This window comes from Paraburkholderia sp. 2C, from assembly GCF_054589215.1.
The window spans coordinates 203,065-260,735 of the sequence record NZ_BAAILL010000041.1 but is presented as its reverse complement, the minus strand read 5'-3'; the positions used below and the strand labels follow the sequence as shown (position 1 = coordinate 260,735).

At 61.9% G+C, this 57,671-nt stretch carries 47 protein-coding genes and 2 pseudogenes; 24 read left to right on the top strand and 25 right to left on the bottom strand.

Features of this window, described 5'->3' with window-relative positions; all coding sequences use genetic code 11:
- The first annotated feature begins 15 nt into the window (after window positions 1-15).
- Window positions 16-1,455, top strand: coding sequence for a flagellin N-terminal helical domain-containing protein (locus ACYPXD_RS19750; protein WP_459714809.1), 1,440 nt, complete (start codon window positions 16-18; stop codon window positions 1,453-1,455).
- 145 nt (window positions 1,456-1,600) lie between these two features.
- Complete coding sequence (gene fliD, locus ACYPXD_RS19745; RefSeq protein ID WP_459714807.1) at window positions 1,601-3,163, top strand: flagellar filament capping protein FliD; 1,563 nt, start codon at window positions 1,601-1,603, stop codon at window positions 3,161-3,163.
- A 58-nt stretch (window positions 3,164-3,221) separates the two neighbouring features.
- On the opposite strand, the gene ACYPXD_RS19740 is transcribed toward fliD, so the two are convergent.
- The gene (locus ACYPXD_RS19740) at window positions 3,222-4,136 is read right to left on the bottom strand and encodes an AraC family transcriptional regulator (protein WP_459714805.1); all 915 of its coding nucleotides are present in this window, start codon (window positions 4,134-4,136) and stop codon (window positions 3,222-3,224) included.
- Window positions 4,137-4,516: 380 nt separating this feature from the next.
- Here ACYPXD_RS19740 and ACYPXD_RS19735 point away from each other — a divergent pair, with 380 nt between their 5' ends.
- Together ACYPXD_RS19735 and ACYPXD_RS19730 are read left to right on the top strand one after the other, a co-directional pair.
- Window positions 4,517-5,494: a helix-turn-helix domain-containing protein gene (locus ACYPXD_RS19735; protein WP_459714803.1), complete on the top strand. Its 978-nt coding sequence runs from the start codon at window positions 4,517-4,519 to the stop codon at window positions 5,492-5,494.
- A 234-nt stretch (window positions 5,495-5,728) separates the two neighbouring features.
- The gene (locus tag ACYPXD_RS19730) at window positions 5,729-6,604 is read left to right on the top strand and encodes a hypothetical protein (protein WP_459714801.1); all 876 of its coding nucleotides are present in this window, start codon (window positions 5,729-5,731) and stop codon (window positions 6,602-6,604) included.
- A gap of 6 nt (window positions 6,605-6,610) precedes the next feature.
- Here the strand turns inward: ACYPXD_RS19730 and ACYPXD_RS19725 are convergent, their stop codons facing one another.
- A complete protein-coding gene (locus ACYPXD_RS19725; RefSeq protein WP_459714799.1) occupies window positions 6,611-7,555 on the bottom strand; it encodes a helix-turn-helix domain-containing protein in 945 nt (314 codons plus the stop codon).
- Between the two features lie 98 nt (window positions 7,556-7,653).
- On the opposite strand from ACYPXD_RS19725, the gene ACYPXD_RS19720 reads away from it, so the two are divergent.
- Window positions 7,654-8,898: a DUF1479 domain-containing protein gene (locus ACYPXD_RS19720; protein ID WP_459714797.1), complete on the top strand. Its 1,245-nt coding sequence runs from the start codon at window positions 7,654-7,656 to the stop codon at window positions 8,896-8,898.
- A gap of 112 nt (window positions 8,899-9,010) precedes the next feature.
- On the opposite strand, the pseudogene ACYPXD_RS19715 reads toward ACYPXD_RS19720, so the two are convergent.
- From ACYPXD_RS19715 to ACYPXD_RS19685, 7 genes and pseudogenes are all read right to left on the bottom strand, one after another.
- A pseudogene (locus ACYPXD_RS19715) lies at window positions 9,011-10,924 on the bottom strand (FUSC family protein); the annotation flags it as partial.
- 308 nt (window positions 10,925-11,232) lie between these two features.
- A complete protein-coding gene (locus ACYPXD_RS19710) occupies window positions 11,233-12,363 on the bottom strand; it encodes a DSD1 family PLP-dependent enzyme (protein ID WP_459714795.1) in 1,131 nt (376 codons plus the stop codon).
- 101 nt (window positions 12,364-12,464) lie between these two features.
- Window positions 12,465-13,490, bottom strand: coding sequence for an SGNH/GDSL hydrolase family protein (locus ACYPXD_RS19705; RefSeq protein WP_459714793.1), 1,026 nt, complete (start codon window positions 13,488-13,490; stop codon window positions 12,465-12,467).
- Between the two features lie 122 nt (window positions 13,491-13,612).
- Complete coding sequence (gene argE / locus ACYPXD_RS19700; protein ID WP_459714791.1) at window positions 13,613-14,776, bottom strand: acetylornithine deacetylase; 1,164 nt, start codon at window positions 14,774-14,776, stop codon at window positions 13,613-13,615.
- Window positions 14,769-15,446 (bottom strand): DUF1028 domain-containing protein, encoded by a 678-nt coding sequence (locus ACYPXD_RS19695; RefSeq protein WP_459714789.1) that lies wholly within the window; start codon window positions 15,444-15,446, stop codon window positions 14,769-14,771. Before ACYPXD_RS19695 ends, argE begins: the two co-directional genes overlap by 8 nt.
- A gap of 10 nt (window positions 15,447-15,456) precedes the next feature.
- Window positions 15,457-15,894 (bottom strand): RidA family protein, encoded by a 438-nt coding sequence (locus tag ACYPXD_RS19690; protein ID WP_459714786.1) that lies wholly within the window; start codon window positions 15,892-15,894, stop codon window positions 15,457-15,459.
- 69 nt (window positions 15,895-15,963) lie between these two features.
- Window positions 15,964-17,307, bottom strand: a complete 1,344-nt coding sequence (locus tag ACYPXD_RS19685) for a flavin-containing monooxygenase (RefSeq protein WP_459714783.1) — start codon at window positions 17,305-17,307, stop codon at window positions 15,964-15,966.
- 151 nt (window positions 17,308-17,458) lie between these two features.
- Between ACYPXD_RS19685 and ACYPXD_RS19680 the strand changes: the two genes are divergently transcribed.
- The 6 genes from ACYPXD_RS19680 to ACYPXD_RS19655 all read left to right on the top strand — a co-directional run bounded on the left by ACYPXD_RS19680 (window position 17,459) and on the right by ACYPXD_RS19655 (window position 24,153).
- Entirely contained in the window at window positions 17,459-18,391 is a 933-nt protein-coding gene (locus ACYPXD_RS19680) for a LysR family transcriptional regulator (RefSeq protein ID WP_459714955.1), read from the top strand.
- A gap of 141 nt (window positions 18,392-18,532) precedes the next feature.
- Window positions 18,533-19,684 carry an aromatic ring-hydroxylating oxygenase subunit alpha gene (locus tag ACYPXD_RS19675; RefSeq protein ID WP_459714781.1) on the top strand — a complete coding sequence of 384 codons (1,152 nt, stop codon included), beginning with the start codon at window positions 18,533-18,535 and terminating at the stop codon, window positions 19,682-19,684.
- Window positions 19,685-19,708: 24 nt separating this feature from the next.
- Window positions 19,709-20,917, top strand: coding sequence for an ABC transporter ATP-binding protein (locus ACYPXD_RS19670; RefSeq protein WP_459714779.1), 1,209 nt, complete (start codon window positions 19,709-19,711; stop codon window positions 20,915-20,917).
- A gap of 1 nt (window position 20,918) precedes the next feature.
- Window positions 20,919-21,980 carry an ABC transporter substrate-binding protein gene (locus ACYPXD_RS19665; protein WP_459714776.1) on the top strand — a complete coding sequence of 354 codons (1,062 nt, stop codon included), beginning with the start codon at window positions 20,919-20,921 and terminating at the stop codon, window positions 21,978-21,980.
- Between the two features lie 52 nt (window positions 21,981-22,032).
- On the top strand, window positions 22,033-23,316 hold the full coding sequence (locus ACYPXD_RS19660; protein ID WP_459714774.1) for an ABC transporter permease: 1,284 nt from the start codon (window positions 22,033-22,035) through the stop codon (window positions 23,314-23,316).
- Between the two features lie 12 nt (window positions 23,317-23,328).
- Window positions 23,329-24,153, top strand: a complete 825-nt coding sequence (locus tag ACYPXD_RS19655) for an ABC transporter permease (RefSeq protein WP_459714771.1) — start codon at window positions 23,329-23,331, stop codon at window positions 24,151-24,153.
- On the opposite strand, the gene ACYPXD_RS19650 is transcribed toward ACYPXD_RS19655, so the two are convergent.
- Window positions 24,154-24,456 (bottom strand): ArsR/SmtB family transcription factor, encoded by a 303-nt coding sequence (locus tag ACYPXD_RS19650; RefSeq protein ID WP_459714767.1) that lies wholly within the window; start codon window positions 24,454-24,456, stop codon window positions 24,154-24,156.
- Between the two features lie 14 nt (window positions 24,457-24,470).
- Window positions 24,471-26,345, bottom strand: a complete 1,875-nt coding sequence (gene ilvB / locus ACYPXD_RS19645) for a biosynthetic-type acetolactate synthase large subunit (protein WP_459714765.1) — start codon at window positions 26,343-26,345, stop codon at window positions 24,471-24,473.
- Window positions 26,346-26,852: 507 nt separating this feature from the next.
- Here ilvB and ACYPXD_RS19640 point away from each other — a divergent pair.
- Both ACYPXD_RS19640 and mug read left to right on the top strand, forming a co-directional pair.
- On the top strand, window positions 26,853-27,887 hold the full coding sequence (locus ACYPXD_RS19640; RefSeq protein ID WP_459714762.1) for a GlxA family transcriptional regulator: 1,035 nt from the start codon (window positions 26,853-26,855) through the stop codon (window positions 27,885-27,887).
- Between the two features lie 21 nt (window positions 27,888-27,908).
- Window positions 27,909-28,454, top strand: a complete 546-nt coding sequence (gene mug, locus ACYPXD_RS19635; RefSeq protein ID WP_459714760.1) for a G/U mismatch-specific DNA glycosylase — start codon at window positions 27,909-27,911, stop codon at window positions 28,452-28,454.
- On the opposite strand, the gene ACYPXD_RS19630 is transcribed toward mug, so the two are convergent.
- Window positions 28,444-29,466, bottom strand: coding sequence for a LysR family transcriptional regulator (locus ACYPXD_RS19630; RefSeq protein ID WP_459714952.1), 1,023 nt, complete (start codon window positions 29,464-29,466; stop codon window positions 28,444-28,446). The two genes, mug and ACYPXD_RS19630, sit on opposite strands and share 11 nt — an antisense overlap.
- A 301-nt stretch (window positions 29,467-29,767) precedes the next feature.
- On the opposite strand from ACYPXD_RS19630, the gene ACYPXD_RS19625 reads away from it, so the two are divergent.
- The 4 genes from ACYPXD_RS19625 (at window position 29,768) to ACYPXD_RS19610 (ending at window position 34,887) form a co-directional block, all read left to right on the top strand.
- A complete protein-coding gene (locus tag ACYPXD_RS19625; RefSeq protein WP_459714758.1) occupies window positions 29,768-30,442 on the top strand; it encodes an antibiotic biosynthesis monooxygenase family protein in 675 nt (224 codons plus the stop codon).
- A 176-nt stretch (window positions 30,443-30,618) separates the two neighbouring features.
- Window positions 30,619-32,247, top strand: coding sequence for an MFS transporter (locus ACYPXD_RS19620; protein ID WP_459714754.1), 1,629 nt, complete (start codon window positions 30,619-30,621; stop codon window positions 32,245-32,247).
- Between the two features lie 22 nt (window positions 32,248-32,269).
- Entirely contained in the window at window positions 32,270-33,334 is a 1,065-nt protein-coding gene (locus tag ACYPXD_RS19615; RefSeq protein WP_459714752.1) for an HlyD family secretion protein, read from the top strand.
- On the top strand, window positions 33,331-34,887 hold the full coding sequence (locus tag ACYPXD_RS19610; protein ID WP_459714749.1) for an efflux transporter outer membrane subunit: 1,557 nt from the start codon (window positions 33,331-33,333) through the stop codon (window positions 34,885-34,887). Before ACYPXD_RS19615 ends, ACYPXD_RS19610 begins: the two co-directional genes overlap by 4 nt.
- Window positions 34,888-35,087: 200 nt before the next feature.
- Here the strand turns inward: ACYPXD_RS19610 and ACYPXD_RS19605 are convergent, their stop codons facing one another.
- Window positions 35,088-35,561, bottom strand: coding sequence for a RidA family protein (locus ACYPXD_RS19605; RefSeq protein ID WP_459714747.1), 474 nt, complete (start codon window positions 35,559-35,561; stop codon window positions 35,088-35,090).
- A 169-nt stretch (window positions 35,562-35,730) separates the two neighbouring features.
- Between ACYPXD_RS19605 and ACYPXD_RS19600 the strand changes: the two genes are divergently transcribed.
- Window positions 35,731-36,108, top strand: coding sequence for a VOC family protein (locus ACYPXD_RS19600; RefSeq protein ID WP_459714745.1), 378 nt, complete (start codon window positions 35,731-35,733; stop codon window positions 36,106-36,108).
- A 35-nt stretch (window positions 36,109-36,143) separates the two neighbouring features.
- On the opposite strand, the gene ACYPXD_RS19595 is transcribed toward ACYPXD_RS19600, so the two are convergent.
- The 4 genes from ACYPXD_RS19595 to ACYPXD_RS19580 all read right to left on the bottom strand — a co-directional run bounded on the left by ACYPXD_RS19595 (window position 36,144) and on the right by ACYPXD_RS19580 (window position 41,760).
- Window positions 36,144-38,546 carry a glycoside hydrolase family 3 N-terminal domain-containing protein gene (locus tag ACYPXD_RS19595; RefSeq protein ID WP_459714743.1) on the bottom strand — a complete coding sequence of 801 codons (2,403 nt, stop codon included), beginning with the start codon at window positions 38,544-38,546 and terminating at the stop codon, window positions 36,144-36,146.
- 65 nt (window positions 38,547-38,611) lie between these two features.
- On the bottom strand, window positions 38,612-39,439 hold the full coding sequence (locus ACYPXD_RS19590; protein WP_459714741.1) for a carbohydrate ABC transporter permease: 828 nt from the start codon (window positions 39,437-39,439) through the stop codon (window positions 38,612-38,614).
- Between the two features lie 3 nt (window positions 39,440-39,442).
- Window positions 39,443-40,366 (bottom strand): carbohydrate ABC transporter permease, encoded by a 924-nt coding sequence (locus ACYPXD_RS19585; protein WP_459714739.1) that lies wholly within the window; start codon window positions 40,364-40,366, stop codon window positions 39,443-39,445.
- A gap of 107 nt (window positions 40,367-40,473) precedes the next feature.
- Entirely contained in the window at window positions 40,474-41,760 is a 1,287-nt protein-coding gene (locus tag ACYPXD_RS19580; protein ID WP_459714736.1) for an extracellular solute-binding protein, read from the bottom strand.
- A 310-nt stretch (window positions 41,761-42,070) separates the two neighbouring features.
- Here ACYPXD_RS19580 and ACYPXD_RS19575 point away from each other — a divergent pair, with 310 nt between their 5' ends.
- Complete coding sequence (locus ACYPXD_RS19575) at window positions 42,071-43,132, top strand: LacI family DNA-binding transcriptional regulator (RefSeq protein ID WP_459714733.1); 1,062 nt, start codon at window positions 42,071-42,073, stop codon at window positions 43,130-43,132.
- Here ACYPXD_RS19575 and ACYPXD_RS19570 read toward each other — a convergent pair.
- Window positions 43,103-43,420, bottom strand: a complete 318-nt coding sequence (locus tag ACYPXD_RS19570; RefSeq protein ID WP_459714948.1) for an alcohol dehydrogenase catalytic domain-containing protein — start codon at window positions 43,418-43,420, stop codon at window positions 43,103-43,105. The two genes, ACYPXD_RS19575 and ACYPXD_RS19570, sit on opposite strands and share 30 nt — an antisense overlap.
- A gap of 139 nt (window positions 43,421-43,559) precedes the next feature.
- Window positions 43,560-44,708, bottom strand: a pseudogene (locus tag ACYPXD_RS19565) (MFS transporter); the annotation flags it as partial.
- Between the two features lie 104 nt (window positions 44,709-44,812).
- Between ACYPXD_RS19565 and ACYPXD_RS19560 the strand changes: the two are divergent.
- From ACYPXD_RS19560 to ACYPXD_RS19550, 3 genes are all read left to right on the top strand, one after another.
- Window positions 44,813-45,808, top strand: coding sequence for a GlxA family transcriptional regulator (locus ACYPXD_RS19560; RefSeq protein ID WP_459714730.1), 996 nt, complete (start codon window positions 44,813-44,815; stop codon window positions 45,806-45,808).
- Between the two features lie 367 nt (window positions 45,809-46,175).
- Window positions 46,176-46,448, top strand: coding sequence for a DUF4148 domain-containing protein (locus ACYPXD_RS19555; protein WP_459714727.1), 273 nt, complete (start codon window positions 46,176-46,178; stop codon window positions 46,446-46,448).
- A 239-nt stretch (window positions 46,449-46,687) separates the two neighbouring features.
- Window positions 46,688-46,891 (top strand): DUF2970 domain-containing protein, encoded by a 204-nt coding sequence (locus tag ACYPXD_RS19550; RefSeq protein ID WP_459714723.1) that lies wholly within the window; start codon window positions 46,688-46,690, stop codon window positions 46,889-46,891.
- Here the strand turns inward: ACYPXD_RS19550 and ACYPXD_RS19545 are convergent.
- Genes ACYPXD_RS19545 through ACYPXD_RS19525 form a run of 5 tightly spaced genes read right to left on the bottom strand, consistent with a single transcriptional unit; the run spans window position 46,888 to window position 55,071 of the window.
- Window positions 46,888-48,315, bottom strand: a complete 1,428-nt coding sequence (locus ACYPXD_RS19545) for a heavy metal sensor histidine kinase (RefSeq protein ID WP_459714720.1) — start codon at window positions 48,313-48,315, stop codon at window positions 46,888-46,890. The genes ACYPXD_RS19550 and ACYPXD_RS19545 overlap by 4 nt on opposite strands.
- Window positions 48,312-49,016 carry a heavy metal response regulator transcription factor IrlR gene (irlR, locus tag ACYPXD_RS19540; RefSeq protein WP_459714717.1) on the bottom strand — a complete coding sequence of 235 codons (705 nt, stop codon included), beginning with the start codon at window positions 49,014-49,016 and terminating at the stop codon, window positions 48,312-48,314. The genes ACYPXD_RS19545 and irlR overlap by 4 nt, the downstream gene beginning before the upstream one ends.
- Complete coding sequence (locus ACYPXD_RS19535; RefSeq protein ID WP_459714715.1) at window positions 49,004-52,240, bottom strand: efflux RND transporter permease subunit; 3,237 nt, start codon at window positions 52,238-52,240, stop codon at window positions 49,004-49,006. Before ACYPXD_RS19535 ends, irlR begins: the two co-directional genes overlap by 13 nt.
- A gap of 57 nt (window positions 52,241-52,297) precedes the next feature.
- The gene (locus ACYPXD_RS19530) at window positions 52,298-53,764 is read right to left on the bottom strand and encodes an efflux RND transporter periplasmic adaptor subunit (protein WP_459714712.1); all 1,467 of its coding nucleotides are present in this window, start codon (window positions 53,762-53,764) and stop codon (window positions 52,298-52,300) included.
- A gap of 44 nt (window positions 53,765-53,808) precedes the next feature.
- Window positions 53,809-55,071: a TolC family protein gene (locus tag ACYPXD_RS19525; protein WP_459714710.1), complete on the bottom strand. Its 1,263-nt coding sequence runs from the start codon at window positions 55,069-55,071 to the stop codon at window positions 53,809-53,811.
- Between the two features lie 167 nt (window positions 55,072-55,238).
- Between ACYPXD_RS19525 and ACYPXD_RS19520 the strand changes: the two genes are divergently transcribed.
- Window positions 55,239-55,685: a hypothetical protein gene (locus ACYPXD_RS19520; protein WP_459714708.1), complete on the top strand. Its 447-nt coding sequence runs from the start codon at window positions 55,239-55,241 to the stop codon at window positions 55,683-55,685.
- 13 nt (window positions 55,686-55,698) lie between these two features.
- Window positions 55,699-56,193 carry an MgtC/SapB family protein gene (locus ACYPXD_RS19515; RefSeq protein WP_459714706.1) on the top strand — a complete coding sequence of 165 codons (495 nt, stop codon included), beginning with the start codon at window positions 55,699-55,701 and terminating at the stop codon, window positions 56,191-56,193.
- A gap of 220 nt (window positions 56,194-56,413) precedes the next feature.
- Here the strand turns inward: ACYPXD_RS19515 and ACYPXD_RS19510 are convergent, their stop codons facing one another.
- A complete protein-coding gene (locus ACYPXD_RS19510) occupies window positions 56,414-57,457 on the bottom strand; it encodes a transporter (RefSeq protein WP_459714704.1) in 1,044 nt (347 codons plus the stop codon).
- Window positions 57,458-57,671 lie beyond the last annotated feature (214 nt).

The window sequence follows — 57,671 nt, the reverse complement described above, 5'->3', positions numbered from 1 at the left end:
TAGGGGAGCAACCTTATGCTTAGCATTAACAGCAATATTCCCTCGCTCGTCGCTCAGGAAAACCTCAATGCCTCGGGCAGCGCCCTGTCGCAGGCGATCACACGCCTCTCGTCAGGTCAGCGCATCAACGAAGCGGCCGACGATGCGGCGGGTCTCGCGATCGCCACTTCGCTGCAGACGCAGATCAATGGTTTAGATCAGGGTGTATCGAATGCAAACGATGGTGTGTCGCTCGTGCAAACGGCCGGTACCGGGCTCACGCAGATCACAGCGAGTCTGGAGCGCATTCGCTCGCTTGCCGGCGAAGCGGCAGGCGGAACCTTGACCGCGTCCAACCAGCAAGCGTTGCAACAGGAAGTGGCCGCGCAGATCTCTGAAGTAAACCGCATCGCTTCGCAAACGCAGTTCAACGGCCTTGGCCTGCTCAACGGTCAAGCCGGCGTCATCAATGTGCAGGTGGGCGCAAACGTCGGCCAGACGGTTGCGCTCGACCTGAGCCAGGGTGTTTCCGCGGCATCGCTTGGCGGCGGTTTTGTGCAGGCAGGCAATACGCTCGGCACGATCACCGGACTGAATCTGAACGCGGACGGCACGGAAGCAAGCGGTGCCGGCGCGATTACGTCGATCAACGTTATCTCGGACGGCAGCGGCGGTTTCACGTTTACGGACCAGAACGGCAATGCCATTTCGACGGCCGCATCGGCCGCATTGTTCACCACGACGACAACCAACGGCGTTTCGTCGCTGTCGGTGGGATCCAGCAGTGCGTTGACGCCGGCAAACGAACTCGCCGCGATCTCATCTGCCGCTAGTGCGGGTTCCGGCGCGGCAGACGGCACGGTTTTCGGCGTTATTTCGGGCATCAACATCGATTCCACGACGGGCAAGGACGCACCCGTGGGCGACACGAACACCATCACGTCGGTCACGGTCGAGTCGGACGGCAAGGGCGGTCTGAAGTTTATCGATCAGCACGGCAATCAATTAGGTTCGGGCGCACAGGCGGGCCTTTTCAACGCCAGCTCGGGCGGCGCGCTCTCGTTCGCCAATGTGCCGACCAGCACGATTGGTTCGACTGCGGCGGGCGCCCAGCCGTCGGGCAGTGCGCTCGCGAACATCGACACACTGAACGTCCCGACCTCGGTCGCGAAGATCGACATCAGCACGACGCAAGGTGCGAACAATGCACTGCTGTCTATCGATAACGCGCTCGCTTCGATCGCGAATATCCAGGCATCGCTCGGTGCTGCGCAGAACCGCTTGACCGGGATCTCGCAATCTCAGGAGAACGAGTCGACCGATCTGGCAAGCGCGCACTCGCAGATCACGGACGCCGACTTCGCGCAGGAGACGGCAAACCTGAGCAAGGCGCAAGTGCTGCAGCAAGCGGGTATTTCGGTACTGGCGCAAGCAAATTCGATACCGCAGCAGGTGCTCTCACTTCTGCAGCACTAAGTCTCGTGTAACAGGCACACGGATGAGTCGCGCGAGTACGCAGCGAGGCTCATCCGCGAGCACGAACTCTCGGACATCGTCCCGGATTCGCGCCATGTCCGGATAGCCGTACTAACCGGCCGCGCAGGCCAGATGGAGTATTCGAATGTCGACTTCACCCGTTGCCGCCCAGGCGGCCGCTGCGGCTCAGGCAGCAGCACAAGCTGTTCAACAGGCCGCCCAGTCGCTGATTTCCACCTCGACCGGCACTCCGCTCGACGTCAATTCGCTTGTGACGACGCTGGTCAAAGCAAGGATAGCCGGCCCCGCGGCCGCGTTGTCTGCACAGTCGACGAACGACGGTACGGAGATCCGTGGGCTTGGGTTGTTAGAGGGGAACATGCTCGGGCTGGAGACGGCGCTCGGTCCGTTTCTGAACGGCAGTGCGCTTGCGTCGTTCAGCGCGACGTTGAGCGGCGACGGCATAACCGCAAAGACGGGAGCCGGCGCATCGGCAGGCACGTATCAAATCGACACAAAGCAGATTGCTCAGGCTCAGACCATAACGTCCGGCAGCTTTTCTCAATCCGATGCGAATGCGCTGGGCTCGGGCACACTGGACATTTCGCTTGGTACCGGAGATGGCGCGAAGTCGTTTCAGATCAACGTCGATTCATCGAACGACAGCCTCGCGGATGTTGCGGCTGCAATCAACTCTGCATCTGGCAATCCCGGCATCACGGCGACCGTCATCAGCGGCGCAAATGGGCCAGCGCTTAGCCTGCAGTCCACGTCAACGGGGGCAGCTAACACGATCAGCATCGGCGTGACAGGTGCGGCAAGCGACAGTGCACTTGCGAAGTTGGCGGTGACGTCGTCTACCACCACGGACCCGAGTGCGCCGGTGGGCTCGTCCACCATCACATCGACCGACAGCTTCTGGACGCAGTCGCAGGCCGCGCAAGACGCGCAGCTTACGGTGAACAATGTGCCCGTCACCGAATCGACGAATACGATCTCCGACGCAATTCCCGGCGTGACGCTCACGCTGACCGCAAAGGGCATAGGCGCACAGACGCTGACGGTCGCGCCGGACGACGGCACGGTCGAAAACGATCTTTCCGCCTTCGTGACGGCCTATAACGCCGTGATCGACCAGCTGAATTCGCTTGCCGCGCCGGCCACGTCGAATGTGCCTGGCAGCGGCGGCACGCTGCTCGGCGACGAAATGATCAACCAGCTTGGCGCGTCGCTTGGCGGTATCGTGGGCGGCCTCGTGTCGAACGGTGGCTTGCAGGGCACGCTCGCGTCACTCGGCATTACGTTTCAGAAAAATACGGGCGGCCAACCGTTTGCGGAGTTGCAGATCGACGCGGACCCGAACAGCCCTACGCTCGAAGACGCGGTCGCCAACAACCCGGGGCTGATCGGAGCACTCTTCAACGACACGAACGGCATCGCGCAGCAACTCGACTCGGTGCTGACCTCGTATACATCCGAACAAGGCATCATCACAAATCGCACGAACGACCTGACCGCCGACATCGCGAATCTTGCGAAGCAGCAGGACGATCTCGATGACTTTGCTGCGCAGCTGACTTCGCAATTCAACGACCAGTTCACCTCACTCAATACAATCCTGGCACAGGCGCAGTCGAATTCGAACTTTCTGACCTCGTTGTTCGGCGGCTCCAACAGCAATGGTGCATTAGCGCAAAACAGCAAGTAGGAGCGGCGCCGCTTGACGGCGCCTTCATGCCGGACTTGCCGCTCACCGCTCAATGGGGCTACCGGCTTGAGCGGCGCAAGAATTCGCGAGGAGTCATGCTATAGCGGCTCCTGAACGCACGGCTAAAGTGTGCTTCGCTTGAGAAGCCGCAGCGATACGCCACCTCCTTGATCGACACTCTGCCGTGTGCGGGCGAGGAGAGCAGGCGCGATGCGCGTTCGAGTCGCATCTGCCAGACGAAGCGCATCGGCGATAGACCATCGGCCTTCATCAGGCGATTCAGCTGGTTGAGCGATACGCCGATTTCCTCGGCGATGCGCTCGACGCTAAGCCGTTGCTCGCCAAGCAACCGGATGATGGTCTGCTTCGCATGAAATGCGGTTGCGACCCGAGGCCTGTCAGCGCCATTTCCCGGACGCGTGAGAAGCGTATCCATCATATCGAGGCATTGACGGCTTAGCTGATCCGACAGGTAAGGACTGACCACGCCCGCCTGTCTTTCGAAGTATTGCACAAACTCGCCGACTGCCCGTACGTCAGGGCATTGAATATCCGGTGCCAGATATTGCTGGACCGCATCGTGGCCGCCACGTTCGCGCAACGCTTTCTTAGGCAAGCGAAGCAGCAGAAGTTCGGTGGGTTCCCGGTAAATTTCGGTAAAGTAGCTATCCGGATTGACGAACAGCACGCTGCCCGGCCCGAAAGATTGCTCGTTTTTACCGCTTACCAGATCGAACGACCCGCTTTGGACGATCTTGCAGTAAAGGTAATCGTCTTCACCTCCCACTTCCTTGAACCGGTTCACGAGCGGCGAGATATTTTGCCAGGCTACGCGGACAGTTGTCATCTGAATCTCGCCGGCCTGTCGTGCCTTGATGAAGCAACCGGGCAAAGAAGAACGTGTAAGCGTGGAGTGCACGTCGTAGCCTTCCGCCATGACCGTGGTCCACGACTCCGCGTTGGTGAATTGCACATCCCATTGCTGAAGCTTGCTAGACATGGATCAGTCTCAACCTTTGCCAGTATGACAATTGATTTGGGTACTTTCAGCATGAAAGCGTTCGCTCGAAAGCTGCTGATTCCGTCCAGTCATGAACATATGAGGTAGCGGTTTATTCCGGTTTGGCGTGTCGGTTAGCTAAACAGAAAACGGACGAATTTTCAGGCAAGCGATTCATTCGTCAGTCAACCCTGTGTGTGGGCAAATGGATTATTCTGCGTACCGCTTTGCAGTGAGAGTGCGCTTGGACGATTCGCTTTGACGAGTCCAATCGTTAGGGATGCTATGACTGATACGCGCATAAGCCTTTGCTGGGAATCGCGTTCGGTCGTGGGCCACAGATGGTACTGGGGATGAATCGCTTCGTCACACAATCGCTTGAAGACCAGGTCGCCAGAACGGAACACGAGTGGCGCGACCTGGTGAGGACGAACTGGAGCATGGAGTGCGAATTCGATGCGGGAATTCAGCGCGATCTTCGGACCGCATCGTGGATCATGGAAGATCTTCGATTCGAAACCGCGGATCTGTCCGGTCAGCGATGGACATGGATTCCAGGACGCGGACACAACAACTGGAGAAGCGATGCGCTCGTCATACTGCTTGTCGAAAGCGGTGCGATCGACATGGAACAGGACGGGATCCGGTTGAGCCTGACGGAAGGGGCGCTGTTGTTGTTCGACGCCAGCATCGAATACACGCAGACGTCGCATCGCGATTCTCGCGCGCTAGCGTTGCGCATGCCGAGAGCGGCGCTTGAGAAAAGAGGCGCCGTACTGCACAGCCGCGAGATGTTCATGCCGGACGTGACGTCGCCGGACGTGGCGGTGCTGAGGTCGTTCATCGCATCAACGGCCGCTTACGGCCAGCACTGCAGTCCACACGGAAAGACGCTGACCGCCGAGCACCTGACCGACCTGATGGAGATAGTCGCCGACGACCTGAATGCGCCACGACCCATGCGCAGTTCCGACGCGATGCTAAGAGAGATCAAGCGTTACATCAAGCGCCACGTCGGAGACGAGAGCATGAGCGTGGAAACGGTGGCGAGCGCGATGGGCGTATCGAGGCGGTATCTGACCCGGCTTTTTGAGCGCGACGGATCGTCGATGACGCGTTATCTGCTGCATCAGCGACTCGCCAGGGCAAAGAAAATCCTCGCGACCGGAGGCGAGACGCTGCGCGTTAGCGAAGTGGCATGGCAGTGCGGATTTGTTAGCGCGGCCCACTTCAGCAATTCGTTCAAGAAGCTGTACGGCGTCAGCCCGGGAGAATTACAGCGTAGTCAAAAGTTCAGGCGCGCGCCGCCTGGACCCTGTGCCGATAAATGACCGGTGGTCAGCCTTCGTAAGGCTTTCACGCCGGATCGCCGCATGACCAGCATGTGGGATTGCTCAAAAAGTCGAACTCGCGAACCGCTTAACTTCCCGGAGAGCCATAAGCAGCGCTTGAGAGCGGGCCTCATTTGACAATTACATAGCTTTCGCTACCTTTAGAGACTTCGTCAGGCGGCGACTGCCGCTGTGACGCGCTATGTGATCCATCGACCCGACCAGAAAGCCATCGTGAATACCATCCAGATCCTGCTTCAAACGACCATTCCGCCTACTAGCGACGACTGGTCGATCGCGCGGTTCAGCCGACTGGCGGAATTGTTGCGATCGCATCGGGACGCCGAGGGACACGCCGTCTTCAATGTCGTCGCGCGCGACCGGGATCCGCCGGGCGAGCCCGACTCGATTCTGTCCCGCCTCGATGAGACGGAATTCGATCAGTTGTGGCTCTTCGCCGTCGACGTCGGCAACGGACTGACGCCTGAAGACTGCGCGGGCATCACGCGATTCCGCCGGTCCGGCCGCGGCCTGCTTGTCACGCGCGATCATATGGATCTCGGCTGTTCGCTTTGCACGCTGGGCGGGGTAGGCAAGGCGCATCACTTTCACACGCACAACCCCGACCCCGACGAATCGAGGCGCGTGATCGACGACCCGTTCACGTCCTATATTCTGTGGCCGAATTTTCACTCGGGCGCAAATGGAGACTTTCAGGAGGTGGCGATTGTCGGACCGACACATCCGATCCTCGCTGACCCCGAGTCGCCGACCGGCGCGATCCGCTTCCTGCCGGCGCATCCGCACGAAGGCGCCGTCGCCGCGCCGCACGATGAACCCGCGCGCGTGGTTGCACGCGGCACAAGCAAAGCCACGGGGAACAGCTTCAATCTCGCCGTCGTGTTCGAACCTTCGACGGATGGAGGCCCCGCGGTCGCCGAAAGTACGTTTCACCATTTCGCGGACTACAACTGGGACACGCGGCACGGCGCTCCGAGCTTCGTGAGCGAACCGCCGGGGAACGGCATGCAAACGGAGCAGCAGGCGATGCGCGACATTCACCGCTATTCGATCAATATCGCGAGGTGGCTAGGTAGGGCGCCTGACTGACGCGGCTCACCCGCGCGCCGCCTTTCGTTGAAGCGATGGCGAGCGCTCGGTCAAAGCCGGCGCCATTTCATCTTCAGCGCGGCGTGCGCCGGCAAACTGCTGCCGGTATGCAGCAGGCGTCAAATGCCTTGATGCCTTGAACTGGCGATTGAAATTCGCCACATTCGAAAACCCCGAGCGCGCGGCAATCACCGATATCGGCATTGGCGTATCAGTCAGCATCCGGCACGCGTGGCCGATTCGAACGCGCGTGATATAGCGGCCGACGCTTTCGCCCACATGCTGTGTGAAATGCCGTGTCAGCGAGCGCTCCGAAAGACCCGACGCCTTCGCCAGCGTCGCCAGCCGCAATGGATGCGCGAATTGCGTGTCGATCAACGCGAGGACGCGATTGAGCTGATCGGGCTCGTGTCCGGACGGCGTACCCGCTTTGGCATCGAAAGCGCTCGGCGATGCGAGCGGTGCGGCCGGCAACTCCGATAACCCGTGCAACACATCGAGCACCGCTTTGAGCCGCTCGCGCGGATCGTTCGAAAGGAGTCTTTCCACTTCACCGCGCATGTGCGTACCGGCGCCGTCTTCGAATGAAAGCCCGCACGCAGCGCGCCGCAGAAGATTGCGTAAGCCGTTGTACTCGGGGCAGACGTCGGCGAAGCGGCGCACCCATGCGCCGTCGAACCATACGACGATTGCGACTTGCGGATCCGCTGGGTCGATTGAGCGATTCGATGCCCACGTATGCGGCAGATTCGGCGGAACGAGCACGAGGTCATCCGCGCCATAGACGGCGACTGAATCGCCGATATACCGCTTGCCCTGACTATTCATCGTCAGGGTCAGTTCGTACTCGGGATGATGGTGCCACTCGAACGGGATTCTCGGCAGCCGCCGATGGTAAACCCTCACCGAGCGGCTATCGCCGAACTCCACGTGTTCGTATGTTGCTTTCATGGCTGGATCAGCAAAAACATTGACCCGATAGTATCACTCGCATGGCCGGCGCTGACGTACGCTTCAATGCATGCATATCAGCATACGGAGACGGTGCAATGGCATTGCAAATCGATGATCTGCCGGCAGCAATCAGGACCGCGAAGCGGGAACTGCGTGAAGCGCTGCCCAACTATCGCGCGGTATTTGCCGATGTCGAAGCGGCAATCAACGAAGAGGCTCGACATATCGCAACGCTTCGCGACCGCGGCGAGCCGGTTATTCCCGAGATCCAGTTCGAAGACATCGTTGCGAACCGTGTCGGCGTCAAGCAGATTGCGCTCGTCAAGGCACGCGGCGCATGCGTGATTCGCAACGTGTTCGATCGATCGCTTGTCGAGCAGTGGGACCACGACATTGCGGACTACGTCGAGCGCAACAACCTCGACGCCAAGCTGATGAATCGCGCGGAAGACAAATACTTCGGTCAGCTTGCCTCGAGCAAGCCGCAGATTTACGGCGTGTACTGGTCGAAACCGCAAGTGCTCGCAAGGCAATCGCCGGCGCTTGCGCAGGCGCGCGTGTTTCTGAACCGGCTTTGGCGTGCGCAAAGCGAAGGGCGCGTGCATTTCGACCCGGACCGCGTGCCCGTTTATGCGGACCGGCTGCGTCGCAGGCCACCGGGCTCGGAATCGCTGGGGCTCTCGGCGCATTGCGACGGCGGATCGGTCGAGCGGTGGATCGAGCCGAATTTCCGCAAGGTCTATCGCCATGTGTTTTCGGGAAACTGGCGTAATTACGACCCGTTCGATGCGGCATGGCGAACCGACGTGGAGGAGATTCCGTCGCCGGCGGTTTGCTCGATGTTCCGCACGTTCCAGGGATGGACCGCGCTGACGCCGCAAGGCCCAGGCGACGGCACATTGCAACTCGTGCCGCTTGCGAACTCGATGGTCTACGTTTTGCTGCGCGCGCTTCAGGACGATGTGGCCGATGACGATCTATGCGGCGCGATGCCGGGACGCGCGCTATCGATCAAGTCCGAATATCACGCGCCGCTGTTCGATGCGCTTTCGTCGATTCCGCTTATGCAGGCGGGCGACACGGTGTTCTGGCATAGCGACGTGATTCATGCGGTTGAAGATGCGCATCGGGGCAACGGTTATAGCAATGTGATGTACATCGCGTCGGCGCCGGACTGTGCGAAGAACGATGCCTATCTGAAACGGCAGCTGCCCAGCTTTATCGACGGCAAGAGCCCGCCTGACTTTCCGGGCGATCATTTCGAAGTGGATTTCGTTGGGCGCGCAACGGCGGCGGATCTAACGGAGGCGGGACGCTTGCAAATGGGCTTCGATCTTTGAATCTGGGCGCATCGACTCGCGTCAACAGTCCAGTCAGTTCAGCAACCCGCATGCGAACACTCAATACCGTCTGATCTACAGGAAGCGGATCGTTTTGCCCCGCTTGCACTTCGTTCAGCTCGGCATTGGCCGAAGCCATCGGGGCGTGCCACGTTTGCGGTTTGCTATTCCTGAGTGCTTCGAACAATGAGTCCACCGTCTTTCTTACGCCCGGCGGCAACACTCCGACATCGGCACGCAACTCGTCCTGCAGCTTGATCAGCTCGACTCCAATCTCAATCCACGTCATGCATTCGTCGATATCCGTTTCCGACGCTGCGGGCAAGGCAAGTCGCATGAGCGTATCGAGGCTGCGCGTTTGCCACGCGTGATGCGTGTTGGCGATGCGCGCATCGACAGGCATCGCAATCAAGCTCGTGATGGCTTGCACCGTTTGTTCAAGATGCCGTTTGCGCCACCGGTTCTCGACGCTGCGCGACGGCACAAGCCGATAGGCGAGCATTGCCAGTAGGGCGCCTGCAATCACGCCTAGCGCATGCGTTCCCACCGCGCTTGCCGTCGTGTCGGCAAGCGCGGTCGGATCGGTTATGGCGAGAAACACCATGCAGAAAGCGGATGCCCAGAACGTATTCGAAAACACAGAGGCGAGGGTAACGGCAAGAAAGACCATGCAGCCTTCGGCAAGTGCAACGCCGATTGCCTGTGAAATGTGCGGCGTAACGGCCGCATAGAACAGCACGGCCATGCCGGCGCCAACGGAGCCAGACGCAAGAAAGTCGAGCGACGTATCCAACGGGTTGGGACGGATCGCGAAGAGCGCGACTGCAACCGCCGTAAATGCGACAAGCAAAGCCCCGCCCTGCCAGCCGGTGGCAATCCAGATCGCGCCGGCTAGCAGCAACGCACCCCCCGCACGCAACGCCGCGGCGAGCGCCCCGCGGCGATCGATCGCATAGACCGGTGCGGGATAGCTGTCCGCGTCGTCGTCTTCGTGCGTACCGGTTAGCGCGGTATAGGTTCGCAACGCGGCTTCCACCGCATGCAGAAGGGCCATGAGCAAATCAAGGCGTCGGCGTTCGCGCACATTCCCGGCGCGGATCGATGCGAGCCTCACGCGCAATGCTTGTGCTTCGCGACGAAGCGGCTCGATCTTTTCGGCGTCGTCCGGCTCATCGCTGCGCAGCACGCCGGACACGGAAGCCAGCAGTTCGGAGGCTTTGGCAATGCCACTCTCGATTTCGCCGCTTATCTCGCCGTTTGCCGTAGCGTGCCGTTCGATATTCCGCTCGACGCCTCGCGACACGATAAGCAGATCGATCAACGCGGACACGACGCCGTGCAAGCGGCTCGTGCGTTTCCACAGCGTCGGCGATTCGGCCGCCGCGCTGTGCACGGCGCCGTCGAGCGCAAGAATATCGATCAGTTGTCCGCGCAGCCGTTGCGGGTTGACGCCGTCCGCGGCCCGCGCGCGCGGCAGACCGGCAAGCCGGTCCGCGCACCATGCGCATGCTATCGAGATCGCGTGCCGGATCCGTCGGTTGGCGCGACCGCTTTGCGCATCGCGCGACAAAAGCAAGACGAGCAATGCACAGATGATGCCGATGAAAATACCGATGCAGCGGTCCGCGCCGATCTGGAGCAACTCCCCGCTTTCGCCGATCAGCGACATCGCGATGATTGCCGCGCTATAGCCGGCCAGCACCGCCGCATAAGCACGGTAATTGCGCATCGAGATACCCACATAGACACATGCGGCCAGCCAGATGGCAAGCGCGCCGACCAGCAACGGCTCATTGCCGTGCGCAATGAACATCAGCAGCAAGCCTGCTGGCGCACCGATCGCCGTGCCGATTGCGCGATAAAGCGACTTGAGCAGGCCGTCGCCCCGCACCGCATTGCCGACCGAAACGACGGTCCATGCGGCCCAATGCGGCTCGTGCAGGCCGATCACGATCGAAACGATCAGCCCAAGCGTGGCCGCCAGCGCAATGCGGCCGGAGTAAGTGAGAAGGCTACGAGAGGGCATCCACATGGAATGTGTGAACCAGTGCCGCCGCCTATGCCGCCTATGAGCAGCCGGTGAGAAGCCGATGAGCCGGGAATGATGTGCCGCCTGGGTGCGGGTGCGCACGGCACACAGAGCACATTAAAACGCTCTTGCTCTCTGCCCACAAGTATTTAGCGCACATGCCAACACCTGAATGCCATCTAAACCCTGATTAACCGCTCTGTAGCAGCTTAAAAAGCGCCTCACACATTGTCTCCACGTAGAGGCTAAACAACGAGGAGCGGAGCAAGTTTCAAGGCTGCTATGCCTTTTAGTCTTGAGCGGTATCACCAGCCGTAAAACCTGGGCCACGTTTCGATCGCGCCATCTTCGCTTAGCGCGTGATACCCGGGATGTTGAGCACCCGTCGCGCATGCATGATTGGGAAGGATGCGCAGGCGCGTGCCAATGGGGAACCGCTCAGCGATGCTCGTATCCGCCGCGCCGATGCGCGCAACGATTCCATGCTCCTGGTTGGCGCTGCTCATGATGTAATCGCCGAGCACGTCGCCATGTTCGGTGCACACGAGGCCATAGCCGAAGTCGTGCTGCTGGCGCTGCGTGCCTCGATCGCGGCTCATTGCCATCCAGCCCGCGTCGACGATCGTCCAGCGTTTTTCTTCCTGATGGCCGATCACAGTCGTCAATACACTTAGCGCGATGTCTGAAGTCTCGCAAACGCCGACGTTATGCATGACGAGGTCGAACATCACGTACACGCCCGCGCGCACTTTCGTCACGCCTTCGAGATGTTCGGCCGAAAGCGCGGTCGGCGTCGAACCGATACTGACGACGGGGCACGACAGTCCCGCTGCACGAAGCCGTTCAGCGCTGCGCACGGCGCCGGCGCGCTCCTGCTCCGCGATGCGGACGAGTGCCTCGCGCGTGTTGTATTCGTAACTGGACCCGGCGTGAGCCAACACGCCGCCAAGCTTCATGCCGCCATCGACGAGCGCTCGGCCGACTGCAACGAGGCGCTCGTCTTCGGGCGCGATGCCCGAACGATGACCATCGACATCGAGCTCGATCCACACTTCGAATGCTTCGTGGTGTTGACGGCCAAACGCGACGATCGATTCGGCAGACTGCACGCTGTCGACGATAATCTTCAGATCGCATCCGCGACGGCGCAATTGAAGCGCTTGCGGTAACTTGCCCGCAACCATGCCGACGGCGTAGACAATATCGCTTACGCCATTCTCGAAAAACTGCTCGGCTTCCTTGAGTGTGGAAACGGTGATGCCTTGAGCGCCGGCGGCAATTTGCGCGCGAACGATCTGCTCGCACTTTGTCGTTTTCACGTGAGGCCTGAAACGCACACCGAGCGCATCGAGCCGTTGCTGCATGCGGGCAATGTTGCGGTTCATACGGGCGACATCGACTAGCGCCGCCGGGGTGCTGAGTGCTGCGAGGTTCATCGGGTGGTCCTTTCACTTCTATAGGGCGAGAGCCTCGCCACTATACATCCGATGAGCCGCCTTCCCTGGGCCGCCGGGCAACGTCGTTTCTTCGCCTGGACTTAGCGTCCAAGACCGCTCTTTGCGATCTGCTGCTCGACGAACTGCGCAAATAGCGCGTGCACGCGCGTGGTCGGATGGAGGTCATCGGCAAACATATACGTCTGGTCCGCGTCGGGCGTCGTATAGGTCGCGCGCGAGCAAAGCAGGGCGGTGTTGTCGGGCGTTCTCGATGGGTCGCATGCCTGGCCTGTATTCGATACCGCAAAGCCATTGGCCTGGAAGTTGGCGAGGATCTGGTTGACCCAGCCAAAGGAATCGACTTCGATCACTTTGCCTTGCAGTCCGTTCGCCTGTAGCGCCGCATTCAAGGTGTCGTTGAACAGCTGCGACAGTTGCGCGAGTGTCGCGCCGCCGTCGGCCGCGGCCAGTCCCTTCGGCGACACGCCGATGTTCGGCAGATTGACTACGACGACATGCGTCGCGCCGTTCTGCACGATCTGCGCGACGATTTGCGCGAGCGTGGTGGCAGCGGTTTGCACGACCGGTATCGCCGCGGGCAGCGCGCCTGCACGAAGCACGTCGTTGGCGCCGGCCCAAACGAGCACCAGTTGCCCGCCATTGAAGCTGCCGTGCGTGGACAGATAGCTCGACACCTGCTGATTGACCGGCATTTCCACATCGCCAATCACATCGACCAGGAAGTCGTTGAGGTTGGCCGGCGTCGCAACGGTGGCCCCGCCTTCGGCGTAGCCAAAGCCGCCGTGCGGACTCAATTGATGGCTGGCGCTGATCGTGAACGCTGCGTTCAACGTGTCGCCGTAGTATTGCGCGACGTTTTGCGCCCACACTTGCCCGGGATTCGTGGTGAAGCGGCCACCGCCTACCGGACCCGCAAGCGGCGCAAACGTGCCGACGTCGGACAGGCTGTCGCCGAACGAAACAACCTGCAACTGGACGCCGCCCGGCGGGGTTCCGGCCGCGTTGCTTCCGCTTCCGCTATCGCCGCCGCCTCCGCCGCATGCTGCAAGCAGTGCAAAAAACACGGCGAAAATTGCAACGCACGCGTACCTGCTGATGTTCTTCATCGCCGCTCCCTACCGCTCGGCACGGAGCGGTCCTGCCCGCATGGCGCCTAACCTCGGCCATTGCGAGCGATTGCGATGAGCAGATCAAGCAAGAACGATGCGCGTATGAATTTCCAAAGGCTTCAGGGGGACGTGCAGAGATGATCGGCAAGGCGAACCATCATGGCATCGCAACGTGCCAATTGTTCGAGCGTCACGAACTCGTCGGGCTTATGGCCTTGATCCATGCTGCCGGGCCCGCAAACCACGGTGGGAATACCGGCTTGCTCGAACAGGCCGCCTTCGGTGCCGAACGCGACGGTACCGAATTCGGCGGTATGGGTCAGCAACGCCAGAAGTTGCGCTGCTTCGCTGTCGGGCTCGGTGGCTAAAGCAGGGTAAGCGCTCAATGGTTGCAGCCGGATATCGGTATCGCGCTGAACCGCGCGCATTTTCGGCAATAGTTCGGTTTCCGCATAGGTCTGCAGTTTGTCCGATACGACTTGCGCGTCGAAGCCCGGCAGCGCGCGGACCTCGAAGTCGAATTCGCATTCGGCCGGCACGATATTGAGCGCGCGACCGCCTTTGATCACGCCCGTCTGCACGGTCGAGAACGGCGGGTCGAAGCGCGAATCGTGATGCTCGGGTTGCGCGAGCGCCTCGCCGATTTCCTCGAGCCGGTTGACGAGCCGCGCCGCGTATTGAATCGCGTTGACGCCATAGGGCGCGTAAGCCGAGTGGCACGCCGCGCCCTTCACGTGGCAGCGCATCGCGAGCTTGCCCTTGTGGCCAAGCACCGGTTTCAATCCGGTCGGTTCGCCGATCAGACACAGGCGCGGCCGGTGCGGACGTTTTTCCAGGTCCGCGAGCATGGGCCGCACACCGAGACACCCGACTTCCTCGTCATATGAGAACGCGAGATGGACGGGCACTTTCAGCGGCCGCTCGAGAAATGTGGGCACGGCCGAGAGCACCGATGCGATAAAGCCCTTCATGTCGGCCGTGCCGCGACCGTACAGCCGATCGTTGCAGGCGGTAAGGCGAAACGGATCGACCGTCCACGGCTGGCCGTCGACCGGTACGACATCGGTATGACCTGAAAGCACGATGCCGCCACGATCGTCGGGACCGATCGTGGCGAACAGGTTGGCCTTCGTGCGCTCCGGGTTGTAGAAGAGTTCGCTCTGCACCCCGAGTGCCTGCAGATAGTCGCGGATAAAAGCGATCAGTTCGAGATTCGAATCGCGGCTGACGGTAGCGAAACCGATTAGCGCATTGAGTAAAACCAGGGTCGAGCGCTCACTCATCGCCGGGCACTCCGTAACTGGGCGCCGCAGTGGGATTCAGCGCCCGGGTGAGATAGTCCTGCATTTGCGGGCGATAAGCCTGCCAGAGCGCGTCCAGTTGTCCGATCGGACCTTCGTCGGCCCAGTCGACGCGCAAGTCGGCGATCGGCCAGATCACATCGCCGACCACCTTGAGCGCCGCCGAGTGCACCGGCCCGGCTTCACCGCCGGCTGCAATCGCAGCATGCATGGCGGCAAGCAAACGGTCGGCGAGCATGCCGTGCGCGCTTTCGAATGCCCGCACCATCTGTTCGATCACGTCGAGGCTGGCGAGCATGTTGCCGCCCGCCACGCATTGCTCGCCCGCGACGGCATGGTGCAGGCCGAGCGCTTCCTTGCCCGTGAAAAACGCCGTCTGCCCCAGGTTGTCGATCGCGAGTACCTGTCGATACGAGCTCCAAGTGTCCGACTCGAGTGCAAGGTCCAGGGCGGACATGGGCGTCTGCTGCCCGTCTTCGAGGAAATCGAGTATTTGCGGTCCGAGGGACGGCAGCGTGACATTCTGCGTCGCGACCGCGCCGACGCGTGAGCGCAGCCACGGGCAGCGCGCGCCCACGGCGATACTCGACGAACTGATGGCAATTCCGAGTTGGCCCGTTTCCGCGCAGCGCCCGACTATCGAGAATGTCATGGGCTGCTCCTCAAGCCTGATCCGGCTTCCAGTTATCGGGGATCACGGCGATCACGTCGATCTCCACCAGCCACTGCGGCTGGCCCAGCGCGCTCACCACAAGGCCCGTCGAAATAGGGAAAACGCCCTTGAGCCATTTGCCGACTTCCTGATACACCGGCTCCCGGTAACGCGGGTCGATCAGATAGGTCGTTGTCTTGACGATATGTGAAAGGTCGCTGCCGGCTTCCTCCAGCAACTGCCTGATGTTCTTCATGGCCTGTTCGGCTTGCGCGCGCGGATCGCCAAGGCCGACGAGGTTGCCGTCGAAATCGGTGCCGACCTGTCCGCGCACATAGACCGTATTGCCCGCCCGCACCGCCTGGCAGAGGTCGTTGTTCAGCGCCTGGTTCGGGTACGTATCCCGCGTGTTGAACATACGGATGCGGGTATGAGTAGGTTGGTTCATTTTTTTACCTCGTTCGTAGGGGTAAACGCGGCGCGCATTGATCCGCACCGTTAGCCGTTCCTTTAGCCTTTAGCCAATCACGCCGGCAAGACGTATCGAGTCAGGATGTGCGCCATCGTCGCCGTCCGTTTTCGAGCCTTCGTCCGCATGACGCTGCGACGCATCGCGATAGGACAGATATTTACGCTGGATCGCAATATGGTCCGCAATGTGTCGCGCGTCGTGCCAGACGCCCCAGATAAAGCTGGAGCCGCGACGCGACAGCCACGGCAGCCCCAGAAAATAGATGCCGGGCTCGGTCGATACGCCGCGCTGATGCTGCGGCTTGCCGTTCGGCGCGAACGCATTCACTTTGAGCCAGCTGTAATCGGCGGTATAGCCGGTCGCCCAGATAATCGATGTCACGCCGGCTTGACGCAAATCGAGCTCGAGAACAGGGCGGGTCACGCATTCCGGGTCGGGCAGCACCTTGCGCGCGGCCGGTTCTTCCGGAAGGTCGAGACCGTTGTTCGCGATATACGCATCCGCGGCATCGAGCAGCGCCAGATAGTTCTCGTCGCCGCGAGCGAGGTTCGACGCAAGATCCGCTTCGAAATGCATGACGCCGCTCTCGAACGACTTCGTCAGACCGACAAGCGTAATGCCCTGATTCGCAAGCGCACGGAAGTCCACGGTCTGGCCGCCGCGCGCGCCGCTTACCGCGATCGTGACGTGCTCTCTGCCCGGCGTCGCCACTTCCTTGTCCCATTCGCCGAGCACGCCGAGCCACCAGCAGTAATCGCGCTTGCGATACGCGCGCGGCGGCCGGTCGTGAGGCCCGACGGAGAGATACACATTCCTGCCCGATCGCTGCAACTCATCGGCAATCTGCACCCCGGACGATCCCGCACCCACAACCAGAACCGCACCGTCCGGCAACTGGCCCGGATTGCGGTAATCGGCGGAGTGAATCTGCGTCAGCGATTCGTCCTTCGAAACGATCGGAGGAATCAGCGGACGTTGGAACGCGCCGGTCGCCACCACCACACGGTTCGCCTCGATCACGCCATCCGACGTATCGACGACAAACCCGGGGCGCCCTGACGCACGTATTACCTGCCTGACCTCGACGCCGGTGCGGATCGGCGCATTGAACTTCTTCGCGTAGTCCACGAAGTAATCGGCCACGCGTTCCTTGGAAGGAAAAGCATCGGGATCGAGCTCGTCAAATTCGAGTCCCGGAAACCGGTCGTGCCACGCCGGGCCATTCGCCACGAGCGAATCCCAACGTCCCGAGCGCCAACGTTCGGCAATGCGGCCGCGTTCCAGCACGAGGTGCGGTACCCCTTGTCTGCTCAAATGCTCGCTCATGGCGACGCCGGCCTGACCGGCGCCCACAATAAGCGTATCGATGGATGTGTTTTCAGCGGTCATCGCCGTCTCCCTCTGAAAGGCGCTTGTGCAATCTACGCTTGCGGTGCGCATCCGAAAAACACATTTCAAAAATGCAATACATCGGTTTTCCCTATGCAAAAAGATTTCTGTCGACGCACAATCGCGACAGGGAATGCATCGGGGACAGGCGATGGAAGTGGGTCAATTGCACTATTCGCTAAGGCAGTTGCGGTACTTCGTGGTGACCGCGGAAGTGCTGTCGTTCACCGCGGCGGCCAGAAAGCTGCACATCTCGCAGCCTTCCATCTCCACGGCGCTAGCGGATCTGGAAGCCTCGTTCGGCGTGCAACTGTTCATCCGCCATCACGCAAGCGGCCTGTCGCTGACGCAGGCGGGCCGCGACATGCTCGGGCAAGCGCGCAATCTGCTGAAAAATGCCGAAGAATTGCAGTCGGCGGCGCGCGAAATGGACGGCGGCATGTCCGGCGCGATCTCGCTCGGCTGCATGGTGTCGCTTGCGCCGCCGGTCATGCCGGCGCTGATCAGCCGCTTTATCGCAAGCCATTCGGGTGTGACCTTCCGCACGCAGGAAGCGCATCAGGACGACCTGCTCAGAGGCTTGCGCGACGGTACGCTGGACCTTGCCCTGACCTATAGCCTCGACCTCACCGACGAAATCTCGTTCACGCCGCTGGTGTCGCTGCCGCCTTATGTGATCCTGCCCAAGCTGCATCGGCTTGCACGCGCGCGTGGGCGCGCGGTTTCGCTAACGGAACTGCTCGACGAACCTTACGTGATGCTTGACCTGCCGCACAGCCGCGAATACTTCGCCGCCCTGTTCGACACGGTCGGAGCGCGTCCCGTGCCGGCATTCCGCTCGTCGCAACCGGAAGTGGTGCGCGGCATGGTGGCCAACGGTCTTGGCTACAGCATCCTGAACTACCCGCTCAAATCATTCAAAACCGTGGATGGCGCGGACTTCGTGATCAAGCAGTTCAAGGAAGACGTACTGGCCACCACGCTAGGCATCGCGCAATCGCGGGAACTGAAGCCACGTCAGGTCGTCAAGCGCTTTGCCGGCTTCTGCGAGACGCAGATTCGCGAGCTGCACCGCAATGGGTGAATCGTTGATACAGCGCTATGCAGCGCCGCAAAGCGCGCTGCATAGGAAAAAACTGGCTTTTACATCCAAAAACAATATTTCGGCTGGTAATTTGACTTGATAGATTGGTGTGCATCGTAATAAATGCTAGCTGGAGATGCTATGGCTGCCCTTGCAAGCTCCCCGGACACCGGACATGAGATCGCCCGCGAATTGCAGGCGAACTGCGAGCGGCCGTTCGAGGACGCACGCTCGATGCCGCCGCGCGTCTACACGTCCGAGGCATTTCTCGCGCTCGAGCAGCGCGAGATCTTTAGCAGGGAATGGCTATGCGTCGGCCGCGCGAGCGCACTCGGCAAGCCCGGCGACTATCTGACCGCGCAGATCGACGCACAGCCGATCGTCGTAATACGTGACGAGGCCGGTGGCCTGCGCGCGATGTCGAACGTGTGTCTGCATCGCATGTCGGTGCTGCTCGAAGGACGCGGCAACGTCAGACGGATCGTGTGCCCGTATCACGCGTGGAACTACTCGCTCGATGGCGCACTGGCCGGCGCGCCGATGATGGAGCAACAGCCGGGCTTCTGCAAGGAAAGCTACCGCTTGCCGTCGATTCGCTGCGAAACCTGGCAGGGCTGGATATACGTCACGCTCAATGCCGATGCGCCGCCCGTTGCTTCGCAGCTCGAAGAACTCACGCGGCTGATCGAGCCGTACGGTATGACGGACTATGTCGAGACCTTCCACGAAGAACACGTGTGGGACACGAACTGGAAGATCCTCGCGGAAAACTTCATGGAGAGCTACCACCTGCCGATGCTGCATCGCGCGACGGTGGGTCCGCATTCGCGGCTCGAAGAGATGGAATGCCCGCCCGGGCGCGCCGCATTCAACTATCACTGGATCACGAAGGAAGCGTCGCTGCCGATCGGCAACGCGCACCCGGACAACACGCGCCTGCAAGGGCACTGGCGGCGCACGACCGCGCTGCTCGCGATCTACCCGACACATCTCGTCACGCTCACGCCCGGCTACTTCTGGTATCTGCTGCTGCAGCCGCGCGGCGTCGGCCAGGTGCATATCCGCTTCGGCGGCGGGCTCTCGCCCGAATTCATCAACGATCCCAAAGCGGCCGACTATATGGCCACGCTCAAAACGCTGCTCGATGAGGTCAATGCGGAGGACCGGCACGGCGTCGAAGCCGTGTTCCGCGGCGTGCACGCACCGCTTGCGAAACCCGGCAACCTCAGCCATCTCGAACGGCCGAACTACGATTTCGCCCACTATGTTGCGCGGCGAACCGCCACGTCATGACGCGCAATGGATGATCAAACGACCATGTCCAGTCAACCGTTCATTTCATTCAACGGGGTCAGCAAGTCTTATGACGGCGTGCATAGCGTCGTCGAAGGCCTCGATCTCGATGTTGCGCGCGGCGAGTTCGTGTCGCTGTTGGGCCCATCCGGTTCAGGCAAGACGACGACGCTGATGATGCTCGCGGGTTTCGAGTCGCCCACGCACGGCGAGATTCGCCTGAACGGCAAACGGCTCGACGACAAGCCGGCCCATCAGCGCGATATCGGCATGGTGTTTCAGAACTACGCGCTGTTCCCGCATATGACGATCGCGGAGAACGTTGCGTTTCCGCTGTCGGTGCGCAGAATCGGCCGCAGCGAACAGAAGGCGCGCGTGGCGCGCGCGCTCGAGATGGTCGAGCTGCCGCAGCTTGCGGGAAGACGGCCCGCGCAGCTGTCGGGCGGCCAGCAGCAGCGCGTCGCGCTTGCGCGCGCGCTGGTGTTCGAGCCGAGCGTCGTGTTGATGGACGAGCCGCTCGGTGCGCTCGACAAGCGCCTGCGCGAAAGCATGCAGTACGAAATCATGCGCCTGCATCGCGAACTGTCGCTGACGATCGTCTACGTCACGCACGATCAGAACGAAGCGTTGACGATGTCGGATCGCGTCGCGGTGTTTTCCGACGGACGCATCCAGCAGGCGGCAACACCGACCGAACTCTATGAAAACGCCGCGAACGCATTCGTTGCGAACTTCGTCGGCGAAAACAACGGCCTGACCGGCCGTGTCGTCGCGAACAGCGGCGAGTGGGCCACGCTGCGCCTCGCCGATGGCACGCCGATCAGCGGCCGCGCGGGCGCGGGTCTGCGCGATGGGGGTGAAGCGATGCTCGCGCTGCGGCCCGAACGCGCGCATCTCGCCGCCGCGGACAACGCCCCGCCGGCCGGCTCCGCGCGCCGCGGCGAAAGCGAAGAATTCAATGTCGTCCATGCACTGGTGCAAGAACTCGTCTATTGCGGCGACCACCACCGTGTGCATCTGAAACTGGCTCACGGGGAAAGCGTGATCGTGAAGGTGCCGAATACGCAGCACCACGATCTGCCCGCGCTCGGCCATACCGCGGCCGTCACGTGGCGCCGCGACGACTGCAAGGTACTACCCGCACTTTCTGCGCGCGTCGCGGTGACAACCGACGACAACGCAGCGTTTTCGCCTTCATCGTCCGCATCGCCACTTATCGCAGGAGCTAACTAAAATGCACGCTACCCGTTCCCGCATCCGGCACGGTGCCGTTCTGGCCGCCGTTACCGTTTTCTCCATTCTGTCGTCCGCCGCGCATGCCGCCGACACGCTGTCGGTCGTCACATTCGGCGGCGCGTACGAAACCGCTGCAAAAAAGGCCTGGTTCGAGCCGTTCACCGCGAAGACCGGCGTCAACTTCTCGCTGGAATCGTATGACGGCGGCCTCGCGAAACTGAACGCGATGGAACAGGCGAAAAATCCGACCTGGGATCTGATCGACCTCGAAACCAATGACGCGATCACCGCTTGCGACGAAGGCCTGCTGCAGAAGTTCGATCGCAAGCTGCTTGGCAATACGAGCGATTTCCTGCCAGGGTCGATCAGCGATTGCGCGGTGTCGGCCATGGTGTGGTCGACGGTCTACGCCTACGACACGACAAAGCTCAGCACGCCGCCGACCACGATCAACGATTTCTTCGATCTGAAGAAATACCCGGGAAAACGCGGCATGCGCAAATCGCCGAAGGTCGCGATGGAATGGGCGCTGATTGCCGACGGCGTCGCGCCGAAAGATGTCTATAAGGTACTTGGCACCCCCGCGGGCGTCGATCGGGCATTCAAGAAGCTCGATACGATCAAGTCGAGCATCGTGTGGTGGGACGCGGGCGCGCAGGCGCCGCAGCTGCTCGCCGACGGCGCGGTGGTGATGACGCAAGCCTATAACGGACGCATCGACGATGCGATGCACAAGGACAACAAGCCGTTCAAGATCGTTTGGGATGCCCAGGTTTACGACTACGAGTGGTGGGGTATCCCGGCGGGCGCCAAGCATGCGGCCGATGCCACGAAGTTCATCGTCTCGGCTTCGACGCCGCAGGCCTATGCGGACCTGTCGAAGTACATCGCATATGCGCCGCCGCGCAAGGACGCGATTCCGCTGATCGACAAGAATCGCCTCGCCGATCTGCCGACCGCGCCGGCGAACTTCAAGCGGCCGCTGCAAATCAACGCGACGTTCTGGGCCGACAACGCCGATGCGATCAACAAGCGCTTCCAGGTGTGGCTCACGCAGTAACGCACACCCGTGACGCAACCTTGAAGCAACGGTAAGGCAAACAGGCGCGACAATGAACACGACATTGCACCCGCCGGCATCGATCGACGCCGGTTCATGCACTGGCAGCGGCACCGGCAGCGGCAGCAGTGGCAACCGTCCCGCGTGGCGCCGGGCGCGCCGCAAAGCGGCCGTGCAGGCGCTGCTGCTGGCGCTGCCACTGCTCGTGTTCCTGCTTGCGACCTTCGTCGCGCCGATCGCGAGCCTGCTTGCACGCAGCGTGCAAAACCCCGAAGTGCGCGACAGCATGCCGCAACTGACCGCGGCGCTGCACTCGTGGGACGGCAATGGCGTGCCCGGCGAAGCGGCGTTTGCCGCGCTTGCGCAAGGGCTCAAACAGGCCGCCGAAAGCGGCGACCTCGGCAATGTCGCGCGCCGGATGAATTTCTATCAACCGGAATTCCGTAGCCTGCTGATGAAGACCGCGCGCGAAACGCGCTCGCAAACGTCGGCCGCATGGAAGCCCGCATTGATCGATATCGATTCGCGCTGGGGCCAAAGCGAAACGTGGAGGCTGTTGAAGCGAGCGGCCGCATCGCCGACGCCTGACTATCTGCTCAATGCCGTCGACGCACAGGTCACGCCCGACGGATCGGTCAGCCCGGTGCCCGCGGATAGCGCCGTCTACCGCGCCGCGTTCCTGCGCACGGTGCAGATCAGCGCGACGGTGACGCTGCTGTGCCTGCTGCTCGGTTATCCGGTCGCCTATCTGCTCGCTACGCTTGCGCCGAAGCAAAGCAACCGGCTGATGCTGTTCGTGATCGTGCCGTTCTGGACCTCGCTGCTCGTACGCACGACCGCATGGTATGTGCTGCTGCAACCGGGCGGCGTGATCAATGCCGCGCTGATGCGCCTGGGTATTGTCCATCATCCTCTGCCGCTAATCTTTAACCGCGCGGGCGTGCTGATCGGCATGACGCATATCCTGCTGCCTTATATGATTCTCGCCATCTATTCGGTGATGAAGGGCGTGTCGCCGGTTTATGTGCGGGCCGCGCAGTCGCTCGGTGCGCATCCGGTCGTCGCCTTTGTGCGCGTCTATATTCCGCAGACGCTGCCCGGTGTCGGCGCCGGCTGTTTTCTCGTTTTCGTGCTCGCGCTCGGTTACTACATCACGCCCGCGTTGCTGGGCGGCGCCGGCGACGAAATGATCAGCCAGCTGATCGCGATGCAGACGAACGAGCAGTTGAACTGGGGGCTCGCGGGCGCGCTCTCCTGCTACCTCGTGATTTTCACGGCCGTGTTCTATTTCGTGTTCAACCGGCTGGTCGGCATCGACCGGTTGCGATTCGGCTAGCGCGGAGGACTCATGCAAGCTCAAGGTAACCGGATGCTGTCGGAGCGAATTGCGGGCGGGTGGCTGCGCGTGCATAGCGCCGTGATTTTCCTGTTCCTCGTCGCGCCGATTCTCGCGATCGTGCCGTTGTCGTTCAACTCCGGCTCGTTCTTTTCGTACCCGATGGAAGGTTTTTCGCTGCGCTGGTATGCGCAGGCGTTCGGCGCGCACGACTGGCAACTGGCATTTGCGAACAGCATCGGTATCGGCGCCGTCGCGACGCTGATCGCGACCTGCCTCGGCACGCTCGCGGCGCTTGGCCTGAGCCGCTCGGTGTTCCCGTTTCGCACGATCATCATGCCGCTGCTGATTTCGCCGATGATTATCCCGATCGTGGTGGTCGCGGCCGGCTTCTATCTGATCTTCGCGCCGCTCGGGCTCGTGAATTCGTATCTGGGCGTGATCCTCGCGCATGCGGCGCTCGGCACGCCATTCGTCGTGATCACGGTAACAGCCTCGCTGCTGTCGTTCGATCAGAGCCTGCTGCGCGCGGCGTCGGGCCTCGGCGCGCGACCGTGGACGACATTCCGTCGCATTACGTTGCCGCTGATTGCACCGGCCGTTGCGACGGGCAGCGTGTTTGCGTTCGCTACGTCGTTTGACGAAGTGATCGTCATTCTGTTTATCGGCGGCCCGGACCAGCGCACGGTGCCGCGTCAGATGTGGAGCGGCATTCGCGATCAGATCAATCCGTCGATTCTTGCGGTGGCGACCGTGCTGATCGTGTTCGCGACGCTGCTGTTTACCGCGATGAACTGGTTGCGCGGCAGGGCGGCCGCCGCGTCGTCGTCGACCTAGCTACTCAAGCTCTTCCGCAAGCTGCGCGACGAATAGCCGGATCGTATCCTCGTCGCGGCATACATACACCCATTGCCCGACGCGTTGCATCTTCAGCAGTCCGGCTTGCGTCAATATCGCAAGATGCGCGGAAACCGTCGATTGCGACAGCTTCGTGCGCGCGTGGATCGTACCGATCGATACGCTGTCAGGATGATGAGAGCGGTTTTCCGGAAAATGGAGGCCTGGGCTCTTCAACCACCTCAGAATTTCCCGCCGCAGCGGATGCGCCAGTACCTTGTGGATTTTGTCTACGTCGATCATGGGGCACCTGGCGGCTAGAACATATCGGAAGCAGTCTGACCACGCCGGCCATCGGCATCGCGCGAACGCGCTTCCAGCCGGGGTCGCGACGGTATGAACGGTCCCGTGACCATCTCCGAATAGCTCTGGCCTGGCCCGACCATGGGAAATACATCGGCGTTCTGATCGATCATCACTTCGAGGAAAGCGGGCCCGTCGAATTCGACGAAGGCCCTGAGGCTTGCCTCGAGGTCGCCGATCGTCTCGACGCGGCGCGCAAAGTCGAAGCCATCCGCCTTTGCCGACATCACGAAGTCCTTGCTGTGGAGCGCCTTATCGCTGACGCAGAATCGCCCTTCGTAGAAGAGACGTTGCCATTGCCGGATCATCCCGTCGCCGAGGTTGTTGAGCAGCAGCACCTTGACGGGAGCGCCGTAGGTGGTGGCTGTTTCGAGGTCGCCGGCATTCATCCGGATGCTGCCGTCGCCGTCGATATCGATCACCAGTGCGTCCGGTCGCGCGAACTGCGCGCCGATCGCGGCCGGCAGGCCGAAACCCATCGTCCCCATGCTGCCCGAAGTGAGGAAACTGCGCGGTTCGACGAAATCGAAAAATTGCGCGGCCCACATCTGATGCTGACCGACACCCGTGGTGACGATCGCGCGCCCGCCGGTAATTTCACCAAGCAGCTCGACCACGAACTGCGGTTGAATGAGCGGGCTGTTGCGGTCGTAATTCATACCGTAGTTAAGCTTCATCTCAGCGATATGCTCAAGCCAGTCTGAAGGCGACTGTACGTCAGCGCGTTCTTCCATCAGCGACAGCAAGGTATCCTTCGCATCGCCGACATGCGCCCAGTCCGCGCGTTTGATCTTGTTGATCTCCGCGGCGTCGATATCGATATGCGCAACATGCCGCGCGCCGGGCGCGAAAGCATGAGGGCGGCCGCCGGCGACGCGATCGTCGAAGCGCGCGCCGACTGCGATCAGGAAATCGCAATCTTCAACCGCATAGTTCGCACACGCAGCCCCGTGCATGCCGAGCATACCGAGGCGCAATGGATGTTTCGCGGGCAATGCGCCGAGTGCCATCAGCGTGGTGACGACAGGAATGCGGTAGCGCTCGGCAAACTCGCGCAGCTCGGCCGCCGCGCCGGCCGTGATCACCCCTCCGCCCACATACAGCAGCGGCCGCCGGCTTTGTGCGAGAAGTGCGAAGAATTCCGTGCGTTTGCCCGCTTCAAGTCGGGCGCCTTTGGCCACCATGCGAAGGCGGTCGGAGTAGCCGCGAAAATGCAAGGTGCCGTGGCCTTTATAAAAGCCTTGCCAGTTCTGGATGTCTTTCGGGACATCGACGACAACAGGGCCCGGTCGGCCCGTGCGTGCGATGTCGAACGCCGTTCTTAGCGTTTCCTCCAGCTTAGCCGGGTCCGTCACCAGAAAGACCTGCTTCGCACAGGCCGACATGATGTTGAAGACGGGCGCTTCCTGGAATGCATCGGAGCCGATCGCGGCGCGCGGCACCTGTCCGCAAATCAACACGACAGGGACCGAATCGCCATTGCAGTCCGCGATCGGCGTCAGCGCGTTCGTCGCGCCCGGACCGGACGTCACCATAAATACGCCGACCTTGCCGCTTGCGCGCGCATAGCCGGCGGCCATAAAGCCCGCCGCCTGTTCGTTGGCCGGCACGACGAGCTTGATCTGGCGCTCGGGGCTTTGCGCCACCATTTCGTTGAAGCGAAATACGGCGTCGTAGGTCGGCAGGATCGCACCGCCGCTATAGCCGAATACGGTGTCGACACCCTGCTCGCTGAGCACACGCAGAATGATGTCCGCGCCCGACATCGATTCGCCGGTATCCGGCGATGTCGGCAACGCATGGGAAGCAAGGTTCGGGTTTTGGGTCACGGCTGGCTCTCGCACGGCAAAGGGCGCCGGTCTTTCCGGCGCCGGGATCAAACGTCGATATCCCTTCAACTCGAGAACAGCGTATGTTCGGCACCAGCTTATGGACGGTTGCTTCGGCGGGTTCTCCGTATAGCCAGTCCACCTAACATCTTTTCGATGTGCATCTGGAAGAATTGCGAGGGTTGCTATGGGCGATTCTGCCAACGATCGGGACCGTGTGGTCGTGCTATCGAGGCGCTTCGCTGGCCAAAATGAGTGGCATCCAGGACACGAGGGTCCGTGGTCGCGTTTGCGCGACACGCTGCGCCGCAGCATGGGGCGCCGCTTCCCACTTGTTACACCGACGCAAGAGTAAGTTAACGGAAAGGGTGTCCTCGTTAAGCAGGCGTTGAGGTAATCTGGGCCATCGCTCGTTACACGGCATATCGCGATAAATCGAAACAGCCAGGCTCGTGCGACGAGCCGCGGTAGCCGTGAGAACTCGCTGTACTCGACGAAGGTCAGATCATGAAAGTCGCCATGGTTGTGTTCGATGGTGTGCAGGCGCTAGACGTCGCAGGCCCCATGGACGTGTTTGCGGAAGCCAATACGCTTCTTCCCGAGCACCAGAGATATCAGGTCGTGCTCGTCGGCGCGCAGGCGGGCCACGTCACCTGCTCGAACGGCATGCAACTCTCGGTACCTTTCGGCTATGCGGATTTCGACCTGCAGGTGGATTTGCTCATTGTCGCGGGCGGCCCGACGCTGCCCGATTACCGGCCGCGGGCCGAATTGCTGAAATGGCTGCAAAGTCAGACATGGGGTGCCGCGCGATATGGCTCGGTCTGCAATGGCGCATTCGTGCTTGGCCACGCCGGGCTGCTGGACGGCAAGCAGGCGACCACGCACTGGGCCGAAGCCGCGCGCCTCGCTGAGGACTTCCCGCATGCGCACGTGCAGCCCGATCGGATATTTACGCGCGACGGGCGTCTCTTTACGTCGGCCGGCGTGACAGCGGGCATCGATTTATGTCTGGCGCTTGTCGCCGAAGACTGCGGCCACCAGATCGCCGTGCGCGTGGCGAAACGCCTGGTCGTTTATATCCAGAGAGAAGGCGGGCAGTCTCAGTACAGTCCTTACATCGGCATGCGCAAGAGCGAGGATCCGATCATCAGCAAGGTGCACCGGTACGTGACCGAGCATCTGGCCGATGCGCTATCGATTGAACAACTCGCGAAAGCGGTTTCGGTCAGCCGGCGTACGTTCTCGCGGCTCTTTGCGAAATACGCGGAGGTCACGCCGTCCGCGTTTGTGGAACAGGTTCGCGTGGACGCGGCGAGAAAAATGCTTGAAGAAACCGACGCTCCGCTCAAGACGGTCGCATTCAAATGCGGCTTTCATAGTGCGACGCATATGCGCACGACGTTCTCGCGGCGGCTCAACGTAACGCCCAAGCAATATCGGCAGCGGTTTCGCGGCGATGCCCCCAACCAGCAGCCATGGACTTACCACCACGCCGTCGAGCGGGTCGAGTCGAACGACCTCGAAGAAGAGATGGCTTAGGGTAGAGAAACGCTTAGATCGATGTCTTCCTCCGATTCTTTTCAAGGTCTTCCCGATATTCTCGCGCCCGGTTTATCGGTGGTGTTTTGCGGAATCAACCCGGGCATGCTGGCGGCGTCGACGGGCCGCCACTTCGCGGGCCGCGGCAACCGCTTCTGGCGCGTCATGCATCTGGCGGGCTTTACGCCCGAGCAGTTTTGTCCCGAACACGACCGCACGTTGCTGCAATACGGTTATGGGCTGACCACCGCCGTCTCGCGTGCAACAGCACGCGCGGAACACCTGTCGCTGATGGAGCTTAAAGCGGCGGCAGTCGACTTCGAACAGAAAATCGAACGGTATGCGCCGACGTACATCGCGTTCCTCGGCAAAATGGCGCTGTCCGCGATGTCCGGCTCGCGTGATATTCAATGGGGACTGCAATCGGCCGCGTTCGGCGGTGCGCGCGCGTGGGTGTTGCCGAATCCCAGCGGCCTGAATCGCTCATTCAGTCTGGATGCGCTAGTCGGTGCCTATCGCGAGCTTCGACTCGCGGCTGCGTCCGCGCGCATCGGGCTTATGACGTAGCCACACGGGTCGCCTTCCTGGCACGCTTTGCGACCTTGCGTCGGGTGGTGACGGGCGTTGCGGCAGCGGTGCCGTCAATCGCAGCGCCATCGACGGCCGCCGCATTGCCCGCATACTGAAGATGCACATTTCTGCGCAAAGTCCCGGTCACGAACTCGACGAAGGTCCGCACCTTGCCGCTCGCGCCACGCCGTTCCACATGCAGCAGACTCACCGGCGTCGACTCGGGCTCGAAGGCAGTGAGAATGGGCTGCAGACTTCCCTCCAGCATTTCGGGCGCCGCCTGGTACGAAAACAGCTGCGTGATTCCCGCGCCGTCGACAGCGGCCGCGACGGCCACAGGCGCAAGATTGACGATCATCTTCGGCTGAAGCCGGACCGGTAGCCGCAATCCGTTCTCATAGAACAGCCACTCGAATGGATGAGTCACGCCTGTAAAGGACAGACACCGGTGATCGGCAAGTTCTCTCGGGTGAACTGGCTCACCATGCGTGGCTAGATAGGTGGGGGCCGCGTATGTCCGGCGCCTGACAAATCCCAATGGCACGGCGAATATCGACGAATCTCCGAGATGGCCGATGCGGATCGCGATGTCCACACCGTCCTCGAGAAGCCGAGTCGTGCGGTCGTCGTAGACCGCGTTGATGCTGACGTCCGGATAGCGCCGCGCATACGCATTGACGAGCGGAGCGATAAATCGCTGGCCGAACAGCACCGGAGCCGAGATGGTTAGCGTGCCGACCGGGTTGTTCTGATCGACCGCGATATTCGCTTCCGCGTCGGTGATCGTATCGAGCACGCGGCGGCACATATCGAGGTACGACATACCCGCTTCCGTCGGCCGGATCGAGCGCGTGGTTCGCGTCAACAATTGCGTGCCGAGGCGCGCTTCGAGCGAGGTGAGTGCGCGTGAAACCGCAGGGGCCGACATGCCGAGTTTCTCCGACGCGCCGGTGAAACTGCCTCGATCGACGATGGCAACGAACACCTCCATCTCGCGTAATCTGTCCATCCCGCCACCCAACCTTCCCGTGCATTTACCGGTGTCGATTGTAAGCGCGCTGTCATGCGTGCCGGCACCGCGTCCGTTCGACTGGCCAAAGAACGAATAAAGATGGCCAGTCGAAAATCCATTTTTGAAGAGCGGCTTCATCGAGGTATCGATGAGTTGCGTTGGCAAATTTCGCGCACCGATTGGCCCGATTGCCAGACTCCTTCGGCTTTAAGAAACGCCGACCATCCCCGACAATCAATTAACCCACGATGCGATATTGCGATATAAGCATCCCTAACCAGACGAAGGAGTCTGCTCCATGTTTGCTGCAATGCTTGAAGTGAATCCATATGCCGAACAGTTCGATGCCTATCTCGGCATGGCGAAGATGCTTCGGCCGGAACTCGAAGCGACCGACGGCTTTATCGACAACACGCGCTATGCGAGTCTGACGCGGGAGGCATGGCTGCTCTCGCTGTCGAGCTGGCGCGACGAGAAGTCGCTGGTGCGCTGGCGGGTCTCGACGAAACATCACAAAGTGCAGGAAGCGGCGCGCGACCGCGTGTTTGCCGACTATCGGCTGCGCATCGGCCAGGTCGTCGCGGATACGCGGATTCCGGAAGGCCACTCGTTGCAGGAGCAACGTCTCGACGTGACGGAAACCGGCGCCGGCACGGCAGTCATGCTGCTCGACGCGAAACGCTCGCCGGAATGGGTCAAGCAGGCGGGGGCGGATGCAGTCGCGCAATCGGTAGGCCTCGATCCGCGCGCAGCCGGACTTGTTGCCTGGGACGCGTTCCATGCGCTGTTGGCGCCGGGCGATGTGATCGCGGTGGTGACCTGGAAAGATCTGGCCGCCGCCGAGGCGTTCGCGCGCAACATGACGCTGCCCGACGGTGTGCGTCTGCGGCATGTTCGTGTCGTCCGCGAGTATGGAATGTTCGATCGTCGCGAGGCGCCGCAATACTTCGACGAGAAGCAACGCATGGCGTAACCCAGTCGCCTTGCGTACCTGCGGGCGGGCCATGCCCGGCCGGTCGTCTGTTACGTGTCGGACGAAGGGGTTGGCCAGATTGATCAGCAAAACGGCCTGAAACCGCCTGTGACAGCGTTATTCATTTCGGGATCCTCTTTTAGAATTCTGCGGCTCATCACTGGGCGGCGACGCTTATGAACACCACCGTGAACCTCTGGAAAACCGCAACGGACGACGAGTCGCTCGCGCAATCGTCATTGCCGGCCGCTGCGCCGCACGCGCAGCCGCCTACGCAACCAAAGGCCGCACAGCCGAAGCTGACGCCGCGACTCGCCGCCGGGCTGATCGGCATGCTGCTTGCGTCGCTATCGGCGATTCTGAACCAGCAGGTCACTGCGCAAGCCATGACGGACATTCGCGGCGCGCTTTCGATCGGGCACGACGACGGCAGCTGGCTGACGGTTCTGTTCGAAGCCGCCAACGTTTCCGCGATGGTGTTTGCGCCGTGGTTCGGCGTGACGTTCACGCTCAAGCGATTCGCCATCGGCGCCATGCTGGCCACGATGCTGTTTGCCGCGCTGTGCCCGCTTGCACCGAATCTGTCCGCGCTTTACACGTTACGGGTATTGCAAGGCGTTTCCGGCGGATGCCTGCCGCCCATGCTGATTATCGTGGCGCTGCGCTATCTGCCACCGAAAATCAAGCTATATGGCCTCGCCGGCTATGCGCTCACAGCGACCTTCGGGCCGGCGCTCGGCACGCCGCTCACAGCGTTATGGACCGAGTATGCGAGCTGGCGAATGGCGTTCTGGCAAGTCGTGCCGTTAGGCATTGTGTGCTGCTTCGCGATCCACATCGGGCTTCCTGACGATCCTTTAAAGATCGAGCGATTTCGCTCATTCAACTGGAGCGGGTTCTTTACCGGCTTTCCGGCTATCGCGATGCTCGTTATCGGCCTTCTGCAGGGCGATCGCCTCGACTGGCTGAACTCGGACTTTATCTGTGTGATGCTCTATGGAGGCGCGCTGTTGCTCGTGGCGTTCCTGATTAACGAGTGGTATCACCCGCTGCCGTTTTTCAGGCTTCAGCTGCTTTCACGCCGGAACTTCACGCACGGACTGACCACGCTGTTCGGCGCGGTCGTGCTGTTGACCGGCGTTGCCGTGATACCGGCGCAATATCTCGCGAAAGTTCACGGTTACAGGCCGCTGCAGACCACGCCCTTAGCGTTGCTGGTCGCCATTCCACTGCTGCTTGCGCTGCCCTTGACAGCGGCCGTGCTGAACATTCGCCGTGTCGATTGCCGTTGGGTGATGGCCATCGGCCTGGCGCTCATGGCAAGCACCTGCTTCATGGGCAGCTTTGTCACGTCCGACTGGGTGCGCGAGAACTTCTACTGGTTACAGTCATTGCAGATCGCCGCGCAACCGATGGTGATCATGTGCATTCTGATGGGCGTGACGACGGGCTTGCCGCCGACCGAAGGGCCCTTTGCTTCGGCGGTGTTCAATTCGCTAAAGACCTTCTCGGCGGCGGTCGCCACGGGTCTGATCGAAGGTCTGGGCACGGCTCGCGAGCATTTCCATTCGAGCATGCTCGTCGATCACGTCGGCAACAACATGCTGGTGACGAGCCAGAGCGTCGATATCGCGCATGGTCTCGGCGAACTCGCTCATCGGATACACGAACAGGCGGTGGTGCTGACCTCGGCCGACCTCTATCGCGTAATGGCAGGTGTCGCGCTCTTACTTCTCATGCTTGTTCCGGTTTTGCCTGTGCGTATCTATCCGCCATGGAGCACTACGCAGCCTTCTTCCCGTTGAACGTCGATATATGTCAACTGTCATGAATTTTCCTCAAAAAGCGATTCGCGTCGCCGTGTGCATCGTCGCGCTCGGCATCGCGGCATGGGGTTGCACGACGCTTCTTGCGGACTCGAGCACGGAGTCCACTAACGACGCCTATGTGGCGGCCGATTTCACGCTCGTGGCGCCGCGCATCGCCGGACAGGTCTCGGAAGTGCTGATCGAAGACAATCAGCGTGTCAAGGCCGGGCAATTGCTCGTGCGCATCGACGACCGCGACTTTCGCGCCGCGCTGATGAGCGCCGAGGCCGACCTGGCCGCGGCAAGAGCGGCGGTCGCGAACTTCGACGCCGAGATCGCGCGGCAGCCGTCGCTGGTCGATCAGGCGCGTGCAACGCTTCGCGCGGACGATGCATCGATCCAGTTTGCGCGAGCCAACGCCGCACGCTACCAGGATCTGTCGCAATCGGGTGCGGGTACCACGCAGGAACAGCAGCATGCGTCGAGCACGCTCGCCGAACTGCTGGCGCGGCAGTCGCACGACGAGGCCGCGTTGCTGGCGACCCAGCAAAATCTCGACGTATTGCGCACACAGCGCGACAAGGCTGCTGGTGCATTGGCCCACGCTCAAGCGGTGCTCGAGCAGGCAAGGCTCAACCTGTCGTACGCGGAAATTCATGCGCCGGTGGATGGAAAGGTTGGGCGGCGCTCGGTGCGCGTCGGAGCTTTTGTGACGACGGGTGCGCCGCTGCTCGCGATCGTGCCGCTGGCGGAGGCATATGTCGTCGCGAATTTTCAGGAGAACCAGCTGACCAGAATGCGGCCCGGCGAAAGCGTGCGCGTCAAGGTCGACAGCCTGCCGGGCGTCGTGATTCAAGGGCATATCGACAGCCTTGCGCCTGCTACGGGTTTGAGTTTTGCACCGATCGCGCCCGACAACGCAACGGGCAACTTCACGAAGGTCGTTCAACGCGTGCCCGTGAAAATCACCCTTGATCGAGGGCAGGACGCAGTCGCCGAATTAAGCGTGGGGCTTTCCGTCGAAACGGAAGTGACCGTTGCAGGCCGAGGCGACAAGCCGAGCGAGGAAGCGGGCAAAAAATGAACGCGAGCGAATTTACCATCCGCACACCGGCGCTCGCGGCATTGCTGTGCTCCGTGCTGTCGGGTTGCCTCGTCGGCCCGAACTTCGAACATCCACAGACGCACACGCCAGACGTATTCGACCGAACGCAAACTGCGCAAGCGCCGAGCAAAGCCGTTGAAGCCGGATTCAATCCGGATTGGTGGACGCTCTTCAATGACCCTGTGCTGAACGCCTTGCAGCAGGAATTGACCGATGCAAATCTCGACGTCGCCGCGGCATCGGCGCGCTTGCGGGAAAGCCGGGCCGGGCAGCGCATTGCAGGCGCCGCGCAATATCCGACGCTGGACGGGGCCGCATCGTATAACCGCGAACGCGGCAGCCCGACCGGCATTCTGTCGTTGCTTGGCGTGAGTCCGGCGCAAAGTCAGCCGCAATCGGCATCGGGCAGTGCGCCGCTTGGCGTGGCGCCGTTACCGGGTTCCTCGGGTTCGCCCGCGTATAACCTGTATCAGTTCGGCTTCGATGCATCGTGGGAACTCGATATCTGGGGCGGCGCGCGGCGCGGTGTCGAAGCCGCGACGGCGCTTGCCGCTGCTTCATACGAAGATCGCAACGCGGTGCTGTTGTCCGTGCGCGCCGAACTCGCGCGAGACTATATCGAGTTACGCGATACGCAGGCGCTGCTCCAGATAGCAAAGCAGAATCTCGACATCGCGCGCAATGCGACGAAGCTCACGGAAATCCGCAAGCGCGATGGCGTGACGACCGATCTCGATGTTGCCAACGCATCGGCACAGGTGGAGTCGATCGAAAGCCTGCTTCCGACGCTCGAGGCGCGCTCCGACACCACGATCAATGCGATTGGCGTGTTGCTCGCGAAGGAGCCCGGCGCACTCAAGGCACGTCTCGCCGAGCCGCGCGATGTGCCTGGGCTTCCCCAACAGGTGCCGATCGGCTTCCCGTCGGAACTCGTGCAACGCCGGCCCGATATCAGAAGGGCGGATGCGCAGCTGCATGCGGCCACGGCGGCGATCGGCATGGCGAAAGCCGACTTCTATCCGCGCATTTCATTGAATGGCAGTGCGGGGTTTCAAAGCCTTCAACTGTCGAGTCTTGCGGATTGGGCATCGGGGCAATTCGTTGTCGGGCCATCGATCACGCTGCCGATATTCGAAGGTGGGCGCCTCAAGGGAACCTTGCAATTGCGCGAGGCGCAGCAGCAGGAAGCGGCCATCGTGTACAAACGCACGGTGCTTCAGGCATGGCGCGAAGTGGACGACGCATTGATTACATACGACGCCGAACAGCGGCGGCGCGATCGGCTCAAAGCGGTCGTCAGTCTGAACGAGCGCGCGCTGTCGGTGGCGCAACAGCGCTACAAACAGGGCGCGGTCGATTATCTGAATGTGCTGAACGTACAGCGGCAACTGCTTAAGGCGCAAAGCGATCTCGAGCAGAGCGATGCCGATGCCGACATCAATCTGATTACGCTATGCAAGGTGCTGGGCGGCGGATGGGAGTCGACGTATGCACAGCAGGGCGCGGTTAGTGCCGCCACGCCGCGCCAGTGAAGAAGAAACGGCCAAGGCCAAGCGTAAAGATCAGGCAGCGATATCGCGCATGCTCGAAACAGGCTAGGGCCAGCGAGCGATGCTTGCGATAGCTTGCGGCGAACAATCCGCCGCCGATCAATGTCGTCGCGGGCGCGATCCAGTTCAGAAACATGACGTGTACATAGCCGAATGCGTGCGCCGAGGCAGCGAAAAACACCTCACGTGGCGACTCTGAAGCAGAAGTCCACCTCCACCACCGCGCCCTTGGGCAACTGGAACGCGCCCACGGATGTGCGGGTATGTACGCCCGCCTCTTCGAGCACTGCCGACAGCACGTCGGACGCGCCATCAGCGACCTCGCTTTGCTTTGTGAAGTCGGGCGCGCTGCGCACGAATACATTGATGCGCGGGACCGAGACGATCGTGTCGAGGCTGCCGCAAACGTTTTTGATCAGCGCGAATGCACGGATTGCCGATATTTGCGCGGCGTGCCTCGCATCGTCGAGAGAAATCGTATCGCCAGCCGCGCCGACGAAACGAACCTCGTCGCCCACCCGTGGGATTTGACCGGCGACGTAAGCCATATTTCCGTCGAGCAACACTGGCGTGTATTTTCCGCCGACCTTGATTTCCTCGTTCAGCGGAAAGCCCATTTGCGCGGCAAGCTTTTCGAATCGTTCGTCTCTGGTCATGATGATGGCGGTAAGGAGTGGCTGGGTCTGGAAATTCTAGTGCATCGCGTTTAATGCAATATGTCGAGCCTGCAGCGCGTGGACTATCATCGAAAACGCGCCTTGCAAAAACCCGCGCGCCGGGCGCGTTGGTCCGTAACGGTCGGCGGGTCTTAACGAGGATCAAGCGATGTCAAAAGAGGAAAAGCTCGTTGCCATTCTGCCATGTAACGACCTCGATGCCGCGGAGGCGTTTTTCGCGCGGCTCGGTTTTTCCGATCCGGCCGGCAATGGCGACGACTACAGGATGCTGGCGGACGGACGCGGCGCGGAGATTCATCTCACGCAAGCTGTCGATGGGTGGCTTGTTGAAGGACGCAATCCGTTTGGCCTCTATCTTTACCGCAGAAATGTGGACGAACTGGCGGCGGCGTTCAAAAACGAACGCATTGAAAAAGGCCGCGCGCCCGAGCACAAGCCGTGGGGCATGTATGAGTTCAGCCTCAACGGACCCGATGGGACGTTGGTAAGAGTGGGGTGGCCATCGGCAGTGTCCGTGTCGGCGTAAAACGCCGGGCATCGGGCTCCCGGCGTACCGTCGCGTCAGACTACCTGTACCTCGCTGATCATTCGCCAATCGCGTTCGAGCGTTCGCGTTGCCGCACCTCTAACGGTCAGCGTCGCATTCAGATGGATGTCGCGGCTCGAACTGCCGATCATCAGATCGAATTCCCCCGGCTCGACGATGCGCTCGCCGCGCGCGTCCGTGAAATTGAGCATATCGACCGGTAGGCGCGCGCGTAATAGCACCTTTGCGTGCGGTTCGAGCGAGACGCGCGCGAATGCCTTCAATTCCTTGACGGGACGCGACGTCGAAGCGAGACGATCGCGCACATAGACCTGTACGACTTCGTCGCCGCTGCGCGCACCGATGTTTTCGACGCTAAAGATGAATTCAAACGTGCCGTCCGCAATCGGCACTTCTGCAGTGATCAGTTCGAGGTCGCTATACACAAAGCGGGTGTAGGTGAGCCCGAAGCCGAATGGATAGCGCGAACCGAAGTGCCGGGCAACAGGCGTTCCCGCACTCTTCAACCGGTGGTTGTAGACGTAGGGCACCGCGCCCGCGCTGGTCGGCACCGACAACGGCAGACGGCCGCTAAAATTTGTGCGCCCGGTCAGCAGTTCGGCGAGCGCCTCTCCGCCTTTTTCACCCGGTGCAAAGGCCATGATATGCGCGGCGACACGTTCTTCCAGACCGCCGAGGTTATATGGCCGGCCCCCCGTCATTACGACAACGGTAGGCGTGCCGGTGGCGACGACGGCGTCGACCAACGCCTGCTGCATACCCGGCAAGGCGAGACTATCGGTATCCGAACCTTCGCCGACTGTTCCGGACTGGAACAGGCCCGCGAGGTCACCGACAAATACGATTGCGACATCGACCTCGCTTGCGGCTTGTGCGGCGTTTGCGATGCGGGATGTGTCCGCACTGATCAGGTCGTCGCGCGCATTCAGATCGCGCGTATCGAGCGCAACGTCGCCGGGAAACACGGGCGCGCCGGCGCGCCGCTCTTCGATGATTGAGCAGCCTTTCTCGAACACCACGTTGGCTTCGCCCAGCATACGGCGCAAAGCCTGCAGCGGTGTCGTGATCGACGAAGCCGATTGCTCCCCGCTGACGATCAGATGGACAGGAAAGCTGTAGCCGGCAAGCAGAGCGAGCGGGTCGTCCGCGGTCGGCCCGATTACCGCGATCTTCTGCTTACCGTCACCGGCAAGAGGGAGCACGCCATCGTTGCGTAGCAGCACGGCCGACTGGCGCGCGACCTCGTGCGCGAGATCGAGCGCTGCATCGCTGCGCAAGTCTACTTGCTCGGGGTCGACATACGGATGTTCGAAGAGGCCGATATCGAATTTCGCGCGCAGCACGCGTGTCACGGTGGCGTCGATCGTCGCTTCACTGATGTCGCCGCGCGCGAGCGCTTCCTTCAGGTGCAGCGCGCATTCGTGGCCCGGCAACTCGATATCGAGGCCCGCATTGAACGATTGCGCTGCGGCGTCGGCGGCGTCGCGCGCGACGCCATGATGCGTATAAAGCAGATTCACGGCGACATAGTCGGCGACGATCAGCCCGTCGAAGCCCCACTTTTCACGCAGTACCTGGTGCAGCAGTTCGCGGTTCGTGTGGCACGGTACACCGTCGATGTCGTGATACGCGGGCATCACGGAACCCGCATGCGCGAGCTTCACGGCCATCTCGAACGGCAGCATGTAAGTGTCGTTGAGCTCGCGTGGTCCGACGTGGACCGGTGCGTGATTGCGCGCGCCTTCGCTCGCCGAGTGTGCGACAAAGTGCTTGAGCGTTGCGAGCACGTCGCGGCGTTCGCCTTGCAAGCCGTTGACATAACTGCATGCCATCACGCCGACGAGGTACGGATCTTCGCCGAACGTTTCCTCGGTGCGGCCCCAGCGCGGATCACGCGATACATCGAGCACAGGCGCCAGCCCCTGGCGGCATCCGATCGAGCGCGCCTGCGCGCCGATCATCTCGCCCACGCGACCGATCAGGGCGGGATTCCACGTCGCCGCGTAATTGAGCGACGACGGAAAAAGCGTCGCGTCCTTGATCATCAGGCCGACCAGGCACTCCTCGTGCGACATCACCGGAATGCCGAGGCGCGTGTTCTCGACCATCTGCCGCTGCAATGCATTGAGCGCCTTGACGCCTTCCTGTGGGTCGACCGTGTGCGTGCCGAGCGGGCGCGTCACCTGGCCGAGACCATGGCGCAGCAGGGTATTTAGCGGCACGCCAGTGTCGCGTTGCGCGAAATCTTCGCTGCGCCATTCGTGCTGACCGTCAGCGGAAAGCTTGAGCCAGACCGCGTGCAGCTGCGCGATCTTTTCGTCGAGCGTCATGCGCGCGAGCAGATCCGCGACGCGCGCGTCGGTCGGCATATGCGCGCGGCGATAAACCGGAAACTCGTTGTTGTCCTGAAGCGCCATTGATTCACTCCTGACGGGTTCGGTACGGCGGTGACCGGTGTTGGTCGTTTCAGCCCTATCGCTCTTCAGCCTTTTAGCGAGCCGGCCATCATCCCTTTGATCACACGCTCCTGACCGAACGCGTACGCAACGATCAGCGGCAACGATGTCAGCGTGACGACCGCGAGCATCGCCGGCACATTCGACGAGTACTGGCCTTGAAAATCCCATATCGCGAGCGGAAGCGTGCGATGCTCGGGCGTCGACGTCAGCATGTAGGCAAAGATGAACTCGTTCCACAGGCCGATGCCGTTGTAGATCGCGACCGTGGCGAGCCCGGGCGTGGACAGCGGAAAGAAGATGCGCCAGAAAATGCCGAACGGACTGCAGCCGTCGAGCTGCGCGGCTTCCTCGAGTTCGCGCGGAATCTGGCGCATGAACTCGGTGAGAATAAAGATCGAGATCGGCAGGCTCAACGCGACATAGGGCCCCAGCAAGGCGAACGGCGTATCGTAGATACCGAGGTTGCGCGTGAGCAGATAGATCGGCACGAGCGTCGCGTGCAGCGGCACGATCATGCCCGCGACGATAATCGCAAAGAGCGTCTTGTTCAGCGCAAAGCGCATGCGTGCGAACGCATAGGCCGCCATCGCGCTTGCCAGCACGATCAGCAATACGGAAACACCGACCACAAACACGCTATTGCGAAAGTAAGTGAAGTAAGGGCCTTCGAGCACGGCCGCATAGTTGCCGAGGAAGAAATGCTGGGGCAAGGCCCAGACCGGCGACGAGTACGTCTCGTCCTGTGTTTTAAGGCTCGTCGCGACGACAAAGACGAATGGCAGCGTCGTCACCAGCAGCCAGATCAACGCGAGCAGCGGTACGCCGAGGCGCGGTTTCAATCTCACTTTCATGACTTAGACCTCGGTCGCGTATCGACGGGTAAAGCGCAGCGATACGGCCGCGACCGCGCAGACAATGATGAACATCGCCGAACCGATCGTGCTGCCGTAGCCGAGCTGGAATGAGCTGAACACCGTGCGGTACATGTAGGTGGCCATCAGCTCCGACGAGCCTTCAGGGCCGCCGCCCGTCATGACATAGATAAGGTCGAAGTAACGCAGCGAGCCGAGCACGGCAAGCAGCACGGCGGTGCGTACGGTACCTTGCAAGTGCGGCAGTTTGATACGCCAGAAGATCACCCATTCGGACGCGCCGTCGAGGCGTGCGGCCTCGTTGACCTCTTGCAGCATCGAGGAGAGCCCCGCGAGAAACAGGATCATGTAGAACGGAACGTTCTGCCAGCAGATCACGGCGATCGTCGACGCGAGCGACAGATGCGGATCGCCAAGCCAGTCCTGCGCGAGCACATCGAGACCCAGTGCGCGCAATGCAGCGTTCAGCGGACCAAAGTTCGGATCGTAGACGTTCTTGAACAGCACGCCGATGGCGACGCTCGACATCAGCAGCGGTAGAAAATAAAGAATCTTCAGCACACGCGAACCACGGCCGGCTTTTTCGAGCAGCACAGCGAGCACGAGTGCGATAGGCAATTCAACGACGACCGATGCCACCGCGAGAATCAGATTGTTGAGCAGCGACTGCCAGAACACGGCGTCGTGTGCGAGACGCGCCCAATTCGAAAGCCCGACAAAGCGCGCGTTGCTGCCAAGACCATTCCAGTCGACCAGCGAAAGCCGCAAGCTCGAAACGAGCGGATAAAGCAGGAAGACCGCGAGCAACAGCACCGCCGGCGCGAGAAAGGCGGCCGCGACAAGTGCCTGCGACGAAAAGCGCAGCCGGCGTCGGCGTTCGGATACGGCGGGGAGCACGATGTTCACGGCGTGTTTGCCGGCCGGCGCCGCGTTGCCTGTGATAACGGCGCCGGCCGGGTTATCCGGTTGAGGTGACGTGTGTGTTGCTGTGGATGGCGCTTGCTTTCCCGTCATTAACCGCCCGCTTTAGCGGCGCTTTCCATTTGCTGCGCGGCGGCTTCGGGCGTGAGCGACAGGCCGAACAAGGCCTGTGTCGTGTCCTTATGCACTTCGCCCAGGTGGGGCGGCAGCGCCTGGTCGTACCAGAGCTGCACATTCGGCGCATCGACAATCAGACTTTGCAGGCGTTTGAGAAGCGGATCGTCGAGCGCGATGTTCTTCACCGGCGGAATTTTGCGGTCGCCGACCCGTGCGCGCATGGCGGTATCGTCCGTTAGCGACTGGATCAGCTTGAACGCGGCGTCCGGATACTTGCATTCGGTTGAAATGCTAAGGAAGCCATCGCCGACCGTGCCGATCACATCGCGAGGATCGCCCTTGCCGCCGGGCACGCTCGGGAACGGGAAGAAATCGAGCTTCTTCGAGAACGACGGATTTTCGCTTTGAATCGTCGAGGCTTCCCAACCGCCCATCAGTTCCATCGCTGCGCGGCCCGAATAGAGCAGGCGGCGCGATGCGCCGACGTCGTAGTCGAGGCCATTGAAGCCTTGTGCGAACGCCCCGGCCTTGACGAGCTGCTGGATGTATTTGCCGGCTTCGATGAAAGCCGGATCGTCGAAGCCCTTGCCGGCGCCGTCGAGCGCCGCGCGTACGACGTCTGGGCCGCCGATGCGGTCGACCAGATACATGTAGTACATCGAACCCGTCCACTTGTTCTTGTTCGCGAGTGCGAACGGCGCAATGCCGTGCGATGTCAGCACCTGCACGACGTGCATCAGTTCGGGCCACGTGGCGGGCGGCTTCAGGCCGTATTGCTGGAAGATGTCCCTGTTATAGAAGATCACGGCGGCGGATGCGTTTTCCGCCGCGACGCCATAGGTCTTGCCGCCGAATGTCACCGCCTTCCACGACGAGGGCAGGAAACGGTCGCGATAGCTGGGGTCTTTCTGCAGATACGGCGTGAGGTCGACAATCTGACCGGCTTTCACGTATTCGTGCAGCGGGCCGCCGCCCCACGATTCGAACACGCAAGGCGGCTGGTTTGCGCCGAATGCAACCTTGAGCTTGGTCTTGTATGCGTCGTTGATGACGTGCGAATTTTCGACCTTGTAGCCGGGCGTCTTCTGCTCGAAGCGATCGGACGCGTCGCGCAGGATCTTGCTCGAGGTTGCGTTGGTTTGCTGGTCCCACGCGGTGATGACCTTCGCGTCCTGCGCGTGGGCAGCGGTGCCTGCGGCCATTGCCAGCAACGAGCAGAGCGCAGTGAGACCGATCGCCTTCGATACCGCCGCATACGTCATCTTGAAGTCTCCGTCGTTATAGTAGGGGACAATCAACGTTAGCCTTAACGTCAGGGATGGTAGTAACGACGCGGGTCGGTTGCCAGATGAGGTTAACCCTCAAGCATGTGGCGGGTGCCTTGGGCAATTTGCATATGGACGTGGAAAAGCCTTTTAGATACTGGGTTTGAGCCAAACGTACATGGCCCGGAACAAGCCCTGATTGCGCTTCAGACGTATTCGCTTAGAATGAGTGTAGAAGGAACGTTAGCGGTAACGCATCGAATGACATCGATGCACTATCTTCAACAACACGCTCGTGACCGACGGCATGACCAAGGAAAACCCCACGCTGGCAGACGTGGCACGGCTGGCCGGCGTGTCGCAGATGACCGCATCGCGCGCACTGAACGGACGCTCCGGCGTGTCGCGCGAGACACGCGACGAGGTGCTGCGCATCGCGTCCGATATCGGTTACGTCGTCAATCGCACGGCGCAAAAGCTCTCGGGCGGACGTAACGGCATTATCGGCATCGTCACGCCGACGCTCGATACGCAGTTCTCGAGCGAGCTGATACTCGGCGCGGGCCGCGCTGCGAGGGCCGCCGGTTGCGAGGTGCTGATCTATACGATGTCCGATGAAGACCGGCGCATGCATCACGATGTGCTCGGGCTGGTACGGCAGTTTTCCGATGCATTGCTCGCAATCTTGCCGCGTGATTCGCTGTGGCTCGATTCGTTAGCCAAAGCAAAGCTGCCCGTGGTGGTGATCGATCAGCGCGGCACGATGAACCGGTTTCCGTCGGTGTCGGTCGATAACTATGGAGGCGCGCAGCTTGCGGTCGAGCATCTGATCGAACTCGGGCACACGCGCATTGCGTTCCTCGGCGGTGGAGATTCGATTGAAGGCGTGCGTGACCGGCAGCGCGGGTACGTCGATGCGCTCGCACGGCACGGGCTGCCGCATGCGCCCGAGCTGATCGCGTCCGGCGACTTGTCGCAAATGACGGCGTTTGAGGTTGCGTCGGGACTCCTCGGTCTTGCCGATCCACCCACCGCCATTTTTACGGCTAACGATCAAAGCGCCTTTGGCGCGATCGCCGCCGCGCGCGAAGCGGGGCTGCGCGTGCCCGACGATATTTCCATCGTGGGCTTCGATGACATTCCGATGGCGGAGCAGTTTCATCCGGCGCTAACAACTGTGCGCCAGCCGTTTCAGCAAATGGCCAGTTCCGCAGTCAATACGCTGCTTGCGCAAGTGGCGGGCAATGACGCGGGCGCGCAGAGAGTGACGTTTGCCGCTGAACTCGTCGTGCGCCATTCCAGCGGAACGGTCACATCCGTACGTCGGCGTTCGGCTGCGTTACAGAAAGGGCGGAAGCCGGGTCAATGATCGACCTGATCTCCCCCAGCAGTTGACGCCGAATACCTCGTCGCCTTCCATGACCCCGGTCACGCCGGGCCCGGCCTGGACGACCTGCCCGGCAATGTCGGAGCCCGGGGTCAAGGGCAGGGGTTGCGGAAGAACGCTTTTGCCGGCGCGAATCCACGTATCCCACGGACCGACGCCTGCCGCCCTCACCTTGACGACTACTTCTCCTTCGCCGGGTGTGGGAATCGGAAGCTCGCGCAGCGCGAGGACATCCGGCCCGCCAAATTTTTCGATCTGTACTGCTTGCATCGATGTCGACACGATTTGCTCTCCTGGTCGCCGCTTCCAATGGATTCGCGCCCGCGGCTTCTCTCTGACAGAGTGACGGAACCGGCCCCTGTGCGTGACCCGTGTTCGTGTACTTCGTCATGCGATTCATTTTTTTTCTGGCCTGTCCGCGTTGCCGATTGCGATACGCGGCTTCGGAAAGGACCAGCGCAACCGTAATGAGCCCCGCACCGACGATACTCAGATAGTGCCGATCGACGAATAGCAGAATCAAGCCGCCCAACACGGCCGAACAGGCGAGTCCGGTGTAGGTCGCTGTGTTGTTCAGCGCGAGCACGAGCGGTGCTGCGTTCGGCGCCAGTTCGACGAGCCGATGCTGCTGCGGCACGAGAAGACCCCAGCCGCATATACCCCAGACGATCAGCGCAAGCATGGCGCCGGCCATATGAGTCGAGGTCCAGGGCAGCGCGCAAAAATTGACGACGGCAACGCACAGCGCCACGTTCACGATGGCGCGGCTCGGCAAGCGATCGACGAGCCGGCCGCACAGCACGTTGCCGATCGTGGCGGCGATTCCCCAGACGAGAAACATGCCGGCGAGAATGCGTCCGTTGCCGTGAGTCACGCGATCGAATACGAAACCCGCATAGGTGTAGATCATCAGGAAGCCGCCAAACGCAAAAAGAGACGTGAGCAGCGTAAGCGCGACAGGCAGCTCGCGAACCGGCTTGAGTCTTTCTTTAAGCGTGACGACCGGTGTTGGGGGAAGCGAATGCAGCATCGCCCACACGCCGAGCATGGCGACCAGCCCAAGCAGCGTGACGAAGCCCAGCGTCGTGCGCCAGCTTCCGAAACCGCCGATAAACGTGCCGATCGGCGCGCCGAGCGCCGTTGCGCCGGTCAGGCCCGCGGTCACGATCGAAAGCGCTCGGCCTCGCTTCTCGGGCGGGGCAAGCGCCGAAGCGACGCCAAGTGCGGTAGGAGAGAACAGGGCCGCGCCGAACCCCGCGAGCACGCGACTGAAAAGAACGGTGTCGATGCTGGTTGCGAGCGCGCTGATCGCGTTGCCGGCCACAAAGATACCGAGCGCCAGCACGAGAATGAGCTTGCGCGGCCATCCACCGGCGATAGCGGCCATCACGGGCGCCATGACCGCATACGACAACGCGTAGAGCGTCACCATCTGTCCCGCGACGCTGACGGAGGTGTGCAGGGACGCAGCAACGCCAGGAAGAATGCCGGCAACGACAAAGTTGTCCGTGCCCATCGCGAACATCCCTATCGCGAGCACAAGTAATCGACGCTCCATTTCAACATTCCCTCCGATGACAAGGCAAAGAATAGGGATTGTTGACGGCTTCACAAACGTCAGATATACCCTCAATTCATGACGTGCTGGACGGAGGACACCCCATGCACAGCATCGGCTTCGTCGTGTTCCCCAACTTTTATATGATGGGTTTCGCTGCGGTCACCGCATTCGAGCTCGCCAATCTCGTGCTCGAAGAGACGGCATATGAGGTGACTGTCGTTTCCGAAACAGGTGGACTGATATCGGCGTCGGCGGGAATTCGCGTCGATAGCCAGCCATTCGGCGACGCCGTGTTCGATACGGTGATGTTTGCTTCGGGAATCGAAACCAACCTCCGTTCGCCCGCCCTCACGGCCTTCGTCAAACACTCGCTCAAGACTTCGAGGCGCGTCGCGGCGCCGTGCACAGGGGCCTTTGTCCTGGCCGAATCGGGTGCGCTCGATGGCCGTCGCGCGACGACCCATTGGCGATTTGCCGGCGATCTGCAGCGTCGCTTTCCGGAAGTGGCCGTCGACGGCGACCGGATTTTCGTCGTGGATGGCTCGATCTGGACATCAGCGGGGATGGCGGCCACGATCGACATGGCGCTTGCCATGATTGAGAAAGATCACGGCAAGGACGTATCGCGCACAGTGGCGCGCAAACTCGTCGTCTATCACCGGCGCGCCGGCGGTCAGTCGCAGTTTTCCGCGTTGCTCGAGCTGGAGCCGAAGTCCGACCGGATTCAGAAGGCCATTAGCTACGCCAGCACGCACTTGCGCAACGCGCTCTCCGTCGACGAGCTGGCCGAAGTCGCCAATCTTAGCCCGCGACAGTTCAGCAGAGCGTTTACCGCGGAAACGGGCCAATCGCCCGCGAAGGCTGTCGAGCAACTGCGGGTGGAAGCCGCGCGGCTGATGCTCGAGCAGGGGCGCCATTCGATGGATGTCATTGCGAACGAAGTCGGCTTTTTCGACCGCGATCGCATGAGGCGCGCATTCATTCGTACCTTGGGCCAGCCGCCGCAATCGGTCCGGCGCGCCAGAAGAGAAAGCCGAGCGGTGCCGGAGCTGGAGCGGGAAGACGACGGCGGTGTTCAGCCCCCTCGCGAGTTCTGAAGGCAGGACCCCGCGCCGTTTGCCCGCATCCGGACCGCCGCCCCGCAGCGCGTCCGAAATCGAGCGAAGCGCACGGCAAACATGTGCTTTTCCGGCAAGCCCTCGCCGACTATCTCGACGCGTTGTCGCTCGACGCGCATGCGGCTGTTCTCGATCCTGGATGCGGCACGGGAATCGTCGCGCGTGCCGTTGCGAGTCGAGGCGATTGAAGTACCGCACCTGTCCTGACGTAGCGGCCACAAAAAAAAGGATGCACGCCGTTCCTATCAGATTTGTCATCTACCGCTCATCGTTGCGCACCGTCTTCGCTCCAGACTGAAGCTCAGATCAGCCACCGAGGTCGATCGAACTTCAAAGGAGAAAAGCCATGAGCATCGCGAAACTTACCCTGCTGGCGCTTGCCGCGTCACTGAGCGCCGCATTCGTTACGGAAGCCGCGCTAGCCCAGCAAAAAACCCGCGCGCAGGTCCAGCAGGAACTCGCCCAGGCCCGCCATGACGGCGTGGTTCCGGTCAGCAAGGCCGGCTACCCGCCGAGCGCCGATCAGATCGCCCGCAACAAGGAACTGCACACGATCGCGAAGCACGCGGGAGAGGTGAGTCCGGGTATGGACCAGCATGACGCGATCGCATCGCGCTAGCCGTCACGATGCCGCCGGGGCGTGCGCTACCCGCAAACCCCCGGCGGTGACCGCAGCCGCACACCAACCGGAAAACGCGCTCTTCCTGCGACAAATTGCCACCGATGCTTCCCGAATTTCGCGTGCATCTGCTGCTGTTTCCGATTCCTGAACGGTCCGAAGATTAGGGCAACCGAGGGCAAGCCGAAGGCAAAGCGAAGGCAAACCCGCGCAAACCCGATACCGTCAGGAGCAGAACCATGGAATTCCTCCGCCTCGTCCGCATCGTTCTTACGAGCTTCTTCGGCGTGCGCAAGCGCGCGTCGCATGAATCCGACTTCGCCAACGTCAATATCGTTCTGCTGCCGTTTGTCGCGGTACTGATGGCCTTTTGCATCGGCGCGGTGATTTTCGGTGTCGTGCATCTGGTCGCGCATGCGACCGCGACCGTGCAGGGGTTCTAGGCCGACGCCCCTTCGGCGCGTGCCGGAAACTTCAACCAGAAGGTCGTGCGCACGTGCGGCTCGCTTTCCACGCCGCACTCGCCGCCGTGCAACTGCATGATGGACCGGACGATCGCGAGGCCGAGCCCGGCGCCGCTGGTGCCCGATGCGAGGTTTTGCCGCGCCGGGTCGGTGCGGTAGAACCGGTCGAAAATGCGCGTGCGATGTGCCGTGTCGATGCCCGGCCCCGCGTCCGATACGGTGATGGTCGTGCCGCCGGTGCTGATTGCGAGGCACTGAATTTCAACGGTCGAGCCATGCGGCGCATGCGCCAACGCATTCGACAGCAAGTTGCTCAAGGCACGCTGGAAAAGCAGCGGATTTCCATAAACGACGCCCGCACCACGCACATCGAACGTGACTGAAGCGCATTCGGCCATCGGTTCGTAAAAGCCCGCAACGCGCGTGACCTCCGCAAATGCGTCGAACGCTCTCATCGGCACCGCGCTCTGCGCGCTATCGGAACGCGCGAGAAACAGCATGTCGTCGATCATTCTCGACAGGCGCTGATATTCGTCGACACTCGCCTCGATCACCTCGCGATACTCGTCTGCCGAGCGCTTGCGCGACAACACGACCTGCGCGTGCGCCAGCAGGTTCGTCAAGGGCGTGCGCAAGTCGTGCGCGAGGTTCGACGAAAACTGGCCAAGACGCGTGAACGATTCGTCGAGGCGTGCGAGCATGCCGTTGAACGCTCGCCCCAGATCCTGCAACTCGCCTGCCGCCTGCAGTTCGGGCAACGGTTGCGCAAGACGGCTCGTCGACATGTGTTCCGCTTGTGCGACCAGCCGCCGCAAAGGGCTCAGCCCAAACAGAGCGATGCCATACGCGAGCCATGCGGCGATAAACACGCCGCATACCTGAATCAGCACAATCGTGTACGCGTACGTGCGCAGCAATGCACGGTCTGCCTTCGCGTCGTATTGCACGACCACACGTACTGCGTTGTCGTTGCCGCCAAGAGGAATAGCGGTTGCGAGGTAGCGAAGCGCGAATTGAGGCGCCTGAACGACGATAGGCGCCGGCACCAGCCGGACGCGCTCGAGCGTCGCGGCAACGTGCGCGTTGTGCCGATAGCCGGGTGTGCTCAACAACTGACGGTCTGCGCTGTCGAAAATCGCAAGGCTCAGATTGGCATGCCCGTGCAGCATATCGATCCACATTTCCTTCAGGTACGGAATCTCCTCGATTGCATGGACCTCGGGCAGATGAGTCTTGAGCGCGGACATCGTCGCATCCATTTCGGCGGCCGCCGACGCTTCGATGCGATTGCGCAGCGCCTCGTGCAGCGTGAAGCCGCTCAACGCGAGCACAGCCGTGCTCGATGCGACGATCAGCACCGTTAACCGAGCCCGCAGCGTACGCGGCAGAATGCAGGCCCTCATGGCTGACTTCCGCCGTCGCGCGGGTCAACGCTGCCGCGCTCCTCGAGCACATATCCCATGCCGCGCACGGTATGAATGAGCTTCGGTTCGTACGCGTCGTCGATCTTCGCGCGCAAGCGCCGGATCGCCGCATCGACAACGTTGGTGTCGCTGCTGAAATTCATGTCCCACACCTGTGATGCGATCGTCGCGCGCGGCAGGATCTCGCCTTCGCGACGCATCAACAGCCACAGCAGCGCGAATTCCTTGGCGGTCAGCAGAATCGTCGCGCCCTGGCGCAGTGCTTTGCGGCGCGTCAGATCGAGTTCGAGGTCGGCAATTTTCAGCGTCGTTGCGTCGCGCGGCTGGCCGCGCCGCAGAATCGAACGCACGCGGGCCAGTAGTTCGACGAAGTCGAACGGCTTCGCGAGGTAATCGTCGGCGCCGAGTTCAAGGCCCTTTACGCGGTCGTCCACATCGTCGCGCGCGGTAAGGAACAGCACCGGTGTCGACTGCGTGCGCCGCAGGGTCTGCAGCACCGACCAGCCGTCCTTGCCGGGCAGCATGACGTCGAGAACGACGAGGTCGTAGTGCTCGGTTTCGGCCTGATGCAGGCCCGTCACGCCGTCTTCAACCCAGTCCGTTACAAAGCCCGCTTCATTCAGGCCTTTTTGCAGATAGTGGCCGGTTTTCGGCTCGTCTTCGACAATCAGGATTCGCATTGCACATTACCTCGGCGGCTACGGAGTAACGAAACTGCGGCTTCACCGCGCGCATAGGCGGTGCGGTAAAGCACAGGCAGAACGAGCAGGGTCAGCGCGGTCGACGAAAGAATTCCGCCGATCACCACGGTCGCAAGCGGGCGCTGCACTTCCGCGCCGGTGCCCGTGGCGAATGCCATCGGCACGAAGCCGAGCGCGGCGACGAGGGCCGTCATCAGCACGGGCCGCAGACGCGTCAGCGCGCCCGTGCGCACGGCGCGATCGAGGTCGATACCGTCTTCGCGCAATGTGCGGATGAATGACAGCATTACGAGCCCATTCAGCACCGCGACGCCCGATAGCGCGATAAAGCCAACCGCCGCGGTAATCGAAAACGGCAACCCGCGTAACCACAGTGCAACGATGCCGCCGCTGAGCGCGAACGGAATGCCGGTGAAGACGAGCAGCCCATCCTTGACGTTGTTGAACATCACGTACAGCAGCACGAACACCATCAGCAAAGCGGCCGGCACCACAATGCGCAGGCGCTCGCCCGCACTTTGCATCTGTTCGAATTGGCCGCCCCATGCGAGCCAGTAGCCGGGCGGCACCGAGACGTCGCGGGCGACTTTCGCTTTTGCTTCGGCGACGAACGAACCGACATCGCGGCCGCGCACGTTCGCGGTCACGACGATGCGCCGCTTGCCGTCTTCGCGGCTGATCTGGTTCGGGCCCGGTGCGACGTCGAGCGAAGCGAGTTCGGCAAGTGGCACGTAGGCCGGGCGCGTGGCTGCTATCGCCGCGGTGGCCCCGTTGGCGGTGATCGCCGCGCGAGCCGCACTGGCCGCGCCCGCGGCAGGCGGCAACGCAATCGGCAGCCGTGCGAGCGCCTCGGGATCGGAGCGCAGCGCATCGGGCAGGCGCACGACAATATCGAAGCGCCGGTCTCCCTGAAACAGCAGGCCCGCATTGCGCCCGCCGATGGCAGCCGCGACTGCGTCCTGCGCATCGCCGATGCTCACGCCGTAGCGCGCGAGCTTGTCGCGGTCGAATGCGACGGTCAGCACCGGCAGCCCCGCGCTCTGTTCGACCTTCACCTCCGATGCGCCCGGCACTTGCGACAGGGCGGCCGCCAGCCGGTTACCGGTTTCGCTGAGCACACGCATATCGTCGCCGAACAGTTTTAATGCGACGTCGCTGCGCACGCCGGAGATCAACTCATTGAATCGCAACTGAATCGGTTGAGAAAACTCGTAAGCGTTTCCTGGGAGTTCCGACAGAACATTCTCAATTTCTTGCCTCAATTGCTCGTGTGGCTTGCCGGGATCGGGCCACTGCGCAACCGGCTTCAGCATGATGTAGCCGTCGGACAGATTAGGGGGCATCGGGTCGGCGGCAATCTCCGCGGTGCCGGTGCGTGCGAACACGCGCTCGATCTCGGGAAAGCGTTGTTTGAGCGTGGCTTCAATGGTCTTTTGCATTTCGACGGATTGTGAGAGGCTCGTGCCCGGCACGCGCAGCGCCGCGACGGCGAGATCGCCCTCGTTCAGGCTGGGAACGAATTCGCTTCCTAGCCGCGTGGCAAGCAGCAACGCGCCGCAGACCACGGCCAGCGCTCCCGCAAGAACGCGCTTCGGATGACGGATGAACAGGAAAAGAACCGGCTCATAACGCCGCTTCGCCCAGCCCATCAGCCGATTTTCCTTTTCTTCGATGCGCTTTCCGATAAAAAGTGCAACAGCCGCCGGAATGAAGGTGACGGTCAGCGCCATCGCGGCGGCGAGCGCGAGCACGACGGTGATCGCCATCGGATGGAACATCTTCCCCTCGACACCCGTCAGCGCAAAGATCGGCACGTACACAACCATGATGATCAGCTGCCCGAAAATCAGCGGCCGCCGCGCTTCCTGCGATGCGGCGAACACTTCGGCAAAGCGCTCGTCGCGCGTGAGCGCGCGGCCCGCAAGCGTCTGCGCGTGGGCGAGCCTTCTGATGCAGTTCTCGACGATCACCACCGCGCCATCGACGATAATCCCGAAATCGAGTGCCCCGAGGCTCATCAGATTCGCGCTGACTTTGGCGTTCGCCATGCCGGTGAACGTAATCAGCATCGACAGCGGAATAACGAGCGCGGTGATGATGGCGGCGCGAACATTCCCTAAGAACAGAAACAGAATCGCAATGACGAGCGCGGCGCCTTCGATAAGATTTTTCTTAACCGTCTGAACGGCCTTGTCGACCAGCGTCGTGCGGTCGTAGACCGGTACCGCGCGCACGCCCCGCGGCAAGCTGCGATTGATTTCGACCATCTTCGCGGCCACCGCTTTTGCAACCGTGCGGCTGTTTTCGCCCATCAGCATGAAGACGGTGCCGAGCACCGCCTCGCGTCCGTTCGCGGTCGCGGCGCCGCTGCGCAGTTCGCGTCCGACATCGACCTGCGCAACGTCCTTCACCCGCACTGGAATACCGCCGGCGTTGCCGAGCACGATATTCGCGAGGTCGTCCGTGGAGTTCGCCTGTCCGGGCACCCGCACGAGGTACTGTTCGCCGCGCTTCTCGATGTAGCCGGCGCCGACGTTCTCGTTGTTGCGCTCGAGTGCGCGCACGATATCCGCGAGCGTGAGCCCGTACGACATCAGTTTCGCCGGGTCCGGCGCAACGCGAAACTCCTTCACGTATCCGCCAATCGAGTTCACTTCGGCAACGCCCGGCACGTTGCGCAGTTGCGGTCTGATGACCCAGTCCTGCAACTCGCGCAGATCGGTCGGTGTATAGCGCGTGCCGTCGGGCTTGCGCGCATCGGTGTCCGCGTCGACGGTCCACAGGTAGATCTCGCCGAGCCCGGTCGACGTCGGCCCCATCGCCGGCTCGATGCCTGGCGGCATCTTGCCGCGCGCTTCCTGGATGCGCTCGTTCACCAGTTGCCGCGCGAAATAGATGTCGGTGCCGTCCTTGAAAATGACGGTGACCTGCGACAGGCCGTAGCGCGATATCGAACGCGTTTGCTGTAGATGCGGTAGCCCGGCCATGGCCGTTTCGATCGGGAAGGTGATGCGCTGCTCGGCTTCGAGCGGCGAATACCCGGCTGCCGCGGTGTTCACCTGGACCTGCACGTTGGTGATATCGGGCACGGCGTCGATCGGCAGCTTGCTGTAACTGTAAATACCAGTCGCGGCGGCCACGGCGGTGGCGAGCAGGACGAGCCAGCGGTGTGCGATCGCGGCGCGTATCAGGCGTTCGAACATAGGTGGGGTGACCCTGGTGATAAGACGAAGAGAAAGGCGGTTGTGTCGCGCATCGCGTCAGTGCTCCTCCGCGCTGCCTTTGCCGAGTTCGGCCTTCAGGACGAATGCGTTGGCCGCCGCGTACTGCTGGCCGGGCTGCAGGCCGGCGACGATTTCGATGGTTTGCGCATCGCGTCGCCCGGTTTGCACCGGCTGCGCGACGAAGCCTTTTGGCGACAGCACAAACACGGACGGCGCACCATCGATGTCGAGCAATGCGTCGGCGCGCACGGCGACGGGAACGTCCTGCGCGCCGGCATCGACGTCCACGTCGACGAACATGCCGGGCCGCCACGCGCCGCCAGGGTTCGGCAACACGACGCGGGCAGGCGCGGTGCGCGTCGCTTCGCCGAGCAAAGCGCCGACGAACGCGATGCGGCCGCTTGCGCTCGAGTCGAACGCGCTCGCGCTGACCGTCACCTCGCGGCCGACGCGCACGTCGTTCAAACGTTGCGCGGGCACGGCCATTTCGGCCCACACGGAAGAAAGGTCCGACAGTACGAAGACGTTGGCGTCGGCGGCGACCGCTTCGCCCGCCACGACGTGTTTCTCGATGACGGTTCCCGCAAACGGCGCGCGCAGTTCGTAGCGGTTCAAGGCGCTGGCACTTGCGCCGGATGTCGCGTCGAGCGCCGCGAGCTTCTGGCGCGCGTTCTGTGCGGCGATTTCCGCTTCGCGCAGTTGCGTCTGCGCCTGCAGATAGTCCTGCTCGGCGGAGATGCGCTCCTGCCATAGCGACCGTTCGCGTTCGTACGTGGTGCGCGCCGCGCTCAGGCGGCGCTGCGCGGCAAGCCATTCGCTGCGGCGGTCCGCCAGATCGGGGCTCGAGATAACCGCCAGCAGCTGCCCTTGCCTGACTGTCTGTCCGATCGATACGTCCACGCGTTCGACGATGCCCGCGACGCGCGGCACGACATGCGCGGTGTGGTCTTCGTCGAGTTTGATTTCGCCGGGCAGGCGAATGCGGTTGATAACCTGCGCGGGGCTGGCACGCGCGATTTCAATGCGGCTGGTTTTGATCTGCTCCGCGTTGAGCGCGATTGCGCCGTCTGCTTGCGAGAAGGCGAACGACGCGGAGCGGCTGTCCGCCCCCTTTGCTCCGGCGGTGACGGCGATTGTCGCGTCGAATACGTGTGGCTTTGCGATCGCCTCGGTGCTGGTGAAGCGCGCTGATGCATCGGTGGTAAAGCGCAACATTTGCCGCGTGCCGTCGTAGCGCTTGACGGAGCCCGTCACGCTGACGTCCCGGGTAACGGCCTTGCCGTCGACGAAAGGGAAAACGACGAGCCGTGCGTCGCCGTCTTTTTCTGACATCGATACTTCGATCGCGAGCGCACCGCTTTTCAATAGTGTGCCGCCATGGTTTCCCGTCGTACGATCGGTTGCTGCCGCGACGTTTTCGGATAGCACGGCGGCGCGTGCCGGTTCGCGCATACGCAGGATCACCGCGACGACAATCGCGATCAGAATGAATGCGCTAATCATGGCACCGGTCCTGTATTGGCGCGTCGAAATGGAATTTTTCATGGTCAGAAGCCCGTAGAAGAGACGGCATCGCGATTGGATGAAGATGCGGGTATGGGTGCGCCAATCAGCCGGCCAATCTCCGCGTACGCGCGATGCGCGTCGCCAAGCGCCTGCACATATTGCGATTCGCCCTGAAACAGCGTGCGCTGTGCATCGAGCACATCGAGGAAGCCGAATTTGCCGAGTTCATAGCCGCGCGACATTGCGTCGAGCGCCTCGCGTGCCGCGGGCAGCACATCGGCTTTCAGGCGGCGCGCTTCGTCGGCCGCGGTTTCATACGCGGCATACGCTTGCGATAATTCGAGCTGTAGCCGGGCACGTGCGGCGTCGACGTCCGCATCGGCTTTTTCGGCCTGATGCACGGCCTCGAGCAGCGCACCCTTGTTCGTATCGAAGATCGGCAACGGGATCGAAATGCCGATCACCGCCTGATTGATCGGCGCGCCCGTGGTCGAGATGCGCTTCATGCCGGCACTGATCGTGATGTCCGGAATACGCCTGGCTTTTTCCGCGGTGATCGCGGCGTTGGCGCGCAGCGCTTCGGCGCGTGCCACGCGCGAATCGGGACCGCTGTCGATGCGCTGTTGCAGTTGAGCCAGCGGATCGACAGACGGAAGCGTGTCGAGATCGCCTGTTGCGGCACGCTCGCGCGGCGCCTCGCTGCCGGTCGCATTCGCAAGCACGTCGACCGCGGTGGCCACGCGGCGGCGCGCGTTGGCCGCTTCGATACCCGCGGCGCTGGCGGCAACGCGCGCCTTCGTCGCTTCGACCGGCGAGACCTTGCCGGCAAGCACGCGCCGGTCGGCGATGCCGGCGGAGCGCGCGGCAAGCTGCGCCGACTCGTCGGCCACCTGCAATTGGCGCTGCGCCGCAAGCAGACCATAGAACGCGCTCGCGACATCGGCCTGCAACGCGGCCGTGCGGCTATCGAGCGACGCGAGCGCGGCTTCGCGCCGATACGACGCGACATCGAGGCGCGCATCGCGTTTACCGCCGAGTTCGATGGTCTGGTTGATCAGCGCGGTCGACGTGCGGTCCGCGCCGCTGAATCCTTCCTGCAACAGCGACAACGATGGATTCGGGCGCGCGCCGGCTTGCATGATTGCGCCGCTTGTCGCGTCGGCATTGAAGCGGGCGCTGCGCAATTGCGGATTGTTTTGTGCCGCGAGCGCGAGTGCGTCGTCGAGCGTAAGCGGTTCCGCGCGGGCCGTCGCCGCTCCTAACGTGAAAACCAGAAGTACTGTTGAAAATGTGTGTCTATACATGTAGCGAACGCATCGTGAGACTGGATGCGATCGATGCTACGGATCAGGTTCAGTGCGAAGATGAGCCGAACATGACATTTCCGTCATGTAGCAATGCACGCGTATTTTCGGGACGTGGGCGTCGGCCGGTCTAGAATGGTGGGCCTGACTGCTTAACGGAAGATGTGATGAAAGATGCATTCGAACGTCGGGCACTGCTATTGCACCTCGCCGCGGTGCTCGATGCGATGGACAAGGTGTTGTCCCATGCAGGCGATCAGATGACGATGACGCTGCGCGAACTTGTGTCCGCCCAGCGTTCGCTTGCGAAGTTGCCGTTGTTGCAGCATGTATCGGGCGAGATGACCGCGCGTGACTTCGCGCAGCGCGTGAGCGCGGCGTTTGCTGTGTGGCCGGCGGCACTGCTTGAAGTGGAGTTGAATCGCGAGCGTCTTGCGGCCGTGGTGCGCGACGCGCTGTTTGCCGCGCACCACGACGGCTGGCGCGACTATGTGGCGAGCCTGAAAGGCGAGGTGCCGTGGTTCGGCGATGGATTGGCGCCGCTGCCGCGAGCCGCATCTGAAGAAGCCACCGCCGGCCTTTATCCGTCGTGGCCATGGAAACCGCAAAACTGAACTGAACGCGCCTATGCTGTCCGGTCCCATTTTCAACGAAGCGTTGCTGCGGATGGTTGTCGCGATGCTGGTCGGCTGCGTCATCGGCATCGATCGCAACATGCGCGGCAAGCCGACAGGCGTCAAGACGCTCGGCCTCGTCGCGCTCGGCTCGTGCCTGGTGACGATGGCCGGCGCGGGGTTCGCGCTGCACGGCGTCGCCGGTAGCGACGCCACGTCGCGGGCGATTCAGGGCATCGTGACCGGCATCGGCTTTCTCGGCGCCGGCGTGATCGTGCAGAACGCGGACACCGACAAGATTCGCGGCCTGACGACGGCCGCCTCGATATGGGTGACGGCGGCGCTCGGCATTGTGTGCGGCGTCGGCGCGTGGTCGATTGCATTGATCGCGACGCTGCTGTTTATGGTGTTGCTGATCTTTGGCCGCGTCGCCGAACATGCACTGCATCGGCATTGGCTCACGAAGCCGAAGGAACATCGCGATGCGATGATCGAGGACGAGGAGTAGGGCGCTGCTTGCCACGCGCCCGTGCTACCCGGCTCGCCGCCGTCAGTCATTCGTCCGATGTGCAAGTGCCACCGGTGCTTTCTCTTCGGGACTTCCGTCAACGAAGTACTTGTCCGCTCACGTCCGATCCGGCTGCAAGATGAGCCGCTCGCGTGTGCGGCCGCTCTGCTGCTCGCTAAGGCGCGCGGCTTTCAGCGGCGAAGCGACCATCGAACGATATTCAGCCGCCCGAAGAGCGGCCTGTGCGCCTGAATACCCACCAGCCCGCGAGCGCCGTCAAGCCGACCACGGTCAGCACCATGACCCAGAAGCCATGATGATTTTCCGCAAGCGGAACGCCGCCGACGTTCATGCCGAAAAGACCGGCGATGATATTGATCGGCAGCGCCAGCACCGTGACGAGCGTCAGGGTGAACAGCGTGCGGTTCGTCTGCTCGTCGAGACGCGCGGCAATTTCTTCCTGCAGCAGCTTGATGCGTTCGGCAAGACCGGACAGATCGCCGAGTACGAGTGAAAATTCTTCGGTCGAATCGCGCAAATGCTGAACGTCCTGTTCCGATAGCCACTTCGGCGGGCGCACCAGCAAGCGGAAAATCGAACCGGGCTCCGGCGCGAGCAGCCGTTGCAACCGCACGAGCACGCGGCGCATCGCGCCGAGATCGCGCCGGCTCTCCACCGACTGTTTCGACAGGAAGTGGTCTTCAATACTGTCGACTTCGATGCTGCTCGTGCGCACGATCTGCACGAGCAGGTCGGCCTGATCGCGCATCAGATGAATCAGCAGTTCCGCCGGCGTGCTGAAAATTTCGCCCTCGCGCACCGCGGCGCGCAAGCGGTCGACCGAGCGCAACTGCTTGAGGCGCGCGGTAACCATGATGTTCTTGTGTGTGTAGACCCACAGCGTCGCAATATCGGACGGCGTCTTCTCGAAGTCGAAGATGACGTCGTTGACGACCGCAAGCAGCGCGCCATGCTGATGCTCGATACGGGTGGAGTGCGAGCCTTCGCGCAACGCCTCGAAATATTCGTCGGGCAGGTCGAGGTGCGCGCGCATCCATCGTTCGCTCGCGACATGCGCAAGGTTGAAGTGCAGCCACAGAAAGTCGCCGCTCGCACGATCGCGGTTCGCTTCGTGATCGGCAAGCCATCGCGTGACGGAATCGGAGTCGATCGGCACGCCCGGTTGGCCGGAAACGAACCGGAAGCTGCAAACGAGACCCGACTGGTCTGCTCCGTAAGTAGAAGGCGCCAGGTTCAGTTTCATAAGCAAATGACGCTGTGACCGAAAGAAAACGGGGGGAACTGAGCGAGAACCGAATGAAATCGGGGAAAACTTATCAGATTTTGCCGGATATTGTGACACATGCGTTTCGCCGCCCACGCATGTAGCCACGCCTGCGGCTCCGCGTGCATCCCCGCGTCGACCCGACCAGCGGCCCGATTTATACCTAATTTTAAGGCTTCGCGCGGCGCGCAGC

What these genes read in the sequence shown, in the direction of transcription:
- ACYPXD_RS19590 (WP_459714741.1), bottom strand. Translation starts at nt 39,439, where the DNA reads ATGAAAGTGAGATTGAAACCGCGCCTCGGCGTACCGCTGCTCGCGTTG.
- ACYPXD_RS19615 (WP_459714752.1), top strand. Translation starts at nt 32,270, where the DNA reads ATGAATTTTCCTCAAAAAGCGATTCGCGTCGCCGTGTGCATCGTCGCG.
- ACYPXD_RS19735 (WP_459714803.1), top strand. Translation starts at nt 4,517, where the DNA reads ATGAATCGCTTCGTCACACAATCGCTTGAAGACCAGGTCGCCAGAACG.
- ACYPXD_RS19530 (WP_459714712.1), bottom strand. Translation starts at nt 53,764, where the DNA reads ATGATTAGCGCATTCATTCTGATCGCGATTGTCGTCGCGGTGATCCTG.
- ACYPXD_RS19510 (WP_459714704.1), bottom strand. Translation starts at nt 57,457, where the DNA reads ATGAAACTGAACCTGGCGCCTTCTACTTACGGAGCAGACCAGTCGGGT.
- ACYPXD_RS19550 (WP_459714723.1), top strand. Translation starts at nt 46,688, where the DNA reads ATGGAATTCCTCCGCCTCGTCCGCATCGTTCTTACGAGCTTCTTCGGC.
- ACYPXD_RS19720 (WP_459714797.1), top strand. Translation starts at nt 7,654, where the DNA reads ATGGCATTGCAAATCGATGATCTGCCGGCAGCAATCAGGACCGCGAAG.
- ACYPXD_RS19560 (WP_459714730.1), top strand. Translation starts at nt 44,813, where the DNA reads ATGCACAGCATCGGCTTCGTCGTGTTCCCCAACTTTTATATGATGGGT.
- ACYPXD_RS19750 (WP_459714809.1), top strand. Translation starts at nt 16, where the DNA reads ATGCTTAGCATTAACAGCAATATTCCCTCGCTCGTCGCTCAGGAAAAC.
- ACYPXD_RS19675 (WP_459714781.1), top strand. Translation starts at nt 18,533, where the DNA reads ATGGCTGCCCTTGCAAGCTCCCCGGACACCGGACATGAGATCGCCCGC.
- ACYPXD_RS19515 (WP_459714706.1), top strand. Translation starts at nt 55,699, where the DNA reads ATGCTGTCCGGTCCCATTTTCAACGAAGCGTTGCTGCGGATGGTTGTC.
- ACYPXD_RS19525 (WP_459714710.1), bottom strand. Translation starts at nt 55,071, where the DNA reads ATGTATAGACACACATTTTCAACAGTACTTCTGGTTTTCACGTTAGGA.
- ACYPXD_RS19705 (WP_459714793.1), bottom strand. Translation starts at nt 13,490, where the DNA reads ATGAAGAACATCAGCAGGTACGCGTGCGTTGCAATTTTCGCCGTGTTT.
- irlR (WP_459714717.1), bottom strand. Translation starts at nt 49,016, where the DNA reads ATGCGAATCCTGATTGTCGAAGACGAGCCGAAAACCGGCCACTATCTG.
- ACYPXD_RS19660 (WP_459714774.1), top strand. Translation starts at nt 22,033, where the DNA reads ATGAACACGACATTGCACCCGCCGGCATCGATCGACGCCGGTTCATGC.
- mug (WP_459714760.1), top strand. Translation starts at nt 27,909, where the DNA reads ATGTCTTCCTCCGATTCTTTTCAAGGTCTTCCCGATATTCTCGCGCCC.
- ACYPXD_RS19570 (WP_459714948.1), bottom strand. Translation starts at nt 43,420, where the DNA reads ATGCAAGCAGTACAGATCGAAAAATTTGGCGGGCCGGATGTCCTCGCG.
- ACYPXD_RS19670 (WP_459714779.1), top strand. Translation starts at nt 19,709, where the DNA reads ATGTCCAGTCAACCGTTCATTTCATTCAACGGGGTCAGCAAGTCTTAT.
- ACYPXD_RS19630 (WP_459714952.1), bottom strand. Translation starts at nt 29,466, where the DNA reads ATGGACAGATTACGCGAGATGGAGGTGTTCGTTGCCATCGTCGATCGA.
- ACYPXD_RS19685 (WP_459714783.1), bottom strand. Translation starts at nt 17,307, where the DNA reads ATGACCGCTGAAAACACATCCATCGATACGCTTATTGTGGGCGCCGGT.
- ACYPXD_RS19695 (WP_459714789.1), bottom strand. Translation starts at nt 15,446, where the DNA reads ATGACATTCTCGATAGTCGGGCGCTGCGCGGAAACGGGCCAACTCGGA.
- ACYPXD_RS19620 (WP_459714754.1), top strand. Translation starts at nt 30,619, where the DNA reads ATGAACACCACCGTGAACCTCTGGAAAACCGCAACGGACGACGAGTCG.
- ACYPXD_RS19710 (WP_459714795.1), bottom strand. Translation starts at nt 12,363, where the DNA reads ATGAACCTCGCAGCACTCAGCACCCCGGCGGCGCTAGTCGATGTCGCC.
- ACYPXD_RS19600 (WP_459714745.1), top strand. Translation starts at nt 35,731, where the DNA reads ATGTCAAAAGAGGAAAAGCTCGTTGCCATTCTGCCATGTAACGACCTC.
- ACYPXD_RS19555 (WP_459714727.1), top strand. Translation starts at nt 46,176, where the DNA reads ATGAGCATCGCGAAACTTACCCTGCTGGCGCTTGCCGCGTCACTGAGC.
- ACYPXD_RS19520 (WP_459714708.1), top strand. Translation starts at nt 55,239, where the DNA reads ATGAAAGATGCATTCGAACGTCGGGCACTGCTATTGCACCTCGCCGCG.
- fliD (WP_459714807.1), top strand. Translation starts at nt 1,601, where the DNA reads ATGTCGACTTCACCCGTTGCCGCCCAGGCGGCCGCTGCGGCTCAGGCA.
- ACYPXD_RS19605 (WP_459714747.1), bottom strand. Translation starts at nt 35,561, where the DNA reads ATGACCAGAGACGAACGATTCGAAAAGCTTGCCGCGCAAATGGGCTTT.
- ACYPXD_RS19680 (WP_459714955.1), top strand. Translation starts at nt 17,459, where the DNA reads ATGGAAGTGGGTCAATTGCACTATTCGCTAAGGCAGTTGCGGTACTTC.
- ACYPXD_RS19535 (WP_459714715.1), bottom strand. Translation starts at nt 52,240, where the DNA reads ATGTTCGAACGCCTGATACGCGCCGCGATCGCACACCGCTGGCTCGTC.
- ACYPXD_RS19725 (WP_459714799.1), bottom strand. Translation starts at nt 7,555, where the DNA reads ATGAAAGCAACATACGAACACGTGGAGTTCGGCGATAGCCGCTCGGTG.
- ACYPXD_RS19690 (WP_459714786.1), bottom strand. Translation starts at nt 15,894, where the DNA reads ATGAACCAACCTACTCATACCCGCATCCGTATGTTCAACACGCGGGAT.
- ACYPXD_RS19610 (WP_459714749.1), top strand. Translation starts at nt 33,331, where the DNA reads ATGAACGCGAGCGAATTTACCATCCGCACACCGGCGCTCGCGGCATTG.
- argE (WP_459714791.1), bottom strand. Translation starts at nt 14,776, where the DNA reads ATGAGTGAGCGCTCGACCCTGGTTTTACTCAATGCGCTAATCGGTTTC.
- ACYPXD_RS19545 (WP_459714720.1), bottom strand. Translation starts at nt 48,315, where the DNA reads ATGAGGGCCTGCATTCTGCCGCGTACGCTGCGGGCTCGGTTAACGGTG.
- ACYPXD_RS19640 (WP_459714762.1), top strand. Translation starts at nt 26,853, where the DNA reads ATGAAAGTCGCCATGGTTGTGTTCGATGGTGTGCAGGCGCTAGACGTC.
- ACYPXD_RS19655 (WP_459714771.1), top strand. Translation starts at nt 23,329, where the DNA reads ATGCAAGCTCAAGGTAACCGGATGCTGTCGGAGCGAATTGCGGGCGGG.
- ACYPXD_RS19575 (WP_459714733.1), top strand. Translation starts at nt 42,071, where the DNA reads ATGACCAAGGAAAACCCCACGCTGGCAGACGTGGCACGGCTGGCCGGC.
- ACYPXD_RS19650 (WP_459714767.1), bottom strand. Translation starts at nt 24,456, where the DNA reads ATGATCGACGTAGACAAAATCCACAAGGTACTGGCGCATCCGCTGCGG.
- ACYPXD_RS19595 (WP_459714743.1), bottom strand. Translation starts at nt 38,546, where the DNA reads ATGGCGCTTCAGGACAACAACGAGTTTCCGGTTTATCGCCGCGCGCAT.
- ACYPXD_RS19625 (WP_459714758.1), top strand. Translation starts at nt 29,768, where the DNA reads ATGTTTGCTGCAATGCTTGAAGTGAATCCATATGCCGAACAGTTCGAT.
- ACYPXD_RS19665 (WP_459714776.1), top strand. Translation starts at nt 20,919, where the DNA reads ATGCACGCTACCCGTTCCCGCATCCGGCACGGTGCCGTTCTGGCCGCC.
- ACYPXD_RS19580 (WP_459714736.1), bottom strand. Translation starts at nt 41,760, where the DNA reads ATGACGTATGCGGCGGTATCGAAGGCGATCGGTCTCACTGCGCTCTGC.